This is a genomic window from Acinetobacter sp. ANC_7511 (assembly GCF_056779975.1).
The window spans coordinates 1-57671 of record NZ_JBWYIY010000002.1; the positions used below are offsets into that span (position 1 = coordinate 1).

At 38.2% G+C, this 57671-nt stretch carries 59 protein-coding genes and 1 tRNA gene; 22 read left to right on the plus strand and 38 right to left on the minus strand.

The genetic code is table 11. The features are described from left to right. Window positions 1–265: 265 nt before the first annotated feature. Window positions 266–3934, minus strand: a complete 3669-nt coding sequence (locus AC1M9L_RS01425) for a DUF262 domain-containing protein (RefSeq protein WP_481591132.1) — start codon at window positions 3932–3934, stop codon at window positions 266–268. Window positions 3935–4334: 400 nt separating this feature from the next. After that, window positions 4335–4541 (minus strand): helix-turn-helix domain-containing protein, encoded by a 207-nt coding sequence (locus tag AC1M9L_RS01430; RefSeq protein WP_481591133.1) that lies wholly within the window; start codon window positions 4539–4541, stop codon window positions 4335–4337. A 136-nt stretch (window positions 4542–4677) separates the two neighbouring features. Here AC1M9L_RS01430 and AC1M9L_RS01435 point away from each other — a divergent pair, with 136 nt between their 5' ends. After that, window positions 4678–5106 carry a hypothetical protein gene (locus AC1M9L_RS01435; protein WP_481591134.1) on the plus strand — a complete coding sequence of 143 codons (429 nt, stop codon included), beginning with the start codon at window positions 4678–4680 and terminating at the stop codon, window positions 5104–5106. A gap of 180 nt (window positions 5107–5286) precedes the next feature. Beyond that, window positions 5287–5499, plus strand: coding sequence for a MerR family transcriptional regulator (locus AC1M9L_RS01440; protein WP_481591135.1), 213 nt, complete (start codon window positions 5287–5289; stop codon window positions 5497–5499). Window positions 5500–5674: 175 nt separating this feature from the next. Here the strand turns inward: AC1M9L_RS01440 and AC1M9L_RS01445 are convergent. Further along, window positions 5675–5751, minus strand: a tRNA-Ile gene (locus AC1M9L_RS01445). Between the two features lie 328 nt (window positions 5752–6079). Here AC1M9L_RS01445 and AC1M9L_RS01450 point away from each other — a divergent pair. Both AC1M9L_RS01450 and AC1M9L_RS01455 read left to right on the plus strand, forming a co-directional pair. Continuing rightward, the gene (locus AC1M9L_RS01450; RefSeq protein WP_171076734.1) at window positions 6080–6646 is read left to right on the plus strand and encodes a 1-acyl-sn-glycerol-3-phosphate acyltransferase; all 567 of its coding nucleotides are present in this window, start codon (window positions 6080–6082) and stop codon (window positions 6644–6646) included. Between the two features lie 107 nt (window positions 6647–6753). After that, window positions 6754–7503: a YebC/PmpR family DNA-binding transcriptional regulator gene (locus AC1M9L_RS01455; protein ID WP_035264495.1), complete on the plus strand. Its 750-nt coding sequence runs from the start codon at window positions 6754–6756 to the stop codon at window positions 7501–7503. Window positions 7504–7580: 77 nt separating this feature from the next. Here AC1M9L_RS01455 and AC1M9L_RS01460 read toward each other — a convergent pair whose 3' ends face one another. Then, window positions 7581–8051 (minus strand): Lrp/AsnC family transcriptional regulator, encoded by a 471-nt coding sequence (locus tag AC1M9L_RS01460; protein WP_035264497.1) that lies wholly within the window; start codon window positions 8049–8051, stop codon window positions 7581–7583. 113 nt (window positions 8052–8164) lie between these two features. After that, complete coding sequence (locus tag AC1M9L_RS01465) at window positions 8165–8929, minus strand: glutathione S-transferase family protein (RefSeq protein ID WP_481587043.1); 765 nt, start codon at window positions 8927–8929, stop codon at window positions 8165–8167. Window positions 8930–9302: 373 nt separating this feature from the next. On the opposite strand from AC1M9L_RS01465, the gene AC1M9L_RS01470 reads away from it, so the two are divergent. The 8 genes from AC1M9L_RS01470 (at window position 9303) to ychF (ending at window position 17816) form a co-directional block, all read left to right on the plus strand. Then, complete coding sequence (locus AC1M9L_RS01470; protein ID WP_481591136.1) at window positions 9303–10505, plus strand: SfnB family sulfur acquisition oxidoreductase; 1203 nt, start codon at window positions 9303–9305, stop codon at window positions 10503–10505. 9 nt (window positions 10506–10514) lie between these two features. Then, entirely contained in the window at window positions 10515–11738 is a 1224-nt protein-coding gene (locus AC1M9L_RS01475) for an SfnB family sulfur acquisition oxidoreductase (RefSeq protein ID WP_481587041.1), read from the plus strand. Then, a complete protein-coding gene (locus AC1M9L_RS01480; protein ID WP_481591137.1) occupies window positions 11738–13168 on the plus strand; it encodes an LLM class flavin-dependent oxidoreductase in 1431 nt (476 codons plus the stop codon). The genes AC1M9L_RS01475 and AC1M9L_RS01480 overlap by 1 nt, the downstream gene beginning before the upstream one ends. Before the next feature lie 25 nt (window positions 13169–13193). Beyond that, on the plus strand, window positions 13194–14036 hold the full coding sequence (locus AC1M9L_RS01485) for a MetQ/NlpA family ABC transporter substrate-binding protein (RefSeq protein WP_481591138.1): 843 nt from the start codon (window positions 13194–13196) through the stop codon (window positions 14034–14036). A gap of 9 nt (window positions 14037–14045) precedes the next feature. Then, window positions 14046–14879: a MetQ/NlpA family ABC transporter substrate-binding protein gene (locus tag AC1M9L_RS01490; protein WP_481591139.1), complete on the plus strand. Its 834-nt coding sequence runs from the start codon at window positions 14046–14048 to the stop codon at window positions 14877–14879. An 11-nt stretch (window positions 14880–14890) separates the two neighbouring features. Further along, window positions 14891–15961, plus strand: coding sequence for a methionine ABC transporter ATP-binding protein (locus AC1M9L_RS01495; RefSeq protein ID WP_481591140.1), 1071 nt, complete (start codon window positions 14891–14893; stop codon window positions 15959–15961). Further along, window positions 15942–16601: a methionine ABC transporter permease gene (locus AC1M9L_RS01500; protein WP_481591141.1), complete on the plus strand. Its 660-nt coding sequence runs from the start codon at window positions 15942–15944 to the stop codon at window positions 16599–16601. The genes AC1M9L_RS01495 and AC1M9L_RS01500 overlap by 20 nt, the downstream gene beginning before the upstream one ends. Window positions 16602–16724: 123 nt before the next feature. After that, window positions 16725–17816: a redox-regulated ATPase YchF gene (gene ychF / locus AC1M9L_RS01505; protein ID WP_035264512.1), complete on the plus strand. Its 1092-nt coding sequence runs from the start codon at window positions 16725–16727 to the stop codon at window positions 17814–17816. Window positions 17817–17875: 59 nt separating this feature from the next. Here ychF and AC1M9L_RS01510 read toward each other — a convergent pair whose 3' ends face one another. Beyond that, on the minus strand, window positions 17876–18430 hold the full coding sequence (locus AC1M9L_RS01510; protein ID WP_481591142.1) for an Mpo1 family 2-hydroxy fatty acid dioxygenase: 555 nt from the start codon (window positions 18428–18430) through the stop codon (window positions 17876–17878). Between the two features lie 100 nt (window positions 18431–18530). Between AC1M9L_RS01510 and AC1M9L_RS01515 the strand changes: the two genes are divergently transcribed. After that, a complete protein-coding gene (locus AC1M9L_RS01515; RefSeq protein WP_481591143.1) occupies window positions 18531–19223 on the plus strand; it encodes a Crp/Fnr family transcriptional regulator in 693 nt (230 codons plus the stop codon). 66 nt (window positions 19224–19289) lie between these two features. Here the strand turns inward: AC1M9L_RS01515 and AC1M9L_RS01520 are convergent, their stop codons facing one another. Then, the gene (locus tag AC1M9L_RS01520; protein ID WP_035264529.1) at window positions 19290–19772 is read right to left on the minus strand and encodes a hypothetical protein; all 483 of its coding nucleotides are present in this window, start codon (window positions 19770–19772) and stop codon (window positions 19290–19292) included. A 125-nt stretch (window positions 19773–19897) separates the two neighbouring features. On the opposite strand from AC1M9L_RS01520, the gene AC1M9L_RS01525 reads away from it, so the two are divergent. The 5 genes from AC1M9L_RS01525 (at window position 19898) to dapC (ending at window position 26258) form a co-directional block, all read left to right on the plus strand. Continuing rightward, entirely contained in the window at window positions 19898–20626 is a 729-nt protein-coding gene (locus tag AC1M9L_RS01525; protein WP_180027874.1) for an AzlC family ABC transporter permease, read from the plus strand. Further along, window positions 20623–20964, plus strand: a complete 342-nt coding sequence (gene ygaH / locus AC1M9L_RS01530) for an L-valine transporter subunit YgaH (protein WP_179998205.1) — start codon at window positions 20623–20625, stop codon at window positions 20962–20964. Before AC1M9L_RS01525 ends, ygaH begins: the two co-directional genes overlap by 4 nt. Window positions 20965–21149: 185 nt before the next feature. Beyond that, a complete protein-coding gene (purT, locus tag AC1M9L_RS01535; protein ID WP_481591144.1) occupies window positions 21150–22367 on the plus strand; it encodes a formate-dependent phosphoribosylglycinamide formyltransferase in 1218 nt (405 codons plus the stop codon). A gap of 23 nt (window positions 22368–22390) precedes the next feature. Beyond that, window positions 22391–25057 (plus strand): [protein-PII] uridylyltransferase, encoded by a 2667-nt coding sequence (gene glnD / locus AC1M9L_RS01540; RefSeq protein ID WP_481591145.1) that lies wholly within the window; start codon window positions 22391–22393, stop codon window positions 25055–25057. Window positions 25058–25088: 31 nt separating this feature from the next. After that, window positions 25089–26258 (plus strand): succinyldiaminopimelate transaminase, encoded by a 1170-nt coding sequence (gene dapC, locus AC1M9L_RS01545; protein ID WP_481591146.1) that lies wholly within the window; start codon window positions 25089–25091, stop codon window positions 26256–26258. A gap of 426 nt (window positions 26259–26684) precedes the next feature. On the opposite strand, the gene AC1M9L_RS01550 is transcribed toward dapC, so the two are convergent. The 27 genes from AC1M9L_RS01550 to AC1M9L_RS01680 all read right to left on the minus strand — a co-directional run bounded on the left by AC1M9L_RS01550 (window position 26685) and on the right by AC1M9L_RS01680 (window position 48302). Next, window positions 26685–26897 carry a hypothetical protein gene (locus AC1M9L_RS01550; RefSeq protein ID WP_481591147.1) on the minus strand — a complete coding sequence of 71 codons (213 nt, stop codon included), beginning with the start codon at window positions 26895–26897 and terminating at the stop codon, window positions 26685–26687. A gap of 334 nt (window positions 26898–27231) precedes the next feature. After that, the gene (gene pyrF / locus AC1M9L_RS01555; protein WP_481591148.1) at window positions 27232–27930 is read right to left on the minus strand and encodes an orotidine-5'-phosphate decarboxylase; all 699 of its coding nucleotides are present in this window, start codon (window positions 27928–27930) and stop codon (window positions 27232–27234) included. A gap of 139 nt (window positions 27931–28069) precedes the next feature. Then, a complete protein-coding gene (locus AC1M9L_RS01560; protein WP_035264552.1) occupies window positions 28070–28435 on the minus strand; it encodes a lipopolysaccharide assembly protein LapA domain-containing protein in 366 nt (121 codons plus the stop codon). Window positions 28436–28455: 20 nt separating this feature from the next. Beyond that, entirely contained in the window at window positions 28456–28761 is a 306-nt protein-coding gene (locus AC1M9L_RS01565; protein ID WP_035264555.1) for an integration host factor subunit beta, read from the minus strand. 162 nt (window positions 28762–28923) lie between these two features. After that, on the minus strand, window positions 28924–30600 hold the full coding sequence (gene rpsA, locus AC1M9L_RS01570) for a 30S ribosomal protein S1 (RefSeq protein WP_035264556.1): 1677 nt from the start codon (window positions 30598–30600) through the stop codon (window positions 28924–28926). Between the two features lie 116 nt (window positions 30601–30716). Next, window positions 30717–31397: a (d)CMP kinase gene (cmk, locus tag AC1M9L_RS01575; protein WP_035264559.1), complete on the minus strand. Its 681-nt coding sequence runs from the start codon at window positions 31395–31397 to the stop codon at window positions 30717–30719. A gap of 18 nt (window positions 31398–31415) precedes the next feature. Next, window positions 31416–31847: an SRPBCC family protein gene (locus AC1M9L_RS01580; RefSeq protein WP_180027685.1), complete on the minus strand. Its 432-nt coding sequence runs from the start codon at window positions 31845–31847 to the stop codon at window positions 31416–31418. A gap of 75 nt (window positions 31848–31922) precedes the next feature. Beyond that, window positions 31923–32447, minus strand: a complete 525-nt coding sequence (tadA, locus tag AC1M9L_RS01585) for a tRNA adenosine(34) deaminase TadA (protein WP_481591149.1) — start codon at window positions 32445–32447, stop codon at window positions 31923–31925. A 2-nt stretch (window positions 32448–32449) separates the two neighbouring features. Next, a complete protein-coding gene (locus AC1M9L_RS01590; protein WP_179998211.1) occupies window positions 32450–33571 on the minus strand; it encodes an enoyl-CoA hydratase/isomerase family protein in 1122 nt (373 codons plus the stop codon). Beyond that, entirely contained in the window at window positions 33568–34281 is a 714-nt protein-coding gene (gene ung / locus AC1M9L_RS01595; protein ID WP_481589861.1) for a uracil-DNA glycosylase, read from the minus strand. Before ung ends, AC1M9L_RS01590 begins: the two co-directional genes overlap by 4 nt. Window positions 34282–34309: 28 nt before the next feature. Continuing rightward, window positions 34310–34906, minus strand: a complete 597-nt coding sequence (locus AC1M9L_RS01600; protein WP_481591150.1) for a 6-pyruvoyl trahydropterin synthase family protein — start codon at window positions 34904–34906, stop codon at window positions 34310–34312. A 162-nt stretch (window positions 34907–35068) separates the two neighbouring features. Then, window positions 35069–36025, minus strand: a complete 957-nt coding sequence (gene gspK, locus AC1M9L_RS01605; RefSeq protein ID WP_481591151.1) for a type II secretion system minor pseudopilin GspK — start codon at window positions 36023–36025, stop codon at window positions 35069–35071. 15 nt (window positions 36026–36040) lie between these two features. Continuing rightward, window positions 36041–36685 carry a type II secretion system minor pseudopilin GspJ gene (gspJ, locus tag AC1M9L_RS01610; RefSeq protein WP_481591152.1) on the minus strand — a complete coding sequence of 215 codons (645 nt, stop codon included), beginning with the start codon at window positions 36683–36685 and terminating at the stop codon, window positions 36041–36043. Then, entirely contained in the window at window positions 36682–37074 is a 393-nt protein-coding gene (gspI, locus tag AC1M9L_RS01615; protein ID WP_481591153.1) for a type II secretion system minor pseudopilin GspI, read from the minus strand. Before gspI ends, gspJ begins: the two co-directional genes overlap by 4 nt. Next, window positions 37061–37621: a pilus assembly FimT family protein gene (locus tag AC1M9L_RS01620; protein ID WP_481591154.1), complete on the minus strand. Its 561-nt coding sequence runs from the start codon at window positions 37619–37621 to the stop codon at window positions 37061–37063. The genes gspI and AC1M9L_RS01620 overlap by 14 nt, the downstream gene beginning before the upstream one ends. Window position 37622: 1 nt before the next feature. Then, a complete protein-coding gene (locus AC1M9L_RS01625; RefSeq protein ID WP_035264575.1) occupies window positions 37623–38237 on the minus strand; it encodes a TetR/AcrR family transcriptional regulator in 615 nt (204 codons plus the stop codon). Window positions 38238–38282: 45 nt separating this feature from the next. Further along, window positions 38283–39056: a TatD family hydrolase gene (locus tag AC1M9L_RS01630; RefSeq protein WP_481591155.1), complete on the minus strand. Its 774-nt coding sequence runs from the start codon at window positions 39054–39056 to the stop codon at window positions 38283–38285. A gap of 31 nt (window positions 39057–39087) precedes the next feature. Continuing rightward, complete coding sequence (locus AC1M9L_RS01635; RefSeq protein ID WP_481587020.1) at window positions 39088–39429, minus strand: PilZ domain-containing protein; 342 nt, start codon at window positions 39427–39429, stop codon at window positions 39088–39090. Between the two features lie 25 nt (window positions 39430–39454). Then, entirely contained in the window at window positions 39455–40432 is a 978-nt protein-coding gene (locus AC1M9L_RS01640) for a DNA polymerase III subunit delta' (RefSeq protein WP_481591156.1), read from the minus strand. Window positions 40433–40445: 13 nt separating this feature from the next. After that, window positions 40446–41207, minus strand: a complete 762-nt coding sequence (kdsB, locus tag AC1M9L_RS01645; RefSeq protein ID WP_481591157.1) for a 3-deoxy-manno-octulosonate cytidylyltransferase — start codon at window positions 41205–41207, stop codon at window positions 40446–40448. Between the two features lie 9 nt (window positions 41208–41216). Then, window positions 41217–42227, minus strand: a complete 1011-nt coding sequence (gene lpxK / locus AC1M9L_RS01650) for a tetraacyldisaccharide 4'-kinase (RefSeq protein WP_481591158.1) — start codon at window positions 42225–42227, stop codon at window positions 41217–41219. Window positions 42228–42230: 3 nt separating this feature from the next. Further along, window positions 42231–43955, minus strand: a complete 1725-nt coding sequence (gene msbA, locus AC1M9L_RS01655) for a lipid A export permease/ATP-binding protein MsbA (protein WP_035264595.1) — start codon at window positions 43953–43955, stop codon at window positions 42231–42233. 233 nt (window positions 43956–44188) lie between these two features. Next, a complete protein-coding gene (locus AC1M9L_RS01660) occupies window positions 44189–45079 on the minus strand; it encodes a ParB/RepB/Spo0J family partition protein (RefSeq protein WP_035264597.1) in 891 nt (296 codons plus the stop codon). Continuing rightward, window positions 45076–45858: a ParA family protein gene (locus AC1M9L_RS01665; RefSeq protein WP_092766214.1), complete on the minus strand. Its 783-nt coding sequence runs from the start codon at window positions 45856–45858 to the stop codon at window positions 45076–45078. Before AC1M9L_RS01665 ends, AC1M9L_RS01660 begins: the two co-directional genes overlap by 4 nt. A 23-nt stretch (window positions 45859–45881) precedes the next feature. Further along, window positions 45882–46514, minus strand: a complete 633-nt coding sequence (gene rsmG / locus AC1M9L_RS01670) for a 16S rRNA (guanine(527)-N(7))-methyltransferase RsmG (RefSeq protein ID WP_481591159.1) — start codon at window positions 46512–46514, stop codon at window positions 45882–45884. Window positions 46515–46599: 85 nt separating this feature from the next. Then, on the minus strand, window positions 46600–47289 hold the full coding sequence (gene murU / locus AC1M9L_RS01675; RefSeq protein WP_481591160.1) for an N-acetylmuramate alpha-1-phosphate uridylyltransferase MurU: 690 nt from the start codon (window positions 47287–47289) through the stop codon (window positions 46600–46602). Beyond that, complete coding sequence (locus tag AC1M9L_RS01680; RefSeq protein WP_481591161.1) at window positions 47286–48302, minus strand: aminoglycoside phosphotransferase family protein; 1017 nt, start codon at window positions 48300–48302, stop codon at window positions 47286–47288. Before AC1M9L_RS01680 ends, murU begins: the two co-directional genes overlap by 4 nt. A 119-nt stretch (window positions 48303–48421) precedes the next feature. Here AC1M9L_RS01680 and AC1M9L_RS01685 point away from each other — a divergent pair, with 119 nt between their 5' ends. Next, the gene (locus AC1M9L_RS01685) at window positions 48422–50896 is read left to right on the plus strand and encodes an LPS-assembly protein LptD (RefSeq protein ID WP_481587015.1); all 2475 of its coding nucleotides are present in this window, start codon (window positions 48422–48424) and stop codon (window positions 50894–50896) included. After that, on the plus strand, window positions 50896–52194 hold the full coding sequence (locus AC1M9L_RS01690; RefSeq protein ID WP_481591162.1) for a peptidylprolyl isomerase: 1299 nt from the start codon (window positions 50896–50898) through the stop codon (window positions 52192–52194). Before AC1M9L_RS01685 ends, AC1M9L_RS01690 begins: the two co-directional genes overlap by 1 nt. Before the next feature lie 107 nt (window positions 52195–52301). Here the strand turns inward: AC1M9L_RS01690 and hfq are convergent, their stop codons facing one another. The 4 genes from hfq to tsaE form a co-directional block, all read right to left on the minus strand. After that, the gene (hfq, locus tag AC1M9L_RS01695) at window positions 52302–52688 is read right to left on the minus strand and encodes an RNA chaperone Hfq (RefSeq protein WP_481591163.1); all 387 of its coding nucleotides are present in this window, start codon (window positions 52686–52688) and stop codon (window positions 52302–52304) included. Window positions 52689–52777: 89 nt separating this feature from the next. Further along, complete coding sequence (miaA, locus tag AC1M9L_RS01700) at window positions 52778–53722, minus strand: tRNA (adenosine(37)-N6)-dimethylallyltransferase MiaA (protein WP_481591164.1); 945 nt, start codon at window positions 53720–53722, stop codon at window positions 52778–52780. Between the two features lie 6 nt (window positions 53723–53728). After that, the gene (gene mutL / locus AC1M9L_RS01705; RefSeq protein WP_180027668.1) at window positions 53729–55681 is read right to left on the minus strand and encodes a DNA mismatch repair endonuclease MutL; all 1953 of its coding nucleotides are present in this window, start codon (window positions 55679–55681) and stop codon (window positions 53729–53731) included. A gap of 8 nt (window positions 55682–55689) precedes the next feature. Further along, entirely contained in the window at window positions 55690–56157 is a 468-nt protein-coding gene (tsaE, locus tag AC1M9L_RS01710) for a tRNA (adenosine(37)-N6)-threonylcarbamoyltransferase complex ATPase subunit type 1 TsaE (protein WP_481591165.1), read from the minus strand. A 116-nt stretch (window positions 56158–56273) separates the two neighbouring features. Between tsaE and AC1M9L_RS01715 the strand changes: the two genes are divergently transcribed. Continuing rightward, window positions 56274–57197: an RluA family pseudouridine synthase gene (locus AC1M9L_RS01715; protein WP_481591166.1), complete on the plus strand. Its 924-nt coding sequence runs from the start codon at window positions 56274–56276 to the stop codon at window positions 57195–57197. 106 nt (window positions 57198–57303) lie between these two features. Then, a complete protein-coding gene (locus AC1M9L_RS01720; RefSeq protein ID WP_092766206.1) occupies window positions 57304–57606 on the plus strand; it encodes a type II toxin-antitoxin system RelB/DinJ family antitoxin in 303 nt (100 codons plus the stop codon). The last annotated feature ends 65 nt before the right edge of the window (window positions 57607–57671 follow it).

Genomic DNA, 57671 nt, shown 5'->3' on the forward strand with positions numbered 1-57671 from the left:
ATTCACAAATTATGCATGAATATTTAAAATTATTCGGTACAAATAATCAGCAAGGGATAGATCTTTTTTTGATTTATGAAAGAGATCTATTACAAAAATATATTTTGCAGCTGTTTAAATAGAGCCTAGTTCAAGAAGTCTTTCTAACTAAATTTAGCTAAATGAGGATACAAATGGTAAGACGTAAATAAATATAAAGTTTCATATTAACTTCAGCATTTACTAAATATTTTGGCGATCTTACCTTATATCCAACATTTAACTATTACTTACTATTTCTTAAGTTATTCATAGCATTTCTTACTTCAGTTTTACCAATAACAATGTATTTTAAGACATTATTGTAAACCTGATCGAAATTTATAAGTTCAACACCTAGTCCTTTGATCACTTTTTGAATTGACTGATCATTAATATCACTTAAAGAAATTAAATTATGGAAAGTAAATATTTCCAGCCCCATCAACTTTGACTGATTTTTAATTAAATGCAAATACCAGGCCTTAGGATAGCTAAAATGCAATTTCACATTAATTTTTTCAGCGATAATCCCAACTTCAACTGGTTTTTTGTAGTAAGTTAGAATATTAACGATTTCTGAAAGTATATCTTTAATATTGATATCTTTAAAGGCATTTTCTGCTAATGCGTACTCATGTGCAGAAATCCTAACAACCTTACCCATCTCCATTAGCTCATTCAAATAAAAAGCAGCATGATTTTCAGAACCACTTCTAATTTGCTTAGCTAAAGAATTTCGGGTAACTGGCTTATTTGTACTTACCATTAAGTTTAAAATAGTCTGTAATTGTCCCTGTGGCTTCACACCCGCTTGTAGGCTTACCGTATCTGCACCAGATTTACCATTAAAGTAAATCCCATAATCTTCTCCAAAATTACGAATGAGATGACGAATTGTAAAATACTCATATTGTTGAAGTATTTCACTCACTTCATAAATCTGCATACGTAAATTTGCTGTATTAAGCTCAGAGTTTCGCTCTAATATTTTTTTTACTTCTTCAAAAATTGAAGGGTAAGAGTCTTCAGATATTGGGAAGTATTTTATATGTGAATAACCACCACGGTCACTTTGGAAGAGGAAGTTTTTTTCTACCGCAAACATAATAGAATTATCTTGTCGTTCTTCTGGGAAAACACTCGTACAAATTGCTAATTCATTTGCTTTCTGATGTATTTCTCTGAAATTTTGACCCTGTTCAAAGTGTAAAGCAGCTTGTACTACTGCAGGCATTTTAGACAATGAATTCGGCATGATCGCTTCCTCCTCCCCATTTTCTACCTTACGTAGCTCTCCTATAGTGACATTATAGTCAACAGCGTTATATGCAACCTGTGCAGTACATCCCATTCCATCTTGAATTAATGCAACTGCTTCACTCACTGTAATTGGTAACGTATTCCATAAACACCATTCCTCAATTAACTCTTTAATATTAATTTCAGGGAAAATTACCTTAGATAAATCATTCTTTTGAAATTCACACAATAAGTCTAAGAAAGCTAAAAAGTGTTTAATATCACTAAATTCTTTAGCTAACAGAGGATAAAGTTGATCCATTTGACTTGTCGCATTTTGATTAAGATTCTCCCAAATGGTTGGTATTGACACTCTCATGCGTTTACGCAAATCAATCAATGCTTTTTTCTCTATTTGACGTACACGTTCTCTTGTCAAACTTAGGGTTTCACCAATTTCTTCTAAAGTCATTGGTTTTATTTTATTTAAGCCAAATCTCTGTTTCAGAATCTCTATTTCTCTTGGATCACCATAAGTCATGAAACTCATTAAATCTTCAAAAATATACTGATCCAATTCAAAAGTTGTTAGTGAATCCCTCTCATCAACTTTAAAATAGCCACTTTTATATGCTTGTTGTTTCATGTCCTTCGTTTTATCAAAACTATCAAGCAATCGATATAAATCTATGATAATGCTATTTTTAATCGTCTCTGCTGGCTCACGATCTACTTTAGTGGTGAAACTATGATTCGACAACTGATTTAATATGAAATTTAAATTTATATTTTCTGAAGCGATATTGAGCCAAGCACTTACTTTTTCCATAAATTTAATTTGTGTTTTTGATAGCTTAGCTAAATTAAGTTTCAAACCACCAAGAACAGTATCATTTTTATAAGATGTGTTTAGTTCTTTAACCTCAAGAATTTTTCTTAATTTCGCTTCAATTTTTTCTCTACGGCTGATACAAAAACTTTCAAATTGATTTAAATCACTCGATAAATCATCAATGAGTTGGCTAGACATATACATTCTTTTTGAAGACTCATCTTCAAAGTAATTATTTAACCATGCAGCAGGTTGTGTCGCTTTTTTATCAATATTTACTGAGCCTGGGATAAGCTGTAAATTCGCAACCGTATTTGCTAAAATCTGCAGCTTATTCGTACCATCATTCTGAATATTCAGACGTTTCATTTTGGCTGTTGTAAAGATGCTTTTTGGATAGATATGATCAATATGAGTTTCCATCAGTCTTGAATCTGGGAAAACCAAAAGAAGTAATGACTTAATTTCATTGTCTTTACCATATCGGAGATCACATAGACTTTTCACATCTTCTTCATTAAAAACTAAAGACTTATCTTTATCTGCCATTGCGTGTTTAATATTTTCAATAGAGTAGTTTGTTAGATCTTCACTAATTGCCTTACGAATATGAACTAACAGGCTTTCAAGGTTACTTGTCCAAATTCCTTTTTTAAGTAAACTAATGAGAAGTAAATTTTTCATTGCTGTTTTATCAGTTGGACTAATTCTGTATTTAGCTCCATCTGTAGACAGCAATATTTTTCTAAATACGTAATAAACAATAGGTAAAATAGCAACATCATGAATCAATAGCTGATTATCTATTCCAAACTCCTTGAGCATTTGAGTAGTCATCAAGAAAGATTCTTTTACTTCATCCCAATTTTCTTCAATGAAGACTATGTTATCTTTACTGAAGTTCGATAACTTGAAACTAAGGTTACCGACCTCACCTAACATCAACCCTGCACGCAAAATCAAATCTTTTTCGAATTTAAAACCAGAGTCTTCTCGTATACTTTCTAGTAGCTCATTGATTTCTTCACGAGCATTTAATTTAGTCCACTGCGTAACAGTAAAAGATAACAATAAATCTGAATATGATAATGGTGTCCCACCACTATTCATTCGAATAAAAATGCTTAATACTTTTTCAATATTTTGTTCCTTTTCTGTATAAGCAGATAAAGAATTTTCATTATTAATATAAGTACTTAATTTACTTAGTGTTTTCCGACAATCCGCAATTAAAGATTTACTTTTATCTTCATTGAGTTGTGGCAAGTTAGATGACAAATACATTACGATATCTGTATTAATTTCAATTAAATATTCTGTAGAAGACCCAAATTCATTACCATCCAATAACTTACCGACTCGCACCCAATAGTTTTCTAAATCTTTTACATTCGCTTGTTCATCAGTCAAGAATTTAAAATCGTAAACCGTATTGTCATCAGTATTAGGCTGTCCAAACACATTTAGATAGAGGTATGTCTCTTTTCCGAACCGGTTGGTATAAGAACCTCTTAAACCGATATTCAATGATGTAATACGTTGTTGTCCGTCCAAAACAGCGATATGTTGTTCTTGTGGAATATTTTCATAGTACTCGCAATATTGGTTATTCTTTTCATCATAATTCAGTATAAATTTATAAAATTTATACTTATTAATATTTTGCTTCTCTATATTCCAAAATAAGAATGTACCAAAAGGATACCCTTGCATGATGGAGTCAAATAATTGGCAAATTTGATCTGGCTTCCACACAAATTCACGCTGAATCGCTGGAAGAATATATTTGTCCTCTTCTACTTTTAGTAATAGGTCATTAATACTTCCAATTTGTTGATACATCTTTTACCCTCTACACTCATTTCAAAATCAATATTTTAATCAATAGACTCACTAATATATTGATTCTTAATATCTTAATAGTCTTCTTAGATATACTGCTTAAAACTAAATTCAAGCACCTAATTGCGCTCATGATCACAAAAATATAGTTTATTCATAAATTTTAACTCAAAATAAGCAAGCTAAATCTTTATTTTTTTTGAAAAAATTCTTAAATATTTTTATTGAAAGTAAGAGTATTTAAAGATGTACATACTTAATCGAGATATTTAGTTGCAAGATTTGTGAAATTATTGGTTCAATTTGAATAAATTGATATTTTTGAGATAATTATTTAAATTTTTAAAAGAAATATAATGCATTACATCAGAATTATGGAAATCCAGATTTAAAGCTATTTTTAAGGTAACAAATCCGCTACTGGAACCTTAAGCTCATTAGCAATCTCATAAAGCTTTTCAACTGTTAGATTTACTTCACCTCTTTCAATGCGACCTAAATAACTCCTATCTATGTTACATACTAAGGCTAGTCTCTCTTGAGAAAGTTTATTATTTTTTCGATGTATCCTAATCTTCTCCCCAATCTGAGCCGCCAAAACAGACATAACAATTTTCCAAAAACAAAAGAGCACTATCAGCAATTGATATTCCTTTTTCCACGGACTATAATCCTCATTATTGTGTTAGGTTTTATCAATGTTCGAGCTTAATTCTCCTTTCAATAGTCAATTGATACACATCTTGAAAGAATTTACGATTAACAAATGCGAAGCTAAGTTTTTTTGGCAAAAAATTATTGATAACAATGCGTATGATAAATACGAATTACAAATGAAAACTTATCAAGCCATTCGCACTCTCATCCAAAATGGCTATTTGACCTACGAAAAATCTCCAACAAATCCTGGTGTTAATCTCTACACTGAAACAAACTTATTAAAAGAAAAAAGAAAACTTCTCTTAAATAAGATTGAACTCGAAAATGATCTACATAGTTTAGAAGAGTACAAGAGGAAAATATCCACACAATTAGTATTTACAGATGAAATTATATCCAAGTACCCCAGTTTAGCTTATCAAATATTAAATCATAAAAATGATTTAGATAATGATTATATAGATTGTGAAATTAAAATAGAAACACTCTCCAAAATAATAAGTAATCTTTAATTTTATTAAATATATTTAATAAATTTAGAATAAACCCATTATTTAAATATTATATAATATTCAAACATTTACAAACAATTTTAAGACAATATTGACTTTACAATTATAGTTTTTCTACTTTAAGTTAATAAGGTAAATATCACATTGATGTTTACCATTTAATTTAAATTGGAGGTAACTATGAACAGTATTAGGGATGAAGAAAGATTACATCAATTAATACATTCTGGTGTTAGCTTAGTGAGCTCTAAAGATGCTGCTATTATATTAGGACTAAAGCCAAATACGTTAAGGGTTTGGGCTTGTAAAGGACGTGGAGATTTAAAACCTATTTTTACGCAAAAAGGCGCTAGATGGAGGTTATCTGATATTAGAGATCTTATTGGTGTATAGTATTTAAGAATAGTATCAATGCTGATTGATACTATTCCAAAAATTTAATCAAGAATTGAAGATTACTTTCAACACTTCCCAATTAAATAATAATAATTTTAGTTACATATAGCTTACATTAGCTAAATTCAAATAAAAGCACATAGAAAAATATTTTCTAAGTACCTGATATATATGGTGGGCCCAGACAGACTTGAACTGTCGACCAACGGATTATGAGTCCGCTGCTCTAACCAACTGAGCTATAGGCCCTATAAATACTGATTTCTCAAGTATTTTCGAATCAGAATACTAGCCAATATCAAATTCAAAAACAAGGTTTTTCATTTTTTTATCTTCAGCTTGACCAAAATTTATTCATCGCAGTTTACAAATCACGTACGATCTTGATCATCTATAGAATTTCAGTCACAAATATGTGAAAAATTATGAATTTTTGGTAAGCGTCGAGGATGTAAAGTTTGCAGATAAAATCTAAATTTAGTAGTCAATTTTTCTATAATTTATTACTAAAGGGATTGAATTTTTTAAAATGAAGTAAGAAACTCTGCCATATAAAATTCAAATATCTCTGTGAATCATGAAAAAACACATTGCCGAAATGGCATTTAAACTTGCTGGTGTCAAATATCATGTTGAACCGAATGTTCTTGGTGATAAACAAGTCATTATCGGTTTTGAACATACCACGATGATGGATGCTGTACTCTCAATCGCACTGTTTCAAATCCATGATATCCCGATTCACACACTAATTAAAAAAGAACTATTCAAAGGACCTTTTAAGCCAATTCTAGAAGGGGTTGGTGGTATTCCAGTTGACCGTCACTCAAATAAAGATATCGTGGCGCAAATGGTTGAACTCTTCAACTCCAATGACAAATTTAATCTCGTGATTGCGCCTGAAGCGACTCGTGCGAAAAATGGTGAACAACGTAAACCGATCCGCACCGGTTTTTGGCATATCGCAAAAGCCGCAAACGTCCCTATCGTTTTCTTGTTTGTGAACCAAAAAACCAAACAAGGCGGAATTTTTGGCAAAATCATGCCATCAGAGTTGGATCATGATTTGAAATTGATTCAGGAACTTTATAAGGAACATACAGGTTTAGACATTATTATTCCTGAACCGAAGAATAAAGCCTGATCTTGATCAATTGCTAAAATAAGGGTCTTTATTAAAAAAAAGCCCTTATGGTAGAATTTCGCAGATTTGATTAGGCATAAGGCCAATCTACAAGGAGCATATTTCGCATGGCGGGTCATTCCAAGTGGGCCAATATTAAGCATCGTAAAGCTAAACAAGATGCTAGTCGTGGTAAAGTTTTCACAAAATATATTCGTGAAATAGTTACAGCTGCAAAACTCGGTGGTCCAGATGCAGCAAGCAACCCACGTCTTCGTGCAGTTGTTGAAAAAGCATTGTCCGTTAACATGACTCGTGATGTCATCAACCGTGCCATTCAGCGTGGTGCTGGTGGTGAAGACAATGATGATTTAAAAGAAGTCACATACGAAGGTTATGGTGTTGGTGGTGTAGCCGTTATTGTTGAGACAATGACTGATAACTTAAACCGTACCGTACCAGATGTTCGTCACTGCTTCTCTAAAACAGATGGTAACTTAGGTACTAACGGCTCTGTTGCTTTCCTTTTCACTAAACGTGGTGAAATTACTTTTGAAGATGTTTCTTTAGAAGACCAAATTATGGACGTTGCGTTGGAAGCTGGTGCAGAAGACATTGAAGTGACAGAAGATGAAATTCTTGTGATCACCACACCAGAGTCTTTTGGTACAGTGCAAGATGCTTTAGCGGCTGCAGGTTTAAAATCTGACAATGCAGAAGTGGTGATGAACCCTTCAACTAAAGCAGAAATCACAGATATCGATCAAGCGAAAAAAATCATGAAAATGATTGATATGCTTGAAGATTTAGATGATGTACAAAACGTATATACCAACGTTGAGTTCTCTGAAGAGGTTTTAGCGCAATTGGATGCTTAATCCATATTCAGAATTAAAAAAACGCACCTTCTGGTGCGTTTTTTTAATTGAAAGGCGTCTTTTTTTGCAAGCTTGAATTATGCTTTACTCAATAAACCATGACAGTTAAATACATCATATTCTTTAATGACAAAACTTGAATGCAATGCCACAACATGATCAATTTTACCAATTCGCTGTAACAAAATCTGGCTATAATTTTCCATATCACGAGCAACAACTTCTATAATAAAATCAGCAGATTGCCCTGTGACTAAAAAAGCATTGATCACTTCAGGAATACTTTTAAGTTCATCTAAAAATTTTGCAAAAGTATCTGAGTCATGCTTACTCAATGATACTTGTAACAACACATGTAAATTAAACCCCAATTTTTGATAGTTAATATCACGCTTTAAATTTGTCATGATATTGGTTTCGATGAGATGTTTAATACGACGGTGCACTGAACTTACAGACAGGTTAATACGCTCCGAAAGCTCGTTCAGATTCAAATCTTCATGCGTAAGAATTTCTAAAATTTGTTTATCGTAACGATCTAATTCCATCTTCTTCTCAATATTTTCATGGCACAAAATGATTATGCGTTATTTTTTCAAAAATATCGATTCAAATGAAAATAAATTAACTAATCAGACAACATAACAGAAAATATGCTCTGTTATATCCCGCGCCAATCTACCCGCGCATTTCGTTCATTGGCATAAATACGTTTAACATATTGTCCTATCGGCAAATCAAGCAATTGATTTTGATATTCCACAAATTCAGATGAAACTGGCTGATGATATTCTCTTTCCCAAGGTGTACCAGAAATCTCGAGTAGTGGAGCAAGCATTGAACAAACGGCGATATCTGCCAAACCTAAACGATCTCCTACCAAATATCGAGATTGATTGTGAATCAATTGATCATTTAACTGCAAAATAATTTCATGCATGTTTTCTTTAGCAAGTGAAACTTGTTCATCATCGAGTTGATAGCTGGTTGAAACTAAAGTTTTAATAAGTGGCTTACTGATCTTTTGAAATTTTCTCAGATATCCTTTTTCACCAATCATGATTTCTAGCGGCTCATCGCTTTCAGATAAAGCTTGAGCAAGCCCCCACCGCCTCACGGATACACCCAATTGATTACTCAGGTCATTAATTTCAATTGCTTTTTTTCTTAACTTTAAATCTGATCTGAGCAATGAATGCTCTGGATAGACATCATCCAAATACAGGGCAATTTGGGTTGAATCTGCAATCCACTTTTCTTTATCGCGTAATATCGGCAGAGAGTTTTGACCTGTTTTTAATTTTGCGAATGCACGATGTACGCCCGGAATCATATTTTGAGCAACATAATCCAATTCCTTATGATCAAGTAACCAGCGAGCTTTTTCACAAAAGTGAGATAAAGGAAACTGGTAAAGGATGCGCATAAAATCTCCGAAGTCTTGATCAATCATAGGATTTATTGTTTTGCTTACTTTATGCAACCCTATGCCAAAACACAATGTGATAATGCATCAATTGCAACTTAAATTGTTATTTTTGGAAATATGAATCCGTTAAATTATAAATGTTTAGCAAATCTTTATCTTTTTTATTGCAAAGTCTAAATGAATTCATCGTGTTTAGAGCACTGTGATTTATTAAAATTCATTATCAATCAATAATTTAAGTTTTCTAATATTTTTCAATCGATATCTATATTTGTCTTAAGCATTTTTTTTGAATAGTTCCACAAAAACCAGCATTTAAAAAAAATATTCTATGGGCGTAGCGTATATCTCCTCAAAGAGGAATTGATCTATGTCTCGTTTAATTACTGAAAATGTTCATGTTATTGAAAATGATCAAGACGCCATTCATGCAGCCTATCATGTTGCTGATTATGCGCTCGAAGGTCGCAATCACCGTGACCAACAACGAGCTTTACCATTTGCAGAAATTGAACTATTCAGCCAAAAAGGTTTAGGAGGCTTGCGCATCCCCCACGTCTATGGCGGTGCTGAAGTCTCTCATCGTACCCTCGCCCAAGTATTTCGTATTCTAAATAAAGCGGATTCAAGTTTAGGGCAAATTCCACAAAATCAAATTGCATTGCTCAATATGATCAACATCATGGGAAGCGATGAACAAAAGCAATTTATTTTCAACGAAATTTTAAAAGGTAAGCGTCTTGCCAATGGGGGGCCAGAACGACATACCAAAGATACCAAGACTTTAGACACACACCTTGTTTTGGAGGATGGGAAATATCGAGTTTCAGGAAAAAAATTCTATTCTACAGGCAGTTCATTTGCACATTGGTTAGCCATCAAAGCCATACACCCTGAAGGTCACGTGGTTTTAATTTTAGTGAACCGTGAATCCACTGGTATCGAAGTCATCAATGACTGGGATGGATTTGGTCAACGTACCACTTCAAGTGGCACAGTGATTTTAGACCATGTTGAAGTTGATCCATTACTGATTTTTGATGAAAGAAAATTATTGGACGTCCCTAATTTTAGAGGCGCGTTTTCACAGCTGATGCAAGTGGCTATCGATGTTGGTATTGCTGAAGCAGCATTTGAGGACATGTTGTTTGCGATCCGTAAAGCACGCCCAATTGTGGATGCACAAGTTGAGCGTGCCAGTGATGAGTATTTCACCTTACAAGAAGTTGGCAAAGCTAATGTTTTGTTAGATGCCGCCATTCTTTTGCTTGATGAAGCAGCTGATTATTTAGATTCACTCAATGTAGTTGAACAACTCTCTGATGAACAGATTGCTGAAGCTTCGATCAAAGTTGCTGAAGCTAAAGTCTATGCCAATGATGCTGCACTGCATATCTCAGAAAAGTTGATTGAGCTCGGGGGAAGTCGCGCCAGCCTCAATGTCCATAATTTTGATCAACACTGGCGAAATGCACGTGTACATACCCTTCATGATCCTATTCGCTGGAAACTTCACGCGCTGGGTTCGTATTACTTAAACCATACTTTTCCTGCACGTCATGCCTGGATTTAAGGAGTCATCATGTCATCTTTACAAGCTTTAGAGATCCAAGAATCAGGCAGTTATAGACCAGCGCATATTATTCGCTCTGATGAAGAAGCATTAAAAGTCGCACACGAACTTGCAGAAAAGTTTAAGTACCGTGCATCTGAACGAGATTTAAATCGTGAGCTTCCTCATGAAGAAATCGAAGCGTACAGTCAATCTGGCTTATGGGCCATTACAGTACCTCAACAATATGGCGGTGCCGATGTTTCTATTCATACACTGACAAAAATCATCGCATTAATGAGTGGTGTTGATGGCTCTATCGGACAAATTCCACAAAATCATTTCTATGCACTTGAAATTTTGAGGAATACTGGGTCTGAGGCTCAAAAAAGACGTTTATTTACTGAAGTTTTACAAGGTGCTCGCTTTGGAAATGCCTTGGCTGAGTTTAAAACTAAAAATGCAGCACAACGCCATACCTCTTTAAGACAAGTCGAAAATGGTTATGTCCTCAATGGAGAAAAATTTTATTGCACTGGCAGTCTATTCGCTCACCGTATTCCAACCCTTGCTAGTGATGAACAAGAGCGCCAGTTTCTAGTCTTTGTTCCATATGATAGCGAAGGCTTAAGCCTATTAGATGACTGGAGTGGATTTGGTCAACGTACCACAGGCAGTGGGACTGTTAAATTTGAAAATGTACAGATTGACCCAGAGGATATAGTCCCTTTTGATTTGGCTTATTCAACTGCCACCATTTCAGGTCCATTTGCACAAATTATTCATGCCTCAATTGAAACAGGCATTGCTCGAGCTGCTTTTGAAGAAACATTAATACGCGTTCGTCAAGCACGCCCTTGGATAGATGCAAAAGTTGAACATGCCACTCAAGACCCTTTGACACTATACGAAATTGGTCGAATTGCAACAGACGTCAAGGCCACCGAGTTACTACTAAAACAAGCAGCGCAAGCGGTTCAAGATGCCAAAGTCTCCCCTTCAGAACATTCAGTTGCACATGCTTCTATTCAAGTGGCTAAAGCACGTGCACACAGTACCGAGACTGCACTAAAAGTCTCGTCAAAACTGATTGAACTGGCTGGTAGTCGTGGAAGTCAACGACAAGATAATCTTGACCGATACTGGAGAAACGCACGTGTTCATACCTTGCATGATCCAGCGCGTTGGAAATATTTCTTCATAGCCAATTATGTTTTAAACGGCGTATTCCCCCCAAGACGAGGTACGCTGTAATGACAAAAATTCAATCGAAACCTCAAAAACAGATCCTGTTCAATGCATTTGATATGAATTGTGTAGGTCATATCAACCATGGGCTTTGGACACACCCACGTGATCAATCCTACCGATTTAATGAATTAAGTTATTGGACAGAACTTGCTCAAACTTTAGAGGAAGGTCTTTTCGATGGATTATTCATTGCCGATATTACTGGCGTTTACGATGTCTATCAAAATGGCATTGATCTAACCTTGAAAGAATCAATTCAACTGCCGAGCCATGATCCAAGCACGCTGGTGTCTGCAATGGCAGCCGTCACACAGCATTTGGGTTTCGGTATTACAGTGAACTTAAGTTATGAATCTCCTTATCAATTTGCTCGTCGCTTCGCGAGTCTGGATCATCTGACCCAAGGACGTTTGGGATGGAATATCGTCACAGGCTATTTGGATAGCGCAGCGCGATTGGTCGGTCAGCAAGGACTGAAAGATCATGATTTACGTTATGAACAAGCTGAAGAATTTTTAGAACTCTGCTACAAATTTTGGGAAGGCTCTTGGGAAAATGATGCTGTCATCCAAGATAAGCTCAATCGCATTTTTACCGATCCGACTAAAGTACATACGATCCACCATCAAGGACAGTTCTATAACAGTCACGGCGTCTTCCAAGTCTCGCCTTCAGTGCAACGTACACCTGTGCTATATCAAGCGGGAACATCACCTAAAGGACTACAGTTTGCCACTCGGCATGCAGAAGCCATGTTTATTGGTGGAGATACCGCTGAAAAAATTGCGTCTCAAACACAAAAGATTCGCCAATTAACACAATCACAAGGTCGTCACGGTACAGCTATTAAATTATTTGCCGGCATCACTGTCGTCACTGCTGAAACAGATCAACAAGCGCAAGAAAAACTGCAGGAATATATTCGATATGCAAGTCCTGAAGCTGGCATTGCGCATTTCTCAAGCTCAATCGGAACAGACTTAGGTCATCTAAAAGATGAGGATGCTATTCCATATAAAAAAACCAATAGCATCGTTTCTGTAAATGAGCGCTTTAAGGAAAACAAAGTCACTTTGGCAGATTTAAAAGCTCAGCATGTACTCGGTGGACGTTATCCCTTATTTGTTGGCAGTGGAGCAACAGTTGCTCAACAGCTAATCGAATTCATTGATATTTCTGGATTAGATGGTTTTAACCTTGCCCGTACAGTCGCTCCAGAGTCACATCAAGATTTTATTCGTTATGTCATTCCTGAACTACAACATCGCGGTCGCTATAAGACCGCCTATGCTGAGGGTAGCTTAAGGCACAAGCTATTCAATGCGGGAGATCATTTACCACATTCACATCCTGCACATCATTTCCGATGTCCAAGTTCAAACCAAGATACACAACAATCAAATTTAAATTCTATACACCAACATTCTGCTTAAGTTTTTAATCTTTAGGGGTCTTTCTATGGCACAAGCTCAGTCTTCTCGACTTAAATGGATCGGCGTTGCAATCGCCATTATTGTGATTGCAGCATTTGCATGGTCCTTTTTGAAAAAAAATGATCAACAAGAAATTGTCATTGGTATTAGCCCACCTTTTGCAAAACCACTTCAAGCCGCAATTGAAGAAGCAAAGGCTCAAGGCATTCATGTACGTTTGGTAGAATTTTCAGATTGGAATACACCCAACATCACCCTAAATCATGGGGATATTGATGCAAATTATTTTCAGCATCAACCTTTCTTGAATAATGCGTTAAAAGAAACCAACTTTAAGCTCAAACCCTTGGGCATCGGCTCAGGAACACATGTCGGTTTATATTCAAAAAAATATAAAGCGATTAGTGAAGTTGAAAATGGCGCTCGAGTTGTACTGCCAAATGATCCTGTGAATCAGGGTCGCGCCCTACTCCTCTTACAACACGCTGGATTAATACAACTTAAGGATTCCAACAACCACTTATCCAACTTGAAAGATATTAAATCCAATCCAAAAAAATTGAACTTTATTGAAGTCGAAGGCCCGCAAACTGCGCGTGCCGTAGATGATGCAGACCTCGTATTTAGCTATCCAATGTACCTACGCTTAGCGCAAACGATTGATCCAAATGATGCCTTAATTTTGGATGAAATTAACAACACGCTTTATGCCATCTTATTTGTTGTTCGCGATGACTTTGAACAAACTCAGCCTGAAAAAGCAGCTCAACTGAAAAAATTTATCCAAATTTATCAAAGCTCAGACAAAGTTAAACAAGCATTGAATGAGGATATTGGTGAAAAACTATGGTTCAAAGGCTGGAAATAAGGAGTGTTCATGTCTACTTCAACTCAATCATCTAAATTCATCAAAATTGCAGTCATCATCGTCGCAGTACTGGCGGCCTTAGTGGGATATCGTTATATCAGTCAAAACTCAAATGATAAAGTGATTAAAATCGGCATTAGCCCACCCTATGCTGAATTATTGCAAAGTGTCGCTGAGGATGTAAAAGCACAAGGAATCCATCTCGAGTTGATTGAGTTTTCAGACTGGCAAGCACCCAATGTTGCTGTGCAAAATGGTGATATTGACGCTAATTTCTTTCAACAAAGTGTTTTTCTCGCGAATGCAGTGCGTGAAACAGGCTATGACCTTGTGCCTTTTGCGAAAGGTTCAGGCAGTCATGTCGGACTTTATTCAAAAAAATATCAATCCCTACAGGAAATACCTGATCAAGCGAAAGTAGTCGTACCGAATGATCCAGTTAACATGGCACGTGGTTTAAATTTGCTGGCTCGTGCAGGCTTAATTCAAGTCAAAGATATTAATAATGAGCTCACCAGCACCCGAGACATTATCAGTAATCCTAAAAAACTCAAGATTATTGAAGTTGAAGGCCCGCAAACCGCGCATGCTTACAATGAAGCTGACTTAATTATGGGTTTTCCTCATTATTTGAAAATGGCAAAAGTTGCTGATCCTACTTCTGCACTGTTATTAGATCCGATTAATAAAAAATTTGCGATTTTGTTTGTAACGCGTCGAGATTATCAAGATCAGGATGACAAATTAAAAACTGTGGTTGAAACCTTCCAAAACTCTGCAAAAGTCCGTCAGATTCTAGACAAAGACTTTGGACAAGGTTTGTGGTTTGAAGGCTGGAAATAAGGAGAATGATCATGGTGAGTTTTGGTTCACACATTGAATTTGCAGTACCCCATATTACAATTCGTCATTTAAATAAGTATTACGATGTACAAGGAAAACAAGTTCACGCACTCAAAAACATTAATTTGGATATTCCCGAAGGAAAAATTTTCGGCATTATCGGCAAAAGTGGTGCGGGCAAATCTTCATTGATTCGCACCTTAAATGGGTTAGAAACTATTTCTGATGGTAGTATTCATATACATCAACATGATCTAGGGCAGCTTAATCACAATGAATTAATCGCCCTACGCCAGCGTATTGGCATGATTTTTCAGCATTTTAATTTACTATCTGCCAAAACAGTTTGGGAAAATGTCGCGCTTCCATTGAAAATCGCAAAAGTGCCTGCTGCTGAGATTCAAACTCGTGTGGATGAGATTTTAAATCTGGTCGGTTTAGCTGAAAAGCATCATCACTATCCATCACAATTATCGGGTGGGCAAAAACAACGTGTTGGGATTGCCCGTGCATTGGTCAGTAAACCTGAAATACTATTGTGCGATGAAGCAACATCGGCACTTGATCCAGAAAGCACATCTGTTGTTCTATCTTTACTGAAGGAAATTAATCAAAAATTAGGACTCACCATCGTTCTCATTACACATGAAATGCAGGTAATTCGTGAAATTTGCGATCAAGTGGTGGTTATTGATCAAGGTGAAATCGTTGAATCAGGGCAAGTTTGGTCAGTCTTCTCTCGTCCCCAGCAGAAAATCACGCAAGAACTCCTCAATTTGGAACAGCTTGATTTGCCATTCCAGTTACATCAAGAGCGAGCTACACATTTAACGCATACCATTTTGAAAATCAGCTATGCAACTGATTTAAAAAATCCTCCCAACTTAAATGATGTACTTTCTAAAATTACACTGCCTGTGCATTTATATCAAAGCCATGTAGACACTATTCAACATCATCTGGTTGGCTCACTCATCGTAGGTATTCCTCAATTAGATGTTGATGTGCATACGCTCCATCAGCAATTCCACCATAAAACATCACAAATCGAGGTGCTTGGCTATGCACAACCAGCTCATTGATCTTTTAATTACAGGCACTATTGATACTTTATTAATGGTCGGTATTTCTGCATTTTTAGCGCTTCTTATTGGATTGCCTATAGCTGTAATCCTAGTCAACACCTCAGAAAATGGGATTATTCCGTCAAAAAAAATCAATCATGCCTTGGGTTGGGTAGTGAATATTACGCGCTCTATTCCCTTCTTAATTTTAATGGTGGCGCTCATTCCCTTCACTCGACTAATTGTGGGGACAAGCTATGGGGTATGGGCTGCAGTTGTACCTTTAACTATTGCGGCTACACCTTTTTTCGCACGTATTGCGGAAGTCAGTCTACGAGAAGTTGATCATGGACTCATAGAGGCTGCACAAGCCATGGGCTGTAATCGCAAACAAATTATTTGGCATGTGCTTTTACCAGAAGCACTGCCTGGTATTGTTGCAGGTTTTACTGTCACGCTTGTGACCATGATCAATTCCTCTGCGATTGCGGGTGCTATTGGTGCGGGTGGTTTAGGTGACATCGCCTACCGATATGGCTACCAACGCTTCGATATGCAAATTATGTTGGCGGTGATCATCGTATTAGTCGTATTGGTCATGCTGATTCAAGCTTTGGGTGATCAATTGGCACATAGTTTGGACAAACGTAAAATCTAATTCACACTATTCAATTGAGTCTCATCTGTGTTTTCGAGAAACATCCAAGCCATGACCTGACTTTGTCATGGCTTTGATGTAAAATCACCGTCAATTTTTAAATAACACTGTGTGAGTCTTTTCATGGGTTTTAATTGCGGTATTGTCGGCTTGCCGAACGTTGGTAAATCTACACTTTTCAATGCATTGACGAAAGCTGCTATTGCTGCAGAAAACTTCCCATTCTGTACCATTGAACCAAACACCGGCATCGTTCCTGTTCCAGATCCACGTTTAGATAAATTAACTGCTATTGTTAAACCTCAACGTGTTATTCCAACCACAATGGAATTTGTAGACATCGCAGGTTTAGTTGCTGGTGCTTCTAAAGGTGAAGGTTTAGGGAACCAATTCTTAGCCAACATTCGTGAAACTGATGCAATTGCACACGTAGTACGTTGTTTTGAAGACGAAAATGTTATTCACGTGAACGGCAAAATTGACCCACTTGATGACATTGCAACTATTAACACTGAGCTTGCTTTAGCAGATTTAGAAACAGTATCAAAAGCGGTTACACGTTTAGCAAAGTCTGCGAAAGGTGGTGATAAAGAAGCTGTTGCAACAAAAGCTGTACTAGAAAAAATTCAGCCATTACTTGATGAAGGTCGCCCTGCTCGCGCAGCTGATCTTGATGACGACGAGCGCAAATTAGTTCGTGGCTTTGGTTTATTAACCCTTAAACCAACAATGTATATTGCTAACGTTGCTGAAGATGGTTTTGAAAACAATCCGCACCTTGATGCTGTTAAAAAATTAGCGGCAGAAGAGAATGCTATTGTAGTTCCGCTTTGCAACCAAATCGAAGCTGAAATCTCTTTGCTTGAAGATGATGAGCGTGCTGAATTTTTAGAAGCGATGGGCATGGAAGAACCAGGTCTTAACGTGGTTATTCGTGCAGGTTATGGCTTACTTGGCCTACAAACTTATTTCACTGCAGGCGTTCAAGAAGTTCGTGCTTGGACTGTAAAAATCGGTGCGACCGCTCCTCAAGCTGCTGGTGTGATTCACACTGATTTTGAGAAAGGCTTTATTCGTGCAGAATGCATTGCCTATGACGATTTTGTTCAATACAACGGCGAAGCTGGCGCTAAAGAAGCTGGAAAATGGCGTCTTGAAGGTAAAACTTATGTCGTTCAAGATGGTGATGTTTTACATTTCCGTTTCAACGTTTAAGTTATTAAAAAACAGCCGAAAGGCTGTTTTTTTTGCAAAGATTATTTAAAAGAATGAGATCATGGATTTTGAGTTGAAGTACTCGAGTGATTTACGTGTTTATGGTCCATTTCATAGCGTAATTGTTTAGCTCGAACCAATACTTTCTCTTCCAGTTTCTTACGTAAACCAATAAGAAATATAAATTCTGCTACCACAAATAAAGGACCTATAGCGAGCCCTACAAGATCATCCACAAAAGCTGGTTTTTTCTTTTCATAATAGTGCCCAATAAATTGAATAATCCATCCCACAATAAAAAATCCAGCACTTACCAATACCCAAGAGGATGTCGCTAAAGCTGCTACTTGTGTGGCTGGTTGATAAATTAAAGCAAATAGCAATGCCATTACCACACCAAAAATGAGATCCAAACTCAAGTAATAAATCACTGATGCGACGATCAATAACATTGCAAGATCAATGGAATATCCAGCAACTGTAAATTGCGCTTTGGCTGCAAAACACAAGATCGAAAATACAATCAAGGGAATTCCAATAAAATGCGAAAATACGTTTTTTCGATCTAGGTGATAAGCTGCATATTGTCCAAGCAAGCTCTCTAAACGAGTCATGTTATCATTCCTTTTTCTGACTATTTCCTTCACTATATATAAATATAAACCAATAAGTTGTCGACTAGACGACAAATAATCAGCATAAAAAGGGAAAATTTTGCTTTCAAATCAATACGTTTATCTTTTAAAAAATAATTGGTGGTTTAGCCAGTTTGATCATGAACTACAACAGCTGATGCTCGAACATGCACAGCTCATTGAATATGGCAAAGAACAACTGATATTTTCTAAAGCTGATCAATTTGATGGCATTTATGCCGTGATTGATGGTGCTGTTCGTTTAGCACATATTGACGTAGAAGGTCGTGAGGCGGTGACAGTTATCGCAGATCCCATTATGTGGTTTGGTGAAATTTCGTTGATTGATCAACAACCCCGCTCTCATCATGCGATTACCAGTAAAAAATCCAAAATCCTCAAAATAAGTCGTGTAGGACTTGATCTAATTTTAGAACAATATCCAAAATTTTGGTTTTATCTGGCTCAATTGGTGAGTCATAAACTCCGTTATGCTTTCATGGAGTTGGTCTCTATTCAAACACAACCCCTTATTCAACGTTTAGCACAAAGATTAATCTTTATCTTAAATGGATACGGTAATCTCAAAGAGATTGAAAAAAACACCATCAACCTATCTCAAGAACAATTGGCACAAATGTTGGTCTGCTCAAGACAGACCATTAATCAAGAACTACAGCATTTAGAAAAAATTGGCGCAATTAAAGTTGCATTTAAAAAAATTGAGGTGATTAATCTTAATCAACTTAAAGCTTTAGCCGATCAAGCTTAATCGATTAAAGATGATGTGCTTCAGTAAAATCTGGATTAATCATTGTATTGGGGTCGCTAGGGTCACTTAAAATAATTTTGTATACGCCTTAGTGTTTCCTAATTCTGGTTGCTCAATTGCAGTTTTGCACTGCGCTTTATCGCGTTCATAATTGGCTTGACGCTGTGCGAGCTGGCCCTCATTTTCCACGATTGCACGTGCCCAAGCATCTATGGTTGTTAGCGCTTTACGACAAAGCGCATATTTCCCTTCAGTCACTGAGTCGGTCATTTTGACATTAATACGCCAATCCAGTACCAATTGACGCACAGGCTCGCGTACTTGTGATGGTATAAGCGCTTTATTGGCTTGATACAGAATAGGATCAACCTGATTAATCAATTGCCAAGCATGATTTGCATATTCAGTTGCGTCATTAGTCAGCTTCGGTGCTTCTTTAATTTCAACCTTTTCATCGGCAGTTTCTGCCTGACCACCACAACCGGATAAAGTGAAGATGAGGAATGTAGTCAATGCAGCTAATTTAAAGGGAGATTGAATCGCAAACATGACATCGCTCTAATAAACTATTCGGCACTATGCTAGTAAATTCGGGTAGAATACTCAATCTCGTTTTATACCTTTTGTTCCAATCTCCAATTAGGTTTATCGTGACCCAATCAAGCTCCCCACACATGACACCGGCAGGTTTTTGGCAAGGTGCCAAAGACAGTCAAGCCATCATTTTCACCTATTTGCCTGTTTCATTCGCGTTTGGTGTATCGGCAACTCAATTTGGATTTACGGCGTGGGAAGCATTATTTTTATCCTGTTCGATGTATGCAGGTGCCAGTCAATTTTTGGTGGTTGCCTTACTCGGCAGTGGCACTTCTATCTGGATGACAGCCTTAACTGTAATAGCACTTGATATTCGACATTTGTTATATGGCCCTGCTTTACAAAACTTAATTCAAGATAAACTCAATCTGAAAAAAACAGCAATTTGGTCATGGGGCTTGACCGACGAAGTCTTTGCATCAGGCATGATTAAACTTTCGCAACGCCGTCAAGAATGGTCTGAATCTTGGATGTTAGGTCTGAGTCTGTTTAGCTGGTTGTCTTGGGCACTTGGATCTTTTCTCGGAGGCTTATTTGCAGATCAAGTCAGTCATCTCCCCCAATTTTTGCAAGCAGCGCTCGACTTTCTATTACCTGCACTTTTCTTGAGCTTTTTATTGGCTGCATTTGAGAAAAAACATACCTTTGTCGTGACCATCACCATTATTGTTTCTGCTATTTCGTGTTACTTTATCGATTTATCCGCAGCGATATTCATTGGCATAAGCTCTGGTATTTTGGCTGGTTTGTTTAAACATTATGTACTGAAGCAACATGATCCTTTGCACACAGGTGAACAATCATGAATCTAGAAATTATTTGTGTCGGTATTCTAGTCGGCATCGCGAATTTCGCCTCACGCTTTGGTCCTTTTTTTGTGATTCAGAAACTACAACAAGGTCGCCAGAAACGCGGTGCTCTTTGGCTTAAAATCGCCCTTGGATCAATCGGTATTGCAGCAATCAGTTCAATGCTCGTGGTCGCGACTTTACCGCCGCTCTTAGAAACACCCAATAAGAGCGTTGCCATGTTAATTGGTTTTATTGTGCTCTCGGGTTTATATTTCAAATTTAAACAGATTGTACCTGCAACACTCACAGCGGCACTCACATACGGTTTGGTGTATACCTATTTCCCACTTTAAAATATTTCTCGCGTATTATTCATTCAGATTCTAAATTTATAAGCCTGATCCTCGGATAAGGCTTATAAATTTTTATCAATAAAAAAATTAAACGATATCAAAATAATTTCTTGCTTTTTCTTGTATTCATCGCGCTCAAGAGGATTTAGTTCTGATATGCTAAAAGTCCATAATATCAAGCACGGATGAATCAAATGCTTATTACACTCGGTACTCCACTTCAATCTTCGGCGTTTAAAGTTCTATTATTGGGTTCAGGTGAGTTGGGTAAAGAGGTGGTAATATCATTACAACGATTAGGTGTAGAAGTACATGCAGCAGATCGCTATGACAATGCACCTGCCATGCAAGTTGCTCATCATTCCTACACTTTGAATATGGCGGACCCAAAAGAATTAAAAAAACTGATTGAACAAGTTCAACCTCATTTAATTGTTCCTGAGATTGAAGCCATTGCCACTGAAGTCTTAGTGGAAATCGAAGATGCTAAAACTGCCGTAGTTATTCCCTCTGCGAAAGCCGTGAATCTCACCATGAATCGTGAAGGAATTCGTCGCCTCGCAGCTGAGGAACTAGGGCTACCAACCTCGGCTTATCGTTTTGCCAATAGTTTGGAATCATTCCGTGCAGCATGTGATGATATTGGCTATCCAAATTTTGTAAAACCTGTGATGTCATCATCGGGTAAAGGACAATCACGCGTAAAATCTTTTGATGAAGTCGACGCTGCTTGGGAATATGCTCAAACAGGTGGTCGTGTCAATCAAGGTACTGTCATCGTAGAATCGCAAATTGATTTTGATTTCGAAATTACATTACTCACAGTACGCGCAAAAAATCCTGAAACAGGAGAAATCGAAACGCACTTCTGCGATCCTATTGGACACCGTCAAGATGCAGGTGACTATGTAGAAAGCTGGCAACCTCAACCTATGAGCACAGCTGCCCTTGATGAAGCAAAACGTATTGCCAATAAAGTCACAGTAGCGCTCGGCGGTTGCGGTATTTTTGGTGTGGAATTATTCGTTAAAGGTGATCAAGTTTGGTTCAGTGAAGTTTCTCCTCGTCCACATGACACTGGATTAGTCACACTTGCATCTCAATATCAAAGTGAATTTGAACTTCATGCCCGTGCGATTTTAGGTCTTCCAGTGAACACGCAACGTCACAGTGTTGCTGCAAGCGCTGTGATCTATGCAGGTGTTGATGATACGAATTTGTCATTTTCTGGCGTAAATCTTGCTATGCAAAACCCTAATGTCGATTTACGTCTTTTTGGTAAACCTGAAGGTTTTAAACGTCGCCGTATGGGGGTCGCAACTGCACGTGCTGAAACAACTGACATTGCACGCGAATTAGCGACTGAAGCAGCTTCAAAAGTAATTGTAAATCAAAACAAATAATTCATTAGGTAGGCCATCATTTCATGATCAATACGTCTCCATTAGCAAACTATGTTTCGAGTAATCACGACATCAAGGCAATTAATCAATGGCGCTCAGATGTTGAAAATCAATTACAACATGAGTTTGAAAATGGTAAGGCGATACGTGAGATCATCCTCACTCGATCTAACCTGATTGATGAGGCACTTAAATTCCTTTGGCAACATGCTGAGTTAGATCAAACCGATCTGGGCTTGTTCGCTGTAGGAGGTTATGGTCGTCGTGAAATGATGCCCTACTCTGATGTCGACATTCTGATCCTTTCAGAAGATGATCTTACACAAGAACAAGAAAATGCCATTACCATTTTTATTTCCTCTCTATGGGATGTTGGAAATTTTAAACCTGGCGTAAGTGTAAGAACCATTCAACAGTGCTTTGAACAGGCCATGAATGACTTAACGGTAGCAACATCTCTCATTGAGTCTCGTTTAATTATTGGCAATGAACACTTAGCGAAATGGCCTCGTCGTGTTGTTTCACAAACTTGGACGGATAAAACCTTCTTTGATGCCAAGATGGAAGAACAAGCCAAACGCTACGCTCAGCACAACAACACTGAAAGTAATTTAGAACCTGATATCAAAAATGCACCGGGCGGCATTCGAGACATTAACCAAATTGGTTGGATTGCAAAACGGCATTTCCGAGTAAATCGTATATACGATCTTGTACATTTAGGTTTCATTTCTGAGTTTGAACTTGGGGTGCTCGAAGATGCTGAGAATTTTCTCTGGGAAATTCGTCATCATTTACACCGCTTAACTAAGCGTGATGAAAACCGACTATTGTTTGATTACCAACGCGATATCGCAGCAAAATTTGGTTACCACAAAGTCGAAGGTGAACATATCAATTATCCAATTGAACAGTTCATGAAACGCTACTATCGAGCAGCTCAGCAGGTTTCAACCCTGAATGAAATGCTACTCGCCTATTTTAATGAATCAGTCATCACTCCTCGCTTACCCAACTATGAGCGTAAAATTGAAGAAGTGAATGAAAACTTCAAATTGGTGGATGGTAAACTCGCAGTTCAACACCATAAAATTTTTGCAGAGAAGCCTACAGCCATCCTTGAGATTTTCTATATCCTAGCAAATCGCCCTGATATTGATGGTATTCGAGCTCGTACACTTCGATTGCTTACTTTAGCTGCAAAACGCATTGATCAAGCGTATAGAGACAATCCAGTTAATCAAGCCTTGTTTATGGCGATCATCCGATCACCAAATAACTTATATGAAACATTGCTTGCGATGAAACGTTATGGTGTACTCGGCAACTATATTCCTGCATTTGGACAAATCATGGGCCTTATGCAATACGATTTATTCCATATCTATACTGTAGATGCACATACGCTCCTACTCTTACGAAATTTAAATCGTTTTAAAGCGCCAGAATTTGCTAAAGATTTTCCTGTCGTAAGTTCGGTATTCCAGCGTCTGGTGCGCCGAGACATCGTATTCCTCGCTGCTTTGTTCCATGATATCGCCAAAGGCCGTGGTGGAGACCATAGTGAATTGGGCGCGGTTGATGCCATTGAGTTCTGTAGCAAGCACGGTTTTACTGAGCGTGAGTGTAATCTTGTTGCGTGGTTGATCCAAAATCATCTATTGATGTCGATGACTGCGCAGAAAAAAGATATTTCTGATCCAGATGTTGTAAAAGATTTTGCCGAGAAGCTAGGTGATATGGAACACTTAGACTATCTGTATACGCTTACAGTGGCTGACATTAACGCAACCAATCCTAAGCTTTGGAACACATGGCGAGCATCGCTCATGCGTCAGTTATATACCAATGCTCGTGACGTTATTCGTAGTGGTTTGGGACGTCCTGTCGATTACCAAATGCTGATCGAAGATACCAAATTTGCAGCAAGTGAATTACTTGTCAATGATTATGCTTTAGAAGCTGTTGAAAAAGTTTGGCAAGAACTTGGTGACGAATACTTCCTCAAAGAAACTGCAGATGAAGTCGCATGGCATACACGTGCAATCCTAGATCATGGTGATAATTCAGCACCATTGGTGATGATGCGCGCGCACCGTAAATCAGCGCAAGATGCTGTGCAGATTTTTATTTACACTCAAGATCAACCTAATCTTTTTGCCACCACTGTTGCAGTTCTAGATCGTATGAATCTAGATGTACAAGATGCACGCATTATTACAGCAACTAAATCCTTTAGCTTAGACACCTACGTGGTGCTTGATCGTTTTGGCACATTAGTGACAGATCCAGAACGTGAAAATACGGTAAAAGAATCATTGGTGCACGCATTAACAGATTCACAAAATTATCCAGGTTTAATGCAACGCCGTATACCACGCCAACTTCGTCATTTTGATATCGAAAACACAATTGATATTACGTTGAACGAGGCGCTGCAGCAAAATATGGTCGAGATCTCTACCCTCGATCAGCCTGGATTACTTGCCCGTATCGGTGGCTTATTTATGATGCAAGGTCTCGATATCCATTCCGCGAAAATCGCCACCTTGGGTGAGCGCGCAGAAGATATTTTCTTTGTAACCAAAAAGAATGGCGAACCTATGAATTTAACTGAAGCTCAGGCTTTTGCTGAACAATTAAAAGCAGCATTAGATGAAGCTTCAAATCAGGTCTGTAATCATCATTAAAATTTAGATTTAACCCGACGGTAACTGTTTCATGAACTCTAGTTTAAACCTATTACATCCTTATCCATTTGAAAAGTTGAATAAACTTTTTCAGGATGTAAAACCTGCAAATCTTCCGTTAATTCCATTGTCAATTGGTGAGCCAAAACATCCTGCACCTGAATTCGTAAAACAAGCTATTGTCGATAACTTCAATCATCTTTCGACATACCCAAACAGTAAAGGCTTACCAGAATTACGTGAAAGTATTGCGCAATGGCTCACACGCCGTTTCAAATTAAATGCTATTAGCGCAGAAGATCATATTTTACCTGTGACTGGCACACGTGAAGGAATTTTCTCATTCGTACAAGCGCTGATTAATCGTGATGAAGCGCCTTATGTAGTTATGCCGAATCCCTTTTATCAAATTTACGAAGGTGCAGCTTTACTCGCTGGCGCTCAACCTTATTTCATCAACTGTACTGAAGAAAATGGTTACCTTGGTGACTTCGATACTGTCCCTGCAGAAGTATGGGAGAAGACAGCTTTACTTTTTGTCTGCACACCCGGAAATCCGACAGGTGCTGTTCTTTCAAAAGAACAGTTCAAAAAATTAATTGCGCTCTCTGATCAATACAATTTTGTCATCGCATCTGATGAATGCTATTCAGAACTATGGTTTGATGAAGCCCCTGTAGGATTACTCGAAGTTTGTGCTGAACTAGGTCGTGATGACTATAAAAACTGTATCGTATTCCACTCTCTGTCTAAACGTTCTAATTTACCAGGTATGCGATCTGGCTTCGTTGCAGGTGATGCTAGTCTATTAAAACCTTATTTAAAATTCCGCACTTACCACGGTGCTGCAATGCCAGTACAACATCAATTGGCATCGATTGCTGCATGGAATGATGAGGCACATGTTGAAGAAAACCGTAAACAATACCGTGCTAAATTTGATTTATTCCAACAAGAATTAGGTGATTTGCTACCACTGAAAAAGCCTGATGCGGGTTTCTATTATTGGTTAAAGGTAGATAATGATGAAACTTTTGCCAAAATGCTGATGGAAAAAGCACATATCAAAGTCTTACCGGGTCGTTATTTATCTCGTGATACTGAACAAGGAAACCCAGGTGAAAGCCATGTTCGTCTTGCTCTCGTAGCAGATTTAGACCAATGTAAAGAAGTTGTTAAACGCTTAAAATCAATTCTCTAGTCGTGCATGATCTTTAATTTTAAGCCCTCTTTTTAGAGGGCTTATTTTTTTGATTGATGATTCTAGGCATAGTTTGAGCGGAAAATGATATTTTCTAACAAACCTCTCTCTAACTCTCTCCCAAAGGGAGAGAGAACTAAAAAGAATGGATTGCCCATGATAATGTTTGGATCACTCTCAAGTGTGAGTTGTAGTATGCCTATGGGATTTAAAAATTAGTTCTTTATGCATGATGGTAACTTTTTAATTTACTAGTTATTTTACTTTTTATAGAACCATTTTTATACAAGGCATATATGAGTAAGTGTTCAATGAGTAAATATGCATCATTCGGATGTGGTGTATCTTTCATGTCATAATTCTTTTCTCCCTTAATAAAGTTTATATATCTTATACATTGAGAACCATAATTTGAGCTTAAGTTACTTATAAATCCTTAGAACATGCTTTTCCGAGAAAATTTGAATGTTTAGATGCTTTATTTTTATATAAAATATATTCTTCTAATAGTTCCTTCCTTCTTTTTGCTGTAGTGCTTTTAGTTTCAATTTCGTTCTGTATTAATTCAAGTTTATTTAAATTATAAATATATTCTTTTGCTTCATTTGCAATAACCTCACTGCCTTTTGATTTCTCCATTCATTTGAAATACACCATGCAGTAGTAGATGCTATTCCAGCTCCTATTAAAGTAGTAATTGCTCCCCAATCCCAGTTACAAACTTGCATATTTTTTTCCTTTCGTACCTTTTATGCAGCAACAACGCCATGCTAAACAGCTTTTCCAATTTCTTTATTTGTTAAACCTTTTATCCAACTCTTTGATTTTATCATGTTATTAAGTTTTAACTGTCTTAGCACAAGGCTTCTTCTCGCTTCTTTATAAACCTTGTTTATTACAATCTTAATCCTAGTTAAAAAAAGCCATGAACATTCATGGCTTTTTAAAATAGTTCAAGACTGTAATTTGAAAATTACAAAGTCGCTAGAATATCTCTTAAAGTCCGATTTGGATTTTCTGATTTAGTAATCGGGCGACCAATCACCAAATGTGTAGAACCATCTAACATAGCTTGCTTAGGTGTAACAATACGTTTTTGATCATCCGCTGCAGAACCTTCTGGACGAATTCCCGGAGTGACGAGAGCAAAGTTCTGACCTAGAGTTTCACGTAACATTTTTGCTTCTTGCGCAGAACATACAACACCGTCCAAGCCACTTTCTTGAGTCAAAGTCGCTAGACGTTTCACATGTTCAAAAGGCTCGATATCCAAACCAAGATCACGTAGATCTTCTCGCCCCATTGAAGTTAATACAGTGACTGCAATCAACTGTGTTTGATAGTTACCTGCTTTTAATCTTTCTACACAAGTTTCCATCATTTTTCGTCCACCAGATGCGTGAACATTGACCATCCATACCCCTTGATCTGCAGCAGCGCAAACGGCTTGTGCTGTCGTATTTGGAATATCATGAAATTTTAAATCTAAAAATACTTCAAAACCTTGATCATGCAATGCTTTTACAACGGTCGGACCTTCATGTGTAAAAAGTTCTTTACCCACCTTTACACGACAAAGTTTAGGATCCAAATTTTCAGCAATTTTCAATGCGTCGTATTGGCTTTTTGCATCTAAAGCAACAATGATACTCAAGGTTGTTCTTCCGTCCATCTAAAGTTGCGTCATTATAAAGATGTTCAACTTAAGCTGCAAAATTAACTTTCAAAAACTCAGCTTAAAATTCAACAGTTTATTTTCAATAAAAAAAACCTCTAAAATAAATTTTAGAGGTTTTTTAAATATTTATAAATTACAGCGGATTTGAGTTACGCGGATCTGAATGCACATCTAGTACTGTCTTTTCATGACGTACATTTGCAGCAGCTTCAGCAGCAGCTAACTGAGCATTTTGGATTTGTTCTTTACGAAGATATTCAATATCTTTGCGAAGACGCTTAATTTCCCAACTATTTTGGAATACACGGAAAACTTGAACTCCGAGTAATAATCCAACGATGATCCCAAGTGCCAAAGTCAACAAAAGCAATAAACCTAATCTCATTGCCGGTACTTGAGTGAATAGAAGATCAACAGTCAGTTCTGTACCATTTTGCAGAACCAATGCCAATGCATATCCGAAGATTACAACTAACAGTGCAACTAATACGTAACGCATAACCACCCCTGAGTAATTTATTATTTTCCTGCTGATTCGTTTACAGCATCTCTTAGTGCTTTACCTGGTTTGAAATGAGGTACAGCTTTAGCAGCCACTTCAACTGACTTACCTGTTTTAGGATTACGCCCAACTCGCGGTTCGCGATGATGTAAAGCAAAACTTCCAAACCCACGAATTTCAATACGATTATCAGCTGATAATGACTCAATCATTTGATCGATCATAATTTTAACAGCTTCTTCGACCAATGGCTCAGCCAAATGAGGGTTTTTGATAGAAATACGTTCTATTAAGTCAGACTTATTAAGTGCTTCAGTAGTCATCTGCGACCTCTTTAATTATCAAGCTACTCTGTGCATAGCGAGATAATAACCTGTTTAAATACAAAACGGTAGCGCAGTAAGTCAATACTACGCTACCGTTTACAGTATTTGTGTAAAAAGTATTAGTTAAATTACATTAACAATACATTGAACACGAAAGACTTAGTGGTTCATTTGAGCTTTGATCAAATCACCAATTGTCTTAGGACCGTTGTCTTGACCTGCAGAAGCAGTTTTCAAGTTAGCAACAGCTTCTTTCTCTTCAGCTTCGTCTTTCGCTTTGATAGACAAGTTGATTGCGCGTGATTTGCGATCAACATTGATGATCTTAGCTTCAACTTCTTGACCAACTTCTAAGAATTTAGTTGCATCTTCAACGCGGTCACGGTTGATTTCTGAAGCTTTAAGAGAAGCTTCAACTTCGTCAGCCAACTTAATTGTTGCGCCACGAGCATCAACTGCAACTACAGTACCTTTAACAAGAGCACCACGTTCGTTAGCAGCTAAGAAATCGTTGAACGGATCGCTGTTCATTTGCTTGATACCAAGGCTGATACGGTTGCCTTCAGCGTCTACAGAAAGGATAACCGCTTCAACAGTGTCACCTTTCTTGTAACGACGAATCGCTTCTTCGCCTTGTTCATTCCAAGAAATGTCAGATAAGTGAACTAGACCATCGATACCGCCTGGTAAACCGATGAAGATACCGAAGTCAGTGATAGACTTGATTGTACCTGAAACTTTTTCACCTTTGTCGTGAGCCTTAGCAAACTCTTCCCATGGGTTAGCACGAGTTTGTTTGATACCAAGAGAAATACGACGACGCTCTTCATCAACTTCAAGAACCATAACATCAACTTCATCACCAATCTGAACAACTTTAGATGGGTGGATGTTTTTGTTTGTGTGGTCCATTTCTGAAACGTGTACTAAGCCTTCAACGCCTTCAGCGATTTCAGCGAAGCAACCGTAATCAGTTAAGTTAGTTACACGCGCTTTAACGATAGAACCTTTAGGGTAACGGTTCATGATCGCTAACCATGGATCTTCACCTAGTTGTTTAAGACCTAATGATACACGGTTACGCTCTTTGTCAAATTTAAGTACTTTAACAGTAACTTCTTGACCAACTTCAACAACTTCTGATGGATGCTTGATACGTTTCCAAGCCATGTCAGTGATGTGAAGAAGACCATCAATACCGCCAAGGTCAACGAAAGCACCGTAGTCAGTAAGGTTTTTGATTGTACCAGTAACTGTTTGACCTTCTTCAAGTTGAGAAAGAAGAGCTTCACGGTCAGCTGAAGATTCAGCTTCCATAACTGCACGACGTGATACAACAACGTTGTTACGTTTAGCGTCAAGTTTGATAACTTTGAATTCTAACTCTTTACCTTCAAGGTGAGTCGTGTCACGGATAGGACGAGTGTCTACCAAAGAACCTGGTAAGAATGCACGTACTGGACCGATGTCAACAGTGAAACCGCCTTTAACCTTACCAGAGATAACACCAGTAACGATCTCGCCGTCTTCAAAGATTTTTTCAAGTTTAGTCCAAGTTTCAGCACGTTTAGCTTTTTCACGTGATAAAACTGTTTGACCCATACCGTTGTCAAGCGCTTCAACAACTACGTCAACTGTGTCACCAACGTTAACTTCAAGTTCACGTTGTTCGTTTAAGAATTCAGAGCGAGCTACTACGCCTTCAGATTTAAGGCCAGTATCTACAGTTACCCAGTCAGAATCGATGCTAACAACGATACCTTGGATGACTGCACCCTTTTCAACGTTGAGGTTTAATTCGCTTGCTTCAAAGAGGGCTGCAAAAGATTCGGTCATGATATACCTAGAAAAGTCAGCGGTCTTGGATCAGACAAGGCCGGTTTAGTTAAGTATCGACATAGTCCATATAGAACTGATCAAGCTATGCTTCCACTAATATTCATTAATTTATCTTATTGCGCATCAATATATGCGGTCATCAGGTTAAATACAGCGTCAATGTCCAGATCTGAACTATCGATAATGTAAGCCCCTTCAGCCGGCTTAAGCGGCGCAACGGTTCTTTCCATATCACGCTTATCACGTGCTTGGATATTAGATAAAATGTCGCTTATTTTAACATTTTGCCCCATGGCCTGCAACTGCTTTACACGCCGCTCAGCACGCGACTCAGCAGAAGCCGTCAAATATATTTTTGCTTGGGCTTCTGGGAAGATTGAAGTCGCCATATCACGGCCATCGGCAACAAGACCTGGTGCTTGAGCAAATGCACGTTGTCTTTCGAATAATGCCTGTCTTAATTCAGGTACAACTGCAACCTTGGATGCAAACTCACCGACTTTTTCAGTGCGAATTTCATCCGTTACATCATGCCCGTTAAGTAAAATTTTTGTTTTTAAATGATCACTAACAAATTGAATATCGAGATGAGTCGCTATTTCTACGCATTTAACCAACACATCTGGATTGTGAATTGAATCAATTAAATTCAGCTGATGTAATGACAATCCCAACAAACGATACAAAGCGCCAGAATCTAGTAAATGAAACTGGTAATGCTGTGCCAATTTTGCTGCCAAAGTTCCTTTGCCTGAACCGCTTGGTCCATCAATCGTGATAATTTGAATTGTCATTACTTTACCAACTTCGCCTTAAAGGCGTTTTGCTAATTTCTTAAAACCAAGTGTAATAGCAAGTTTGAGTTGTGCAAGAATTAATTTGCTCACAAACGGTGCTCTTGCCTGTAATTCGATCGTGTATGTGACTAAAGTTTTAGCTGTTGAAAGCTCTTTAAATTCAATAATTCCAAGATGATGTTTGATTAATGGATTCTTGATAATTTTGTATTCAATACGCTTATTTGGCTCTAGTACAGTAATTTCTTCTTGAATTGGCTTTATTGGGCCTAATCCCATTTTTCGTACTGATCCAATCCCATCAGGACGACTCGGATCAGCTGCATCTTTAATGCGTACAACCTGAATCGGTGCAAATACATCATTATAAGTCGCATGTTTTGACAAAACTTCAAATACACGATCTATAGGCTGGTTAAATTCTTGTTTAACTTGGATTGAATTCATTTTTATTCCTTTTCATTGAGTCCGCTTCATACTGACAATACATTATGTCAATTTTTCCACAATCAACAATAGCAATCATTCCTGATTATTTTCTATTTTTTGTCGTACACGCTGTTGTTTTTTTTGTTTTCGTCTGAATTTAAAAAATTCTGAAAGTTGATGAGCACACGCTGATTGCATGCAGCCCCCTTCAAATTCAAATATATGGTTGTAGTAACCTTGATTATTCAATAGCTGTCGCGCACTGACTAGAGAACCCGCTTTCGGCTCTAAAGTACCAAATACAACACGGTGAACTCGAGCATGAATTAAAGCCCCCACACACATCGTGCATGGCTCAAGGGTTACATAAAGGGTTGCATCTTCTGGTAGACGATAGTTCTGAATTTGATTACATGCTTGGCGAAGTGCGACCACTTCAGCATGAGCAGTCGGGTCATGACTCAGGATGGGTTGATTATATCCTTCACCAATTACTTTTCCTTGACTCACAATGACAGCTCCAACAGGGATTTCTCCCAATTGAGCTGCAAATGCAGCCTGCTCATAGGCACGCTGCATCCATTTTAGATCTTCGGCATCAAATTGAATTTCAGTCAAAATTAAATAATACCGTACTGTTTTAACAAGTTATTCCAGCTCTCGATATTTGTAACTGGTGGGTGCGCACCTAAAATTCCTTTTAAGGACATAGATTCTGCAGGTGTCCATTCAGGAGATAAATCTTTATCCACTAAACGTGCACGTACGCCTTCAACAAAATCAGGATGTCTAATTTTCCAATCAGAAATTTGAGTTTCAAGTTCAAATACTTCTTGCCAAGGATGAACTTGACGCCCCCATTGCCATAACAACCAGGTAATCGCAGCTGTACTTGGTGATCCTTTTGCCAGATTTTCACTCGCTTGTCTTAGCCAATCACTTCGTGCATCACTTAAACCGATAATTGCTTCGTAGTCATTTTCAAAGTTTGCACCACGACAGACACTGTGAATCACGTCTAACGAGATTTGCAGTGGCCCTGGAGAAACTGGTCGATGCAAACTATTTAAAGTGTCATCTAATGCCCTAAAATCACCAGCAGGATAATGATCCCAATCGATATTGATCAACTTTTGTAAAACAACATCGCGCTGAGCATCACAAATATGAGTCGCCCAGCCAATACCATAAGCTCCTGCCGCAGTCATGATCGATCCAGTTAAACCTGTAAATAGACCAATTGGGCCACGATCTGCCAAGAAACGACTAGCACCAACATCTGGATATAAACCAATATTTACTTCTGGCATTGCAAGACGCGAATAAGGTGTAACGAGTCTGAATGGTGCAGCCATAAATAAACCAAGCCCACCACCCATCACATAACCTTCTCCCCAAACGACAATCGGCTTAGCGTAGTCATGCAACAAAAGATCTAGCGCGTATTCTTGTTCAAAAAATTTATTTGCCGCATCAACCTCATTATTGATGACCAACTGACGGAGTTTGCGTACATCCCCACCGGCACAAAAAGCTTTAGGGGTTGTTGAATCAAACCAGATCGCTTTAACCGCATCATCATGATGAAACTTTTCAAAAACAGCCAATAAAGCCGTCACAATAGATTCATCAAGTGCATGTAAAGATTTTGGACGATTTAATCGAACCACTCTCCATCCATTCTGTGCTTCTTCAACAATTAAGTCAGGATGATATTGATTCGTCTCAGGAGATATTGTCATGCTTCCAGCTGCCATTTAATTGGCTCAATGCCATTTTGTTTAAGATAATTATTTGTTTTTGAAAAAACTTTACACCCAAAAAAACCACCTCGGTTTGCTGCCAATGGTGATGGATGTGCTGCTTTTAAGACCAAATGCTTATTTTGGTCAATTCGTTGACCTTTCTTATGCGCGTACGCACCCCAAAGAATGAAAACGATCTTTTCACGTTGCTCATTTAGAACATCTATCGCAGCATCAGTGAAATCTTCCCAACCTTTCTTTTGGTGTGAAGTCGGCTGGCCCGCTTCAACAGTCAATACACTGTTCAGCAACAAGACACCCTCTTCAGCCCATTGGGTTAAATCACCATGCTTGGCAGGCGCTATTCCAAGGTCAGTGCTGAGTTCGTGATAGATATTACGCAAAGACGGCGGTAATGCAACACCCTTTTGCACTGAAAAACTCAATCCATGTGCTTGATTTGGACCGTGATAAGGATCTTGACCGAGAATCACGACCTTTACACGATCTAAGGGTGTGGTGTTGAAGGCATTAAAAATAAGAGAATTAGGTGGGTATATCACCTTATTCGCCTGTAATTCAGATTTGAGAAAAGCTTTCAGCTGATCCATTTTATCGCTGAGCAAAAACTCTGCTAAAGCATACTTCCAACCATCCTCTAACCGAACTTGATTCAGTTGACTTAATTCTTGTTCGGTGAGTTGCATTGTGTTCATCCCTAAATCAATCACAGCTTTAAAGTTTTACTTGTAAATCTACACTTGGGTTCTTAAAAGTTAAGCCTTGTTTCAATTGTTCGTACATTTTAGGATCAGACCATTCATTTTGAATTTGTTCTGAGAATATGATTTGATCAAGCGCCAATAAGCCCATCTGTTCATTTACGATATCTTCAGCAAAACTTTGCGCATAGCCTGTGTCAGTTTCATGCACGATCACTGAATAGACTTCAACATCACCTTCACCATTTTGCGTGACAGTTGATTTCAGTACTTGTTCTGCCAAATAAAAGAAAATTCGAGAAAATTGTTCAGCAGAAGGTGAAACGGGTAATGAAACCCAACGCGCACTAAAAGTTTTACATGCTTGAATATATTCAGCTGAATCTTCTTGCCAAAAACAAATCGCATGATCAAAACTATCATAAAGTTCTTTGATCACACCTTTCAGCAAACCAAAATCATAGACCATTTGACCATGGTCTAGCTTTGAGGCTCTCAATAATAATTCGACTTTATAGCTATGACCATGAATTGAACGCTTACAGCGGTCTGATGTGCAATTTCGCACTATATGCGCGTTTTCAAACTTAAATAATTTTCGAATTAACATATGTCAGAGCAATAAAAAATCATGGGTTAAAATGATTATAGTGCATATTCACACAACTCATCATTAATTTTAACGTTTTAAGCAATTGGCAAAACGTATTAAAAACAAAAAAAATAAAAAGCCATCATTCAATTTGTTTAAATTAATAGTTTAGCAATTTAATCAATTGGTTTGAAGAGGTGCCAAACTTCTTGAGAAGACATAAACCTTATCTTCATCACGCATCAGATAACTCGAAAAATATCGCTTTCGATCAGATAGCATGATTTCAATATCTGCTCGATAGAATGCAGATTTAACATCAAAATTATTTTTTGCTGTGCTTTTTGCTTCTTCACTTAACTGACTTAGAGTGTTGAGTTCCCAGAGCTGATCTACGGACTCAAAAAACTCACCATTGGCTTTTTTCTGATCCAAATCACGCTGCACATTTTGCACATCCAAACTTGGGTCTATAGCAGCAATAATCATCGCTGGTGCTGTATTAATATTAATTTTAATTTCTTTTAAAGGAATCGCTGTAACATAAGGTTTTATCAATAAAAACTTATCACCTTCAAATCCTCGCACTTGCTTCAACTCTTCAACGCTATGAAAAGGACCATTCGCTGGCAAATAAGGACGCGTTAAACTTAAATAATAATTACTCTCTGCCCCCATCGCACCAATCGTCAAATCATCTTGATCTTGCCAATCAATTACCGCTTCATTCAATTCTTCTGGCAAACCAAGCTTTGTTAATAATCCCTTAAAGTAATTCACCGCATTATCATTCGGCACGCCATCATCTTTGACCAAACTGTTTAAATTAAACTTACCCGTTTCATCAACAATTCGCCCTGCGACATAACCACCATCAATTGGAAATGGTGGCATCGGTTGAGCCCAAGTTTCTTGAAGATTATCTGATTTTGAATTGGACTTAGCATCTTGAACCAATAATTCTGAGAAAAAAGCTTCAGCACTTTTTGCATAATACAGTGCTTGGTTTTGACGAATCACATAAGCCGTATTTTCACTGGTATTGTATTGACGATGGGCAATCGTCGCAGCAATGATAGTTGCCAAAGCGACTAACATTAAAATCGTAATCAGGGCGATTCCTTTTTGCTGCTTCATGCATTTTCCTAATGATTAACTAGATGCCGGTTTTAAATAGTCAGTATTAAGCAAACTAAAAATCCACTCATATTCAGTATCTTGTTGCTTAAATCTAATTCGCATACCTTTAGGCAATAGCCGAGCAACACCATCTTGAGCATCATTACTATTAGAACTTATTGTTGATGCTTCCGGCCACGAATTCAATTCATTCGGGTTTAAAATCGTGATTTGAAAATCATCCACATTTTCTAGGATCGTACTGGATAAAGGTTGAGTTGTTTGAAGAACATTCAGATTGGGATACTTTAAACGATAAACTTTTCGATCTTGCGCATTATAACGATATTCTATTCTCTCAAATGGAGACAAACCCTGTTTCAGCGGGTCTGTGACCCCTGCCTTACTAAATTGTACAGACTGATCATCCAGTAAAAATGCAGGTTGGATTTGTCCTGCGATATTTGCAGTCAGCGGTACAATTTGCAAAGCATCTCTTTGCATTTGTAAATAACTATCTTGCAAACTGAGAAGTTGCTGTTCATGCACCGCATTGCGATCTTTGACTTTATTTAAATAATCAAAAATTTTCCATCCTAAAGCAGACAATACTGCAAAGATGGCTATGGCAACCAAAAGCTCTACCAAGGTAAAACCTTGTTGTTTACTCTTGATCATGAGTTGGATTGCTCTCTGATAGGATAGTTATAAAACACCATGGTGGTGACACCTGAATCAACTTTACCTAAATCATTGTTATATAGACTCACTTGCACTTCTATTTTCTGAACATCTGGGCTAATAGTCGCTTCTGATTTTTTATCAATTTGCCAACTTAACCCTTGAGAGGTAATTTGCTTCGATTGAGTTCCCTCTAACCATTCACCACTAATTTGTATTGCAGCGACTTCATTTTGTGCGACGAATTGTGCTTTTGTTCGTAAAATTGCATTCGCAGTCGCCTGTGTGTACTGCATAGCTACCTTCGTCAATGACATTGCTGCTACAGCGAAAATAGCCAAAGCCACCACAACCTCAATCAAGGTAAATCCTTTAAGCGCCCGCATCGATTTTACCCAAGTAATCTATTTGAATAAGATTACCAATTGCTTTTTGTTCATAATACATTTGAATTGTGACAGGTTTAACCTCGCCATTGCCCAACCAAATTAATTTCGGTGCATTATTATTCATCAAGTCTGCATTAGTTGCATTTTCAAAACTATAGTCGCTACTTTCGATCTGAAATGAAACCTTTGCAGGTAGCTCTCTCGCAGAAAACTCTGGCATTTCAACCCAAGTGGAAGGTTGACGATTATTATTCGATACAAGCGTCTGCTCTGGACGAGTTAAATCATTATATTTTTGAAATGTATAGCGAAACTGATCACCATTCCATTGTGGCACCAATGCAACCACTAACGATTGATCAACAGCCTCTCGATGAATACGTTTTAAATCTAATATTAAAGCCTCTCTAGCTTGCATTGCTTTACGTTGATCAATCCCACCAATATTCATCACCACCAATGCCGCCATGATGCTGATGATCACAATGACCACCATCAATTCGATTAAAGTAAATCCGCCTTGACGGTGATCTAGAGATTGCATATTAGGCCACTGATTCTGTCAAATTTATCTGTTTAGGCATCATCAATGCTTGATCAATTAAAGCAACCCTTAACGTATCTCGACAGCCTAAATAGCGTTGATAGAAACTCGAATTTAATATCGCAGCACCACCATGAGTAATCGACCAAATGGATGCTAGATAATCCCGAGAACTCATCTTACTTTGAATGGATGCTAGATGATTTTCTGTCATACGAATGATAATTCTGAGTCTACTTTTGCGGATCTGATACATTTCATTAAATAAATGATTAATACCCTGACCAGTTGTAGATAATCGTTCTTCAATTTGATGAAAGAGTACAGTACGTTCTGGATGATGCAAATGGTGCAACATAAAAAAAGCTAAATGTTCAGGAAAGCCTTTTTCAGTATCTCGAACCATTTCTAATAACATGCGCTCATTACGAATAATAAGCAACATGTACAATTCATCTTTACTTTGGAAGTGCTTATAGAGTGTTCCTTTTGCTAAATCTAACTCAGCGGCCAATGCATCCAATGTCATGCCCGCTTCGCCGTTTTCCAAAAGAAGTTGTTCTGCGACCTGAAATATTAATGCTTCTCTCGCTCTAAACTGAGCCTGACGATCCATCTTCACTCTATAAACTCTCTTCTTTCTATTTTCCGTATTAAATTTTTACTGCATTCGTAGAAGATTCTCGAAATTTTGCGTTGTAATAAAGGCAATCTCCTCGACTGACTTATCATATACATCACCTAATGCTTTGGCTACATATGGGACATACTTTGGTTCATTAGACTTTCCTCTATATGGCATTGGTGCTAAATAAGGGCTATCAGTCTCAATTAATAGTCGATCTAATGGAACTTGCTTGGCCACATCACGTAAATCCTGAGCATTTTTAAACGATACTATTCCTGAAAATGAAATGTAATAACCGCAATCTAGAACCGCTTTTGCCGTATCCCAATCCTCAGTAAAACAATGCAAAATTCCGTGTGTCGACTTTTCAGCTCTTATAATATCTATCGTATCCTTTTTAGATGAGCGTGTGTGTACGACCACTGGCTTTTTCACCATCTGTGAAGCTTGAATATGTCGTGCAAAACATTCTTTTTGTTCTTTAACAAATTCAGTACTGTGATAATAATCTAGACCCGTTTCACCAATTGCCCAGACCTTATCTATACTCGCCAATTCAACCAAAGTTTCAACAGTAGCACGCTGCATGACTGCTGGATCTTCACATGGATGCACCCCAACACTGTAACCCACTCCTTCGTGTCGAGCTGCAATTTCTGACAGAATAATATGATCATCCAAATCAACCGATATCCCCATCATTTTTGTGACACCAGCATCAATCGCTTGCTGAATTGCTAAATCGATATTTCCCTCGTAAGGTTCAAGGTTGAGCATGTTTAAATGACAGTGTGTATCTACAAACACAAGGACACCTTTTAATTTTTTAAGTCAGAGCCTACATTGTAAAGCTTGCACGTGCTGTTGACATACTTCCAGCGAGTATTTTTTCTGCTTCCATCTTGTAATAGGCTCCTTTATCTCCAGTTAACTGCAATCCAAAACCTTGTGGTTTAATGCCCGATTGCTTATAGGAAATCCAAATCACCTTACCCGTAATTGGTATTTTTTGAGTTTGATTAGGAAGTGTTGCCAAGATAAAAATTTCTTCACCCATTTTGACTGGATGTTTGGTTGGAATAAATAATCCACCACCCTCAACAAAAGGCATATAACTGGATTGCAGAGTTTCGCGATCATTAATATTGACTTGTAATAAACCGCCCGGACGTGGCTGCATCTCTATCCCCTGTATTCAAACATGATTATTGAACATTCATTAATTTTATAAAAAGCTGATCAACAATTAAATTTGATTGAACATTCTGCTCAACCATTTGTTTTGCTTGATGCACATCATTATAAATATCAAATAATTGCTCTAATTGATATTGCTCAGCCAACAAACTAAAGTCTAAATCGCTATTTTTTACATTTTGTTCCATTTTATAGGCAACAAGATCAGCTAATAAGTACTCAAACATAACAATCAACTCGGAAAAGTTGAGTTGCTTATTCCATTTAGAGGCGTACTGCATTGGCATATTTTTTTGACTGACTAAATGATACCAATCATTTATAAACGCACTTCGCAGAGTTAACCATTCACTTGAGGCCAACTCAATAGCAGCTAAAGGCATACCATTCGAAAGGTTAAGCAACAGTGAGCTCAAAGTCTGCTGCTCTGCATTCAAATGTTCATTCAGATATGCATTGGCTTGATCATCAGTCAGCCGATCTAAGGCGTAATGTTGTAGGCGACTTCGTATAGTGGCTGGTAATTTTAAATAATGATCCGCCAAAAGAATAATCACAACACGCTCACCTGGTTCTTCAAGTGTTTTCAATAAAGCATTTGACGATGCGATATTGAGCGCTTCCGCCGGTTCGATCACAATAACCCGCCAACCATCGACGGTTTGTTGCACGAATGGCTGTAATTCACGAATTTTCTCAATTTTAATTTTAGCGTTTTGTTTCTTATTGTCCTCATCCGTCGTGACGTAAACATAATTTGGATGAGTATCTGATTTTAGCCACAAACAACTTGAACACTGACCACAAGGTTGATTTGGCTGCTTATCTAAACATAGCAGCCAAGTAACAAATTGCTGGGTAAAAGCTTCTTTACCACAGCCTTTTTTGCCATAAAAAAGTAATCCATGACCTACTTGAGGAAACCGCTGAGTCAGTGTGCTCCATACGTTAAGTTGCCAAGGATAAACATGCTGAGTCTGAGTCATTGACTAATCTGTACTATTGGAAATGAGAAATAGGCATTGCATTAAGACGGTCTAAATCTTGTTGCGTATCCACACCTGGTGGTAAGCTCACCTCTGCCACATCAATTGCGATTCGATGACCATTTTCTAAAACACGCAGTTGCTCAAGGCTTTCTAAAACCTCGAGATCTCCCTGATCCCATGTCACGTACTCTTGTAGCAACTTCACTCGATAGGCATATAAACCAAGATGTCGGTAGGCTTTTCGATGTAGTATCTGAGGTTGTTGCTTTGATCCATCACGATCATATGGAATGGTTGCACGACTGAAATAAAGCGCTTCATTGAACTTACTCATGACGACTTTGACAATACTATCGCGTTTAAACTCTTCTAATTCTTGGATCACTTCACACAAAGTGGACATTGAACATTCAGGCTTTTGCTCTAACAAAGAAGCAACCTGTTGGACTAAAGATGCAGGCAATAATGGTTCATCACCTTGCACATTTACAATAATATCTTCACTCGCCCAACCTTTGATTCGTGCAACTTCACTCAATCGGTCGGTTCCAGAAGGGTGTTCTGCACTGGTCAACACAACATCAATTTGTTCTGCCTTACAAAGATCAACAATTCTTTGATCGTCAGTAGCAACACATAAATCATCAAACCCAGTCACTTTTCGCGCCTGATCTACCACACGTAAAATCATTTCACGCCCGTGTATTTTAAGGAGTGGTTTTCCAGGTAACCGCGAACTTGCAAAGCGAGCAGGTATTACAATATGTTTCATGGATATTCCTTATGTGTTTACGATACCAAGTTTTGCAAGCTGTTGATCCAGCAAATCATAACAAGCTGATGATAAAGCTGCTTCAACAGGAACCACCCAAATTTCACGACTAAATTCTGGATGTTGTTTTAACAAAGGGAGGAGTTTCACAGCATCTTTTTCAGTGGTGATGATTGGATTTGAATCTTCAAATTGTAAATCATCAATCTGATAATCATAATGATCAGGAAATTCATGACACTGAAAATGCTTTAGGCCCATACTTTCAAGGGTTTTATAAAACCGTTGCGGGAACCCAATACCTACGACCGCATAATAATTCAAATCAGTGGCAAAATACTCAACTTGATCTTCGACTGGATTTAACAAGTACGGCGCCGCTACTTGTAATTGCATATACAGATCTGAACTTGGTTGTTCAGCATGCTCAATTACTGTACCACTGCATAACCGTGCTACTGGCTCACGCAAAAAACCTTCTGGCAACAGTTTCTGATTACCCAAACCACGATTGTTATCCAGCACAATCCATTCTAATTGACGATCAAGTGCCCAATGTTGCAAACCATCATCACTAATGATCAAATCAAGTTGATGCTTAGAGAGAAGCAACTCTATGCTTTTCTGTCGTTGCCCACCTACGACCATCGGCACGCCAGTAGATTGCACAATTAAACAGGGCTCATCACCCACTTCATTTGGCTCAGAATCGAGATTCACGCTTGCAGGAAAAGGACCTTTACCACCATAGCCTCGACTAATTACTCCAACTCGAATATTTTTTTGTTGAAGATATTTAACCAATTGAATTAATAACGGTGTTTTACCACTACCACCTACCGTTATATTGCCAATGACCATGACAGGAACTGGTGCAGTATAAATAGGTTTTATACCACGTTGATACAAGGCTTTGTTCAGGGAAAATCCTAATCGATAAAGCAATGACAGGGGTCGCAATACAATCAACCACTTGGATTGCTTATTCCAAGCGTTTTGAATGACCTGCGCAATAGACATAACTTATTCCTCAAAATTACGTTGATGCAGTTGGAAATATGCACCACGCAAATCGAGTAATTCCTGATGTGTTCCCTGCTCTAATATTCGACCTTTATCCATTACCACAATAAGATCTGCATTCTCAATCGTTGATAATCGATGTGCAATGACAATCGTTGTCCGATCCTGCATAGCTGCATCAAAAGCACGTTGAATGAAGTATTCAGACTCATTGTCTAATGCGCTTGTCGCTTCATCAAGAATTAAAATTGGAGCATTTTTTAAGATTGCGCGAGCAATTGCAATACGCTGTCTTTGTCCGCCAGATAAATTTAAACCTTGAGCACCTAATGGTGTGTCATAGCCTTGAGGCAGTGCCATAATAAAGTCATGGGCATAAGCAGCTTTCGCAGCAGCAATAATCTGCTCTTCCGAAGCATCTTGTAACTGACCATAAGCAATATTCTCACGAACAGTTCGGTTAAACAGCACGACTTGCTGATTGACCATAGCCACTTGTGAGCGTAACGCTGTAACTTCGATATCTTGAATATCATGGCCATCGAATTTGATTGACCCTGAACTTAATTCTTGAAAACGAACCAATAAGTTAACTAAAGAAGACTTACCAGCCCCCGAACGCCCCACCAACGCTACAGTCTGCCCAGCTTTAACATTTAAATTGAAATCATGAATGGCATGAAAACCATCGCTATATGTTAAATTTGCCTGATTAAATTCAATATTGCCTTTGAGTTGTGGTTTTAACTGCCCTTCATTTTTTTCTTCAGGCATATCCAATAATTCAAATACTGAATGTGCTGCAGCCATTCCTCGCTGTAATTTTTCATTGATATCGGTTAAAGCTTTAATCGGCTTACTCAACATACCGGCTGCAGTAATATACGCAACAAACTGACCCGCTGAAGTATCCTGTAATATCTCAGGTCTTAAAGCAATCCAAATCACAATACTTAAAGCGATCGCCATAATAAGTTGTACAACAGGACTATTTAATTGTTGTACTGCAACCATTTTTAAACCACGACGCAAGTTTTCGAGTGAGGTTTCTTTAAAACGAGTTTGCTCGTATGCCTGTCCACCAAACCCTTTAACAACCAGATTACCATTCACGGTTTCTTGCACTACATGGTTTACATCACCCATCGTATCTTGCACTTGAGTAGACAGCTTACGCATACGTTTAGCAGCTTTTCTAATCAACAAACCGATTAATGGCGCAAAAATCAAAATACATAAAGTCAAGCGCCAGTTGGAATAGAACAAATATCCTAACAGCGCAATGGTGATCAAACCTTGTTGTAATAAGGTTCTTAATGACTCCGTTGAGGCAGCAGTCAGCTGTTCAACGTTGTACATAATTTTGGCAGTAATATGACCACTAGTGTTATCTAAATAATATTGCGACGGCAATCGCATTAATTTAGCAAAAACTTCTTGGCGAATATTAAAAATTAGATTTCGAGAAATCACCGAAGTGTAGTATCCACCTAGAAATAGCCCCACTCCTCGTACAAACATCAAAACCACAACCAAAAATGGGAATAAGTTCGTGAAACTTCGATCCTGTTCTTGAATGGCATTGATAATATGCTCTAATAATTTCGCAACAGAAACTTCAGTCGCGGCATTCAGCACAAAACCAAATACAACAATCAATGCAATCGTCCAGTACTGTTTTAAGTAACTCAACAAACGCATATAAACTTTAAAATCTTGCTTCACTCACAACCTCTAATTGGTACGGTATCCTTAAACACCTAAACAGATTCAGCACGTATGCAATTTAATCATACATAATTCGAACATCGAATGCTAAAGTCTGCCCCACTCTAAAATCAATGACCTGATTGTATGGAATGATCAAAGTAAACCTTAGCTCAATTGGAGTATTGAGACCTAAATGACTTAAATCTCAAACTCATCTAAATAAATCACATTTACTGCTTTTAAATTAATTATTTTTCATCTAAACAGATATTTAGAATACCATCTAACTCATCAAGTGAATGATAATGAATCACAAGCTTACCTTTACCTTGCTTATTGTGATCAATTTTAACATCTGCACTGAAACGTTCAGAAAGACGCTGAGTCAGTTGCTCTAAATCAGCTGAAATTGATGGTTTTGGCTTATCCTGTTTTGGTGCATTAAAATCACGCACTAACTGTTCTGTTTGACGAACAGAAAGGTTTTTTTCAATGACAATTTTTGCAATTTCAATTTGGTCTTTTGCACGCAAAGTCAATATTGCACGCGCATGCCCCATATCTAATTGACCTTGTTGGATATGGTCTTTAATCGGATCCGCTAAGCTTAATAAGCGCAATAAATTACTTACTGTAGTACGTGCCTTGCCCACCGTTTCAGCAATTTCTTGGTGACTTAATCCAAACTCTTCATGAAAACGCTGCAATGCCATAGCTTGATCAATTGGATTTAAATCTTGGCGTTGAATGTTTTCAATTAATGCCAACGCAATTGCAACTTGATCTGACAAATCACGAACAATTGCAGGAACTTCATTTAGTCCAGCGATTTGAGCTGCTCGCCAACGGCGCTCCCCTGCAATAATTTCATATTGATGTACATCATCCTCAATTGGACGAATGACAATCGGCTGCATGATGCCATGCTTTTTAATAGAAGATGCTAATTCCTGAAGGTCTTCTTCATGAATAAAACGTCGCGGCTGATAATTACCACGTTTAAGAAGTTTGACATCTACTTGTTTGAGCTGACCATGATCTAATGACTGTGCTTCTAATTGTAATTTTTCTTTTTGAATAGAGCCCAATAACGCATCTAAGCCACGACCCTTTGCTAAGCCTCTTTTCTTCACGGTCATGCTTTACTTCCTTTTTTCACTTTGGTTTTTTTTAACATTTCAGCAGCAAGATTCAAATAAGCCACTGCACCCTTAGAACTTTTTTCAAAATAAATAATCGGTAACCCATGTGCTGGCGCTTCCGCTAAACGCACATTTCGAGGAATAACCGTTTCGTATAATTTTTTACCAAAATACTGCTCCAACTCATCCGACACATCACGTGTCAGCGCATTTCGAGCATCGTACATGGTACGCAATACACCAATGATTTCTAAATCAGGGTTTAACGCTTGTTGAATACGATCAATCGTTTGTGTTAAATCTGCCAAGCCTTCCAAGGCATAATATTCACACTGCATTGGAATGATCACGCTTTTAACAGCAGCCAATGCATTTACTGTGATCAAACTTAAGCTTGGTGCACAATCCACAATGATGTAATCAAACTTATCTTCAATTTGTTGGATCGCATCACGCAGAATAAATTCACGACCGTCTTGCTCAGCAATGGCTAATTCAACACCTGCTAAATCACGATTGGAGCCAATTACGCGATATCCAACTTCAGCTTTAGTGATGGCAGTTTCAATTGGCACTTCACCCAGTAAAACATCAGTTACTGAGTATAAGAGATCATTCTTTTGAATACCTGAACCCATAGTGGCATTGCCTTGAGAGTCCATATCAATCAACAATACTCGCTTTTTAAGCACTGCTAATGATGCAGCCAAATTTACAGCAGTCGTGGTTTTACCTACGCCACCTTTTTGGTTCGCAATAGCAATAATTTGAGCCATGGTAACCCCAATCCCTAGAATTTTTAAATTTGTTTAAGTAGCAATAAATGACGTTGTTCATCTAAACGAGGAACGTGAAGCTCAATAATTTCGCAACTCAACTCATCTTTATGGTTTTCAATTTCCTCAGCAGGAATTAAACCTTTCATAGAAGCAATAATACTGTTTTCATGCATAAAAGGACGAGAAGCAGTAATAAAATCTGTCAGTGAGGCGAAAGCACGACTGGTAATTACATCGAATTTACCCAGTTCATTAATACTCTCTTCATTCTCTACTCGAGTTTGAACTGCCACAACATTTTTTAGTTTTAGATCAGCAATAAACTGTTTGAGAAAACGAATTTTTTTTCCATTCGAATCCAGAAGCACACAGCTTCGCTCAGGTTGACATAGCGCGATGATCATCCCCGGCATACCACCACCGGTACCGATATCAAGCAATCGCCCTTGAGGCAAGTCTTTCAAGATACTGAGGCTATCCAACAAATGTTTAACTAACATTTCTTTAGGATCACGAATTGCGGTCAAGTTGTACGCCTTATTCCACAATACAAGCGCATCTTGATATTTTAATAATAAATTCAACGCTTCATCACTGAGTGATAAACCTAGTTTTTTACTACCTTGTTGTAACTCATGAAAAAAAGGATGCATAAACAGTAAACATCTCAATAAAATTAATCAAAGTATACCGTTTTATGCATCGTGGAACACTATTTAACGCTTAGTGAATACTCAGTTAGTTAAATTGTCCTTCTCGAATTTGCTGATCCAACTGCATCAACCTTTCTGGAGTACCCACATCCACCCACGTTTCTGCCATTTTTGCAGCAGAAATTCTGTGGTTGTACATAGCATCTTTAAGCAAAGGTGCTAAAGGACGCTTGCCCCATTCTAGACCTTGAAATAAACGAGGATGAATCACCGCAATACCACTATAAGTCAGATTTTCGCCCTCTTTTTCTTGCTCAAAAGTATAAGCACGACCATCTAATAGTGTGAAATCACCTTGAGGATGTTGTAGCGGATTTGGTACAAGTACCAAGTGTGCTAGATCTTCTTGTAAATCAAGCTCAAGCAACTGAGCAAAATCAAACTGAGTCCACACATCCCCATTGACGAGAATAAATGGTTCTTCACCCAACAACGGCAAAGCATTGATGATTCCACCAGCTGTTTCCAAACCCTCATCTTCACGCGTCCAGCGAATGTTCACACCAAACTGAGAACCATCGCCTAAAGCACCGATCAATTTGTCTGCCAGCCATGCCGAATTAATTATAATTTCACTAACACCAATAGACTTTAATTTTTCAATATGCCATACAATTAAAGGCTTTCCACCCACTTCCAACAATGGCTTTGGTTTATAAAGCGTTAAGGGGCGCATACGGTTACCCAGACCCGCTGCTAAAATCATAGCTTTCATGCAGCTACCACCTCATAGTGACCATACTTGGCTTCAAATGCATGTAGTACTTTATCTTCAATCCATTGAATAAATGGAGTGAGTTCAGCGTAAGGCTTCGACTCTTCGAGTAAATACCACATGACACGAGGCAGGTCTTTTAAATAGCCAGACTTTCCATCACGTTCAAACAATCGCACAAAAATACCTAAAATCTTTAAATGGCGTTGAATCGCCATGAAGTCAGCATCTTGAATAAAGCGCTCTAAATCACGATCAATTTTTGAATCATCTGGTAATAATTCATAGAAGGTTTTAAACCATTGTTTTACACGTGCTGGAGGCCATTGCACGTATGCATCACGTGTAATTGAAATCAAGTCGTAGGTATCCGCACCGATTACCGCATCTTGAAAATCAATTACGCCTTGTTCTTGTTCATCATTCAACAACATGAGATTACGACTGTGAAAGTCTCGATGAACAATCACTTGTGGTTGAGCTAAAGCCGCATTTGCCAATATCGCAAAAGTGCGCTTAATCAAACCTTGTTCATCAGCATTTAATCGAATATTTAATGATGGAAGCAACCAATCTGTGAATAACTCCATTTCACTGATTAATTTTTCGTAACTATATTCTGGAAACTGATCCACACCACTAATAGACTGTAATTGAATGAGTTGTTTAAAACTCTGTAAATAATGCTGATCTACCGTGTCATTGTTTAAATGGTTCGCTAAAAGCTCATCCCCAAAATCTTCAAGAAGCAACAACCCTTGCTCTAAATCCTTTGCAACAATATGTGGAACACGAACACCATGACGATCGAAGAATTCATCAATCGTCACAAAAGGTACACAATCTTCTTTTTCTGGAGGTGCATCCATTAACATAAATGATTTATTATTCAAGGTGATTCGCGCATAGCGACGGAAACTGGCATCGCCTGCTAAATATTTTATTTCGAACTGCTCTGATTGAAGTACAGATTGCACCCACGTATGTATCAATTGTTCACGTTGTGTATTCATTTGCTATAAATTCTAGTACAGGCTGAATATTTAAAGTGCTAAGTGTAGCCACTAATCCGTTTTTTCTCTATGATGCGACAATAATTAATTGCAATTTGCATACTTGGTTAATGATATAAATGAAGCATCAGTTTACTTTCAGCCCTTTGGCGACTGCTATTTTAACCTTATTGTGTGGTAGCACAGTCTCAAGTTATGCCGACTCTAAAGACAGTACAACTGAGGTGGACAATCAAGCACTTCAAACTGCAATTAAAGAAAGCTACCCTGGTCAGCGCTTCTTTGATCAATATTATGTCAATAAAAATTCAGCCGAAGCGCAACAACGTAGCACGTTCTCCCCAAGCTCGAAATTTTGTGCTCAAACTTGGTTGACACCAATCAGCCCTGATACTAAAGCAGTTGATCCTGAGCAAGCAACATCGATCATCACCGCTGATCGTGCATATTACAATCCAAATGGTGATTCAGAATTAGAAGGCAATGTCATCATCGATCAGCAAGGTCGTATGGTTCGTGCAGATAAGATTAAAATTGACAATACTCAGACCCATGCCAAAGCTTCTGGCAATGTACAGTTAGCACAAGCGGGTTTATTGGCTCAAAGTGATCAAATTGACTACAATTTAAAAACCCAAACGGGACGCCTCAATAACAGCTTTTATATTTCAGAAGCGACACATGGGCATGGTCGTGCAGAAAATATTGAGCGCACCTCACCCAATATTTTACTCCTTCAGAATGCAACTTATAGCACGTGTCCACCTGAGCAAAGCCCAACGTGGAAGATTCAAGCCAATTCGATTGAGTTAAATCAAGACACTGGGCGTGGCGTGACCAAAGGCACTAAACTATATATTAAAAACACACCAGTGCTGGCTGTGCCATATTTCAATTTCCCTATTGATGATCGTCGTACCACTGGCTTATTAAACCCAGGTTTTGGTTATACAAACGATGGTGGTTTAGAACTTGAAGCGCCAATTTATCTCAATTTAGCACCCAATTATGATGCAACTATAACCCCACGTTTTATTGGCGGTCGTGGATTGATGGCTGAAGGTGAGTTCAGGTATCTGACTGAACAATATGGTGGTGGCCGTATTTGGGGTGGTTATTTAGCACAAGATCGTAAATATGATGATGAAGATCGTAAAGATTTACACCTTTTGCACAATTGGAAAATCAATGACCAATGGACGACCAACCTAGAATATAACTATGTTTCTGATAAAGACTTCTTTGCAGATCTAGACAGCAATCCGAATACAAGAACAGAGTTAAACCAACGCCGCGCTTGGGATCTTAATTACGCGAATGGAATTCCAGGGTTACGCGCGCAACTCAAAGTTGAAGACTTCCAGACGCTAGACCCTGATGTTGATGATGTTGATCGCCCCTATGCACGACTACCGCAATTGCTCGTCAATTATATCACTGGCAATCCGCAAGGACTGGAATATGAATTTAATAACGATACAGCATATTTCCAAAAAGATATTAATGACTTAAATGCTTCAGACAACTCAAATATGGACACCATTTATCAACCAAGTGGTACACGTCTTTATAATGAGTTTTCTGCTCGATATAACTTCCGCAATCAGTGGTCATTCTTTATACCACAAGCATCAGTTCGCTCTATAAATACTTTCTTTGATCAAAATACGATTGATCGTATCACTGAAGAACAAAGAAAAAACACCAAAGATAATGCAGTTATAGTTCCAGAGTTTACTTTAGATGCTGGTCTTATCTTTGAAAAAGATGGAAAATTCTTACAAACCATCACACCACGTGCATTCTATGCTTATGCACCACACAGAAATCAAAACAGTTCACCGAACTTTGACTCAACCGCAGCGTCCCTGAATTACGATCAACTCTTTAATCCACGTCGCTTTTATGGCCACGACCGCCTAGAAGATAATAACTTCTTATCACTCGGGGTAAGTTACAGCCTCTTTGATACAATCGGATTAGAACGTTTACGTGCCAGCATCGGACAAAGTTACTATTTTGAAGACCGTAAGGTGACTTTGAATAATAGTCAAAATGACCCATTTAATACTGAGCGTCAAACTGGTCCTGTGATCAGCATTGCCAGCCAGCTTTCTCAGAACTTTACTGTGAATGCAAACTCAATGTGGATGTCTAACGGAGATAATGCTCAACGTGATCTACAAGTGTATTACACAGGTGATCAAGGTAACCTATACAACTTTGGTTATTTTAATCGTAAGCGACTTGAAGATCGTCAAGACCACTATGACCAAGTTACAGCATCCTTTATACAACCTGTGAAAGGTAATTGGAATTTGATGGGTCATATGCAATATGATCTAGACAACAGTGTTGCACGCGAGTACCTTTTAGGTATTAATTATGAGTCGTGCTGCTGGGGTGTTTCGGTCTATGGTCGCTCTTATTACAATGACTTAGATGATGTTAATGCACCAGACACCAAACAAAAACGTGCTGTAATGGCAGAGTTTACACTTAAAGGACTTGGTGGCTTAAACAGTAAGTTAAGCTCTTTACTGGAAAATCGAATCTTGGGTTTCGATAAAGTTAAACAAAATTGGACGAATTAATGAAGATGCAAAATTTAAAACAACTCTTTAAAGCTTCAGCGTTAGCACTTGTTATTTCTGCATCAGTGTCAAGTTATGCAAACCCATCAGATCAAATCGTTGCTATTGTTGGCAAAAGCGCCATTTTAAAAAGTGACATTGCACAAGGTGTCGCTGAGCTACAACATCAGCTTAAAGCTCAAAAACAGGATGTACCACCACTTCAGGTACTTGAAAATCAAGCCCTGAATAAACTTATCATCCAAAATGCGCAACTTGAACAAGTAAAACGCTATGGCATTCAAGTTGATGAAAAAACTTTAAATGATGCTGTACTTAATGTTGCTCGCCAGTCGAACAGTAATAGCCTAGAAGACTTCCAGCAAAAGCTTGACCGTATGGCTCCAGGCACTTATGAAAACCTACGTGCTAAAGTCGCTGATGATCTTGCTATTCAGCGCTTACGTCAACAACAAGTGATGTCACGCATCAAAATCAGCGACCAAGATGTTGAAAACTTCCTCAAATCACCGGAAGGTCAAGCTGCTGTGGGTACTCAAGCTCACGTGATTCACTTCAGAATTTCTGGTGAAGCCTCTCAACAAGAACTCACTCAAGTCGCGCAACAAGTTCAAGATGCACTTCAAGCTTCGAATGATGTAGATGCGATACAGAAACAATTTTCTACATCTACAATTAAAGTTGAAGGTGCAGATATGGGCTCGCGCTCAATCGCAGATATTCCAGAAGAACTTGCATCGAGTATCGCTTTAGTTTCACCAGGCAATACTACTGATTTAATTCAGGCTCGAGATGGCATCCACTTGTTGAAACTCTTAGAGCGCAAGTCAAATCAGAAAAAGACAATTGTGCCACAATACCAAACTCGCCATATTCTGATTAAGACTTCTGAAGTGGTGAGTCCTGAAAATGCCAAACACACTATTGACAGTATCTATAGCCGTGTAAAGGCAGGTGATGATTTTGCAGTCCTTGCTGCAACTTATTCTAATGATCCAGGTTCTGCACGTGATGGTGGTAGCTTAGGTTGGGTTTCACCAGGTATGATGGTGCCAGAGTTTGATCAAAAAATGCAGACTGCGAAAATTGGCGAAGTCAGTGAACCTTTTGAAACACAGTTTGGTTGGCATATTTTGCAAGTTACTGATGCACGTCAGCAAGACATGACTCAGGAACAGCAAAAACGCATAGCGCGCCAAATTCTTGGTGACCGTCAATTTGATGCAGAGTTAGATGGCTGGTTAAGAGAGCTTCGCGCAAGTACATACGTTGAAATTAAACAACCCAACCAAAACTAATTTTTTCTTAATTGAGAGCCTCCACTATGGGGGCTTTAATTTTAATTTTTAGGCTGTTCATATAAAAAAAGGCACCTTCATCAGGTGCCTTTTTGATTACTCAAAAATTAACGATTGTTATCGTCTTCTTGAGCATCATCAAATTTTGTTTCGCCATCAAAGTTTGGTGTAGAAGTGGCACCAAAGCCACCTTGACCACCGAAGCCACCTTGACCACCGAAGCCACCTTGATGACCACCGAAGCCGCCTTGAGCACCAGCAGGAGCGCCTGCAGGAGCACCAGCAGGACGTGGATTACGTGCAGGTACAACTGTTGAAATAGCGTGTTTGTAAACCATTTGGCTTACCGTGTTTTTTAATAATACAACGTATTGGTCAAATGATTCGATATGGCCTTGTAATTTAATACCGTTGACTAAAAAGATTGAAACTGGAATACGTTCCTTACGGAGAGAGTTTAAGAACGGATCTTGTAAAGTTTGACCTTTAGACATGTTATACTCCAAAAAATAAAATCAGCGCAAAAAAACTATCTTTATTTTTCAATTAAAATTTATAAAAAAGATAGTGAGTAAATTTTGCTTTATCCATATAAGTTTCGCAAGTCTTCTTGAGCTTGCTTTATCGTCAAAAAAGTTTGAAAACTGTGCGCTTCTTGCAAAGAACGTAACCAAGTGTATTGACGTTTAGCAAGTTGTCGTGTTGCAAACAAACACTTGTCTTCCATATCTTGCTTAGATTTGAGACTTCTATCACTATTTTTAAGAAAATCTAAAGCTTGGCGATATCCAACAGATCTCGCCGATGGCAAATTATCGTTTAAATCGTATTTTTCAATCAGATACTCCACCTCATTTAAAAAACCGATATCCCACATTATTTTTAGGCGCAGTTCAATTCTTTTGTGTAATTCTATACGATCAGGTAATAGCGCATAATTATGAAAATTGTAACGATATGGCTGTTTTTTAGGCTGTTCAGCTTGAAGCTCAGTGATAGGTCGACCTGTCAGACGATAGACTTCTAGCGCGCGTATAATGCGCTGACGATCACTCACTTTAAACTTCTCACCTGCCATAGGATCGACACGCTTTAACTCTTCGTAGACGCTCTCCCAACCCAATGCCATGGCTTCATTTTCAATTTGTTGACGTACCTTTTCATCAGCATTAGGGAGATTCATTGCCAAGCCTTCCAACAGTGCTTTGTAGTACAACATCGTCCCACCCACCAAAATTGGGGTCTTACCGCGTGAATGTATTTCATCAATCAGCAGCGATGCATCTTCAACGAATTGAGCTGCCGAATAAACCTCGAGCGGTGTAATAATATCAATCAAGTGATGTGGATATCGTTCCTGCTCTTCTTTTGATGGCTTTGCCGAACCGATATCCATGTCCTTATAGATTAACGTAGAATCCACTGAAACAATTTCAAAATTACCGCGCTCATATAGCTCGCATGCCAAAGCAGTTTTCCCACTCGCAGTCGGCCCCATTAAGTTGATGACTGGCATTTGATTTGACATGTACAATTACTCTCCTCGAGCAAATAATTTATCTAATTGACTAAGTGGAAAAGCTCTCCAAGTCGGTCGTCCATGATTACATTGACTTGCAAACTCAGTTTGTTCCATCTGCCTCAACAGTGCATTCATTTCAGAAATACTTAACATTCGATGCGCACGCACTGCGCCATGACATGCCATCCCTGCCAAGATATGGTCTCTTTTTTGTTGTAAAGCACTGGCCTCATCATTGGGATCAAGATCATTCAAAAGTTCTGGGATTAATGCATTAAAATCAGCTTTGTGCAAAATAGCAGGCACACCTCGCACTATCACTTGCTCATCGCCATATTGATCAATTTCTAAACCAAGCCGCGCCAACTGAGGCTTAAGGTCTTCGATACGCGTGGCTTGCATGCGTGTAATTGAAATCACTTTTGGAATAAGCAACTGCTGTGATGTCCAAAATTCAGGTTTATCCCAAGCAGATTTCATTTGCTGCAACAAGATTCGCTCATGCGCAGCATGCATATCCACAATGATCAAACCTTCAGAATTTTGCGCCAGAATATAAATTCCATGAAGTTGTGCAATTGCAATCCCCAAGGGGAACTCATCAACTCTAGACGATGTTGATTCCATCTCAGCATCATGAGGAACTTCAAAATTAGATGACGTTTCTTTCAAAGGTGCCAAATAAGATTTGAGTGCATTACTGATATTAGAATTTGAATAAGGCTGGCTCGGCGCACTATATTGAACTGACTGAGGCTGTTTAACACTAAAATCTGTTAAATACCCCTCATGACTCGATTCCTGCAACGTCTGGGACATAGGGGGCGATGCTGGAGCATTTTGATGCAGATTAAATTGCTCTTGATAACGTGGTAACTGTACTGATGGTGCGATGACATCTTGATCAAGCTTTAAAGCCTGGGCTAAATCCGCAGTCGCAGTTTGAAATTGCGACAAAGTTTCTTTGGCAAAATGACGTACAAATTCGTGTACTTCACGTTGATTCAAAAATCGAATTTCATGTTTAGTCGGATGCACATTCACATCAATAAATTCAGGATCAACTTCTAAGAACAACAAATAAGCTGCATGTTGATGCCCATGCAAGATGCCATCATAGGCCATTCGCAAAGCATGAGAGATTGTTTTATCTTTTACGATACGACCATTCACGTACACATACTGCAAATCACTTTGTGCTCGAGCATCAGAAGGATGACCTAACCATCCTGATAAGCGCATATTGACACTATCAGCATCGATCCAATACGCATTTTCCGTAAATTGTCGACCTAAAAGCTGCTGTACACGTTGAAATCTGAGTTGACCACTGTCTGCGACAGGCAAATTTAAACGAATAGCACCATTATGTTCCAGCACAATCCGAATATCGAAATGCGTTAAGGCTAAGCGCCGTACGATTTCTTCAATGTGACCAAATTCCGTATTTGGCTTTTTTAAAAACTTTCGTCTTGCTGGCACATTAAAAAATAAATCTTGTACACGTATGTGTGTGCCTTGCTGAGTAGCAACAGCTTGAATCTCTTGATGATCAAAGGCCGTGCCGTTTACTTCGACCTGATAACCAATTCCTGAATCATCACGACTACTGGTCAAGGTCAAGCGCGAAACAGCAGCAATGGAAGCCAAGGCTTCTCCCCGAAAACCTAAGCTCACAATTGCATGTAAATCTTCAGCAGTTTGAATTTTACTGGTCGCATGACGCATGACCGCAAGCGGAAGATCCTCAGGATGAATCCCTTTGCCATTATCGATAATCTCAATCAGCGTACTACCGCCTTGTTCGACTCGAATGATTAATTCAGTCGCACCTGCATCAATGGAGTTTTCTAGAAGTTCCTTCACCACTGATGCAGGACGTTCAATTACCTCTCCCGCAGCAATTTGGTTTGCTAATGCAGGAGATAAGGTTTGAATTCGATTCAAGCTAAGATCATGCGCCATAGATTTATTTAAAACTGTGTCTTTAATTTTGCGAGTAAAGCTTCATCATTTGCAGAAATTGTGACATGACGTACTGATTCATCATCAGATTTCTCAATATTCAAGATAACATCTGCATTTGGAATTTCGTCACCACCTTTAGAGGGCCATTCAAACAAGAATAGTGCATCAGCAATATCCAGATAATCACGAATACCCATCAACTCAAGTTCATAAGGATCATTCAAACGATACAAATCAAAATGAAAGACATCCTGCTGATTGATTTTATAGGGTTCAACCAGTGTATAAGTCGGGCTTTTAACCGCACCACGATGACCTAAATTTTGTAGCCAATAACGCGTCAGGGTGGTTTTACCCGCACCCAAATCTCCAATGAGGTATATGACACCCTTTTCAATACACTGCCCTAAACATGCAGCTAATTTTTGAGTATCTGCTTCATCATTTAAGTTGAGTTGAAAAGAATATTGCATCTGGATCACATTAGACATCTGTTGAAGAGGTATAATAGCATGCTCCTGAACAGTGCCTATCTAGACTTGTTCAAAAACTCATTCATCTGATCATTTTTTTATTCTGTTGTCTTGTTATGCCAAAATCAAATTCAGAAAGTGCCCCAAGTTTTACGCCACCGATGATCAATGGTGTAACAGCCAGCAAAGTATTTCTTCCAAATCTACAAATCTCCCCAATTACGATTTATGATTTTCTCATTCAAGCCTTTTCTCATATAGACGCACTGGAGTGGCAACAACGTTTTCAAGATGGTCTTATTTATAATGCAGATGGCAACAAACTTTCCATCAACTCGGCGTATCAACCTAATTCTCATATTTTTTATTATCGTTTTTTAGCAAACGAAATTCATGTTCCGTTTAAGGAAAAAATTTTATACGAAAACGATGATCTGCTCGTGGTGGATAAACCTCATTTTTTAACCATGAGTCCGACAGGTCAATATGTTCAAGAAACCTTATTGGTGAGATTAAAGCAGTTCACTGATAATCCTCATCTCACACCGATTCATCGTTTAGACCGCGAAACAGCAGGTGTTGTTTTATTTTCAAAAAAAGTCGAAAGTCGCGGAGTCTATCAACAACTTTTTGCAGATCGAAAGGTATCCAAAACATATCAAGCCATCGCACCTTACTCAAAAGATTTAGTCTTTCCACAAACAGTCGAATTGCGCATGGAAAAGGGAAATCCATTTTATATAATGAAAGTATGTGAAGGCGTCACCAATTCTGTCACTGAAATTGACCTGATAGAACACAATTCACAGTGGGGACGATATATTTTGAAACCACTGACCGGTAAGCAACATCAACTCCGCGTTCACCTCAATGCGCTCAACATTCCAATCAAAAATGATCCTTTTTATCCGGTAATCGCGCATAAAGCTGAGGATGATTTCAGTGCTCCGTTGCAATTACTTGCTGATGAGCTTCAATTTATTGATCCGATATTAAATATTGAAATGCACTTTAAAAGCACGCAAACACTGACATTGTAGATTCATTGTAATGACAAATTTATATAATTTTCACGTTCAGACATTGAAATTACATTTACTTAGATTAAAATAAGCACTTAAATTTAGAGTCGTTTGGTTTTAATTCATGAGAAAAACAGAAGTTTATCAAGTCCGACTTGACTCACAAGAAAAAAAACAAGCCTTTGCAGTTTTTAAGCAATTGGGGATTACACCAGCGCAAGCAGTGCGTTTATTTTTCAAACAAGTTGTACTGACAAAGTCCATTCCTTTTGCAATCGAAAATCAAACGATCAACATGGATCAATTGTTGAAACTCAAAAAGCTTAAGCAAGAACAACAAGATTCTAATACTACAACTTCGAGTTTAGATGACGACGATTTTTTTGCAGAATTGAATGCACTTTTGGGTGAAAGCGATAAAGATTAATTTTTGACATAAGTTAACTTTGTCGTATTTTTAAACAATTTAATTTACAGCGCCCTGCGCAAATA

What these genes read in the sequence shown, in the direction of transcription:
- hfq (WP_481591163.1), bottom strand. Translation starts at nt 52,688, where the DNA reads ATGTCTAAAGGTCAAACTTTACAAGATCCGTTCTTAAACTCTCTCCGT.
- AC1M9L_RS01600 (WP_481591150.1), bottom strand. Translation starts at nt 34,906, where the DNA reads ATGTTAATTCGAAAATTATTTAAGTTTGAAAACGCGCATATAGTGCGA.
- AC1M9L_RS01450 (WP_171076734.1), top strand. Translation starts at nt 6,080, where the DNA reads ATGAAAAAACACATTGCCGAAATGGCATTTAAACTTGCTGGTGTCAAA.
- AC1M9L_RS01500 (WP_481591141.1), top strand. Translation starts at nt 15,942, where the DNA reads ATGCACAACCAGCTCATTGATCTTTTAATTACAGGCACTATTGATACT.
- AC1M9L_RS01510 (WP_481591142.1), bottom strand. Translation starts at nt 18,430, where the DNA reads ATGACTCGTTTAGAGAGCTTGCTTGGACAATATGCAGCTTATCACCTA.
- AC1M9L_RS01430 (WP_481591133.1), bottom strand. Translation starts at nt 4,541, where the DNA reads ATGTCTGTTTTGGCGGCTCAGATTGGGGAGAAGATTAGGATACATCGA.
- AC1M9L_RS01720 (WP_092766206.1), top strand. Translation starts at nt 57,304, where the DNA reads ATGAGAAAAACAGAAGTTTATCAAGTCCGACTTGACTCACAAGAAAAA.
- AC1M9L_RS01485 (WP_481591138.1), top strand. Translation starts at nt 13,194, where the DNA reads ATGGCACAAGCTCAGTCTTCTCGACTTAAATGGATCGGCGTTGCAATC.
- AC1M9L_RS01470 (WP_481591136.1), top strand. Translation starts at nt 9,303, where the DNA reads ATGTCTCGTTTAATTACTGAAAATGTTCATGTTATTGAAAATGATCAA.
- rsmG (WP_481591159.1), bottom strand. Translation starts at nt 46,514, where the DNA reads ATGCATCCTTTTTTTCATGAGTTACAACAAGGTAGTAAAAAACTAGGT.
- gspK (WP_481591151.1), bottom strand. Translation starts at nt 36,025, where the DNA reads ATGAAGCAGCAAAAAGGAATCGCCCTGATTACGATTTTAATGTTAGTC.
- pyrF (WP_481591148.1), bottom strand. Translation starts at nt 27,930, where the DNA reads ATGGACGGAAGAACAACCTTGAGTATCATTGTTGCTTTAGATGCAAAA.
- AC1M9L_RS01465 (WP_481587043.1), bottom strand. Translation starts at nt 8,929, where the DNA reads ATGCGCATCCTTTACCAGTTTCCTTTATCTCACTTTTGTGAAAAAGCT.
- AC1M9L_RS01455 (WP_035264495.1), top strand. Translation starts at nt 6,754, where the DNA reads ATGGCGGGTCATTCCAAGTGGGCCAATATTAAGCATCGTAAAGCTAAA.
- miaA (WP_481591164.1), bottom strand. Translation starts at nt 53,722, where the DNA reads ATGTCAAATCAAATGCCAGTCATCAACTTAATGGGGCCGACTGCGAGT.
- ung (WP_481589861.1), bottom strand. Translation starts at nt 34,281, where the DNA reads ATGCAACTCACCGAACAAGAATTAAGTCAACTGAATCAAGTTCGGTTA.
- gspI (WP_481591153.1), bottom strand. Translation starts at nt 37,074, where the DNA reads ATGCGGGCGCTTAAAGGATTTACCTTGATTGAGGTTGTGGTGGCTTTG.
- AC1M9L_RS01440 (WP_481591135.1), top strand. Translation starts at nt 5,287, where the DNA reads ATGAACAGTATTAGGGATGAAGAAAGATTACATCAATTAATACATTCT.
- AC1M9L_RS01680 (WP_481591161.1), bottom strand. Translation starts at nt 48,302, where the DNA reads ATGAATACACAACGTGAACAATTGATACATACGTGGGTGCAATCTGTA.
- AC1M9L_RS01525 (WP_180027874.1), top strand. Translation starts at nt 19,898, where the DNA reads ATGACACCGGCAGGTTTTTGGCAAGGTGCCAAAGACAGTCAAGCCATC.
- purT (WP_481591144.1), top strand. Translation starts at nt 21,150, where the DNA reads ATGAATCAAATGCTTATTACACTCGGTACTCCACTTCAATCTTCGGCG.
- AC1M9L_RS01565 (WP_035264555.1), bottom strand. Translation starts at nt 28,761, where the DNA reads ATGACTACTGAAGCACTTAATAAGTCTGACTTAATAGAACGTATTTCT.
- AC1M9L_RS01495 (WP_481591140.1), top strand. Translation starts at nt 14,891, where the DNA reads ATGGTGAGTTTTGGTTCACACATTGAATTTGCAGTACCCCATATTACA.
- AC1M9L_RS01460 (WP_035264497.1), bottom strand. Translation starts at nt 8,051, where the DNA reads ATGGAATTAGATCGTTACGATAAACAAATTTTAGAAATTCTTACGCAT.
- ygaH (WP_179998205.1), top strand. Translation starts at nt 20,623, where the DNA reads ATGAATCTAGAAATTATTTGTGTCGGTATTCTAGTCGGCATCGCGAAT.
- AC1M9L_RS01715 (WP_481591166.1), top strand. Translation starts at nt 56,274, where the DNA reads ATGCCAAAATCAAATTCAGAAAGTGCCCCAAGTTTTACGCCACCGATG.
- AC1M9L_RS01425 (WP_481591132.1), bottom strand. Translation starts at nt 3,934, where the DNA reads ATGTATCAACAAATTGGAAGTATTAATGACCTATTACTAAAAGTAGAA.
- AC1M9L_RS01550 (WP_481591147.1), bottom strand. Translation starts at nt 26,897, where the DNA reads ATGGAGAAATCAAAAGGCAGTGAGGTTATTGCAAATGAAGCAAAAGAA.
- tsaE (WP_481591165.1), bottom strand. Translation starts at nt 56,157, where the DNA reads ATGCAATATTCTTTTCAACTCAACTTAAATGATGAAGCAGATACTCAA.
- AC1M9L_RS01640 (WP_481591156.1), bottom strand. Translation starts at nt 40,432, where the DNA reads ATGACTCAGACTCAGCATGTTTATCCTTGGCAACTTAACGTATGGAGC.
- gspJ (WP_481591152.1), bottom strand. Translation starts at nt 36,685, where the DNA reads ATGATCAAGAGTAAACAACAAGGTTTTACCTTGGTAGAGCTTTTGGTT.
- mutL (WP_180027668.1), bottom strand. Translation starts at nt 55,681, where the DNA reads ATGGCGCATGATCTTAGCTTGAATCGAATTCAAACCTTATCTCCTGCA.
- ychF (WP_035264512.1), top strand. Translation starts at nt 16,725, where the DNA reads ATGGGTTTTAATTGCGGTATTGTCGGCTTGCCGAACGTTGGTAAATCT.
- AC1M9L_RS01685 (WP_481587015.1), top strand. Translation starts at nt 48,422, where the DNA reads ATGAAGCATCAGTTTACTTTCAGCCCTTTGGCGACTGCTATTTTAACC.
- AC1M9L_RS01625 (WP_035264575.1), bottom strand. Translation starts at nt 38,237, where the DNA reads ATGGATCGTCAGGCTCAGTTTAGAGCGAGAGAAGCATTAATATTTCAG.
- AC1M9L_RS01665 (WP_092766214.1), bottom strand. Translation starts at nt 45,858, where the DNA reads ATGGCTCAAATTATTGCTATTGCGAACCAAAAAGGTGGCGTAGGTAAA.
- AC1M9L_RS01480 (WP_481591137.1), top strand. Translation starts at nt 11,738, where the DNA reads ATGACAAAAATTCAATCGAAACCTCAAAAACAGATCCTGTTCAATGCA.
- AC1M9L_RS01520 (WP_035264529.1), bottom strand. Translation starts at nt 19,772, where the DNA reads ATGTTTGCGATTCAATCTCCCTTTAAATTAGCTGCATTGACTACATTC.
- AC1M9L_RS01620 (WP_481591154.1), bottom strand. Translation starts at nt 37,621, where the DNA reads ATGCAATCTCTAGATCACCGTCAAGGCGGATTTACTTTAATCGAATTG.
- cmk (WP_035264559.1), bottom strand. Translation starts at nt 31,397, where the DNA reads ATGACAATTCAAATTATCACGATTGATGGACCAAGCGGTTCAGGCAAA.
- rpsA (WP_035264556.1), bottom strand. Translation starts at nt 30,600, where the DNA reads ATGACCGAATCTTTTGCAGCCCTCTTTGAAGCAAGCGAATTAAACCTC.
- dapC (WP_481591146.1), top strand. Translation starts at nt 25,089, where the DNA reads ATGAACTCTAGTTTAAACCTATTACATCCTTATCCATTTGAAAAGTTG.
- AC1M9L_RS01660 (WP_035264597.1), bottom strand. Translation starts at nt 45,079, where the DNA reads ATGACCGTGAAGAAAAGAGGCTTAGCAAAGGGTCGTGGCTTAGATGCG.
- AC1M9L_RS01635 (WP_481587020.1), bottom strand. Translation starts at nt 39,429, where the DNA reads ATGCAGCCACGTCCGGGCGGTTTATTACAAGTCAATATTAATGATCGC.
- kdsB (WP_481591157.1), bottom strand. Translation starts at nt 41,207, where the DNA reads ATGAAACATATTGTAATACCTGCTCGCTTTGCAAGTTCGCGGTTACCT.
- AC1M9L_RS01490 (WP_481591139.1), top strand. Translation starts at nt 14,046, where the DNA reads ATGTCTACTTCAACTCAATCATCTAAATTCATCAAAATTGCAGTCATC.
- AC1M9L_RS01690 (WP_481591162.1), top strand. Translation starts at nt 50,896, where the DNA reads ATGAAGATGCAAAATTTAAAACAACTCTTTAAAGCTTCAGCGTTAGCA.
- lpxK (WP_481591158.1), bottom strand. Translation starts at nt 42,227, where the DNA reads ATGTCTATTGCGCAGGTCATTCAAAACGCTTGGAATAAGCAATCCAAG.
- AC1M9L_RS01580 (WP_180027685.1), bottom strand. Translation starts at nt 31,847, where the DNA reads ATGAATTCAATCCAAGTTAAACAAGAATTTAACCAGCCTATAGATCGT.
- murU (WP_481591160.1), bottom strand. Translation starts at nt 47,289, where the DNA reads ATGAAAGCTATGATTTTAGCAGCGGGTCTGGGTAACCGTATGCGCCCC.
- AC1M9L_RS01590 (WP_179998211.1), bottom strand. Translation starts at nt 33,571, where the DNA reads ATGACAATATCTCCTGAGACGAATCAATATCATCCTGACTTAATTGTT.
- AC1M9L_RS01560 (WP_035264552.1), bottom strand. Translation starts at nt 28,435, where the DNA reads ATGCGTTACGTATTAGTTGCACTGTTAGTTGTAATCTTCGGATATGCA.
- AC1M9L_RS01475 (WP_481587041.1), top strand. Translation starts at nt 10,515, where the DNA reads ATGTCATCTTTACAAGCTTTAGAGATCCAAGAATCAGGCAGTTATAGA.
- glnD (WP_481591145.1), top strand. Translation starts at nt 22,391, where the DNA reads ATGATCAATACGTCTCCATTAGCAAACTATGTTTCGAGTAATCACGAC.